Source organism: Stenotrophomonas sp., assembly GCF_036662295.1.
Classification (GTDB): domain Bacteria; phylum Pseudomonadota; class Gammaproteobacteria; order Xanthomonadales; family Xanthomonadaceae; genus Stenotrophomonas.
The window spans coordinates 1-41,001 of the sequence record NZ_JAVWXA010000032.1; the positions used below are offsets into that span (position 1 = coordinate 1).

At 70.1% G+C, this 41,001-nt stretch carries 32 protein-coding genes; 28 read left to right on the plus strand and 4 right to left on the minus strand.

Annotated elements, in window-relative coordinates; all coding sequences use genetic code 11:
• The 26 genes from RSA25_RS08525 to RSA25_RS08650 form a co-directional block, all read left to right on the plus strand.
• Positions 1-587 (plus strand): S8 family serine peptidase (locus tag RSA25_RS08525; RefSeq protein ID WP_332808462.1); only part of this gene is annotated, 587 nt, incomplete at its 5' end.
• Between the two features lie 247 nt (positions 588-834).
• Positions 835-2,562: a type II secretion system ATPase GspE gene (gene gspE / locus RSA25_RS08530; protein ID WP_332808463.1), complete on the plus strand. Its 1,728-nt coding sequence runs from the start codon at positions 835-837 to the stop codon at positions 2,560-2,562.
• A gap of 37 nt (positions 2,563-2,599) precedes the next feature.
• Positions 2,600-3,820, plus strand: a complete 1,221-nt coding sequence (locus RSA25_RS08535) for a type II secretion system F family protein (RefSeq protein WP_332808464.1) — start codon at positions 2,600-2,602, stop codon at positions 3,818-3,820.
• Between the two features lie 39 nt (positions 3,821-3,859).
• Positions 3,860-4,288: a type II secretion system major pseudopilin GspG gene (gene gspG / locus RSA25_RS08540; protein ID WP_332808465.1), complete on the plus strand. Its 429-nt coding sequence runs from the start codon at positions 3,860-3,862 to the stop codon at positions 4,286-4,288.
• A 93-nt stretch (positions 4,289-4,381) separates the two neighbouring features.
• Positions 4,382-4,801 carry a GspH/FimT family pseudopilin gene (locus RSA25_RS08545; RefSeq protein ID WP_332808493.1) on the plus strand — a complete coding sequence of 140 codons (420 nt, stop codon included), beginning with the start codon at positions 4,382-4,384 and terminating at the stop codon, positions 4,799-4,801.
• Positions 4,798-5,214, plus strand: coding sequence for a prepilin-type N-terminal cleavage/methylation domain-containing protein (locus RSA25_RS08550; RefSeq protein ID WP_332808466.1), 417 nt, complete (start codon positions 4,798-4,800; stop codon positions 5,212-5,214). Before RSA25_RS08545 ends, RSA25_RS08550 begins: the two co-directional genes overlap by 4 nt.
• A complete protein-coding gene (locus tag RSA25_RS08555) occupies positions 5,211-5,852 on the plus strand; it encodes a prepilin-type N-terminal cleavage/methylation domain-containing protein (protein ID WP_332808467.1) in 642 nt (213 codons plus the stop codon). Before RSA25_RS08550 ends, RSA25_RS08555 begins: the two co-directional genes overlap by 4 nt.
• Entirely contained in the window at positions 5,849-6,712 is an 864-nt protein-coding gene (locus tag RSA25_RS08560; RefSeq protein ID WP_332808468.1) for a type II secretion system minor pseudopilin GspK, read from the plus strand. The genes RSA25_RS08555 and RSA25_RS08560 overlap by 4 nt, the downstream gene beginning before the upstream one ends.
• Positions 6,709-7,869 carry a PilN domain-containing protein gene (locus RSA25_RS08565; RefSeq protein WP_332808469.1) on the plus strand — a complete coding sequence of 387 codons (1,161 nt, stop codon included), beginning with the start codon at positions 6,709-6,711 and terminating at the stop codon, positions 7,867-7,869. Before RSA25_RS08560 ends, RSA25_RS08565 begins: the two co-directional genes overlap by 4 nt.
• A complete protein-coding gene (gene gspM / locus RSA25_RS08570; protein ID WP_332808470.1) occupies positions 7,844-8,617 on the plus strand; it encodes a type II secretion system protein GspM in 774 nt (257 codons plus the stop codon). Before RSA25_RS08565 ends, gspM begins: the two co-directional genes overlap by 26 nt.
• Entirely contained in the window at positions 8,607-9,413 is an 807-nt protein-coding gene (locus tag RSA25_RS08575; RefSeq protein WP_332808471.1) for a hypothetical protein, read from the plus strand. The genes gspM and RSA25_RS08575 overlap by 11 nt, the downstream gene beginning before the upstream one ends.
• A 10-nt stretch (positions 9,414-9,423) precedes the next feature.
• Positions 9,424-11,646 carry a type II secretion system secretin GspD gene (gene gspD / locus RSA25_RS08580; RefSeq protein ID WP_332808472.1) on the plus strand — a complete coding sequence of 741 codons (2,223 nt, stop codon included), beginning with the start codon at positions 9,424-9,426 and terminating at the stop codon, positions 11,644-11,646.
• A gap of 106 nt (positions 11,647-11,752) precedes the next feature.
• Positions 11,753-12,610: a glycosyltransferase gene (locus tag RSA25_RS08585; protein ID WP_332808473.1), complete on the plus strand. Its 858-nt coding sequence runs from the start codon at positions 11,753-11,755 to the stop codon at positions 12,608-12,610.
• Positions 12,607-13,443 (plus strand): glycosyltransferase family 2 protein, encoded by an 837-nt coding sequence (locus tag RSA25_RS08590; RefSeq protein ID WP_332808474.1) that lies wholly within the window; start codon positions 12,607-12,609, stop codon positions 13,441-13,443. Before RSA25_RS08585 ends, RSA25_RS08590 begins: the two co-directional genes overlap by 4 nt.
• Positions 13,444-13,583: 140 nt before the next feature.
• Positions 13,584-14,759: a nicotinate phosphoribosyltransferase gene (pncB, locus tag RSA25_RS08595; RefSeq protein WP_332808475.1), complete on the plus strand. Its 1,176-nt coding sequence runs from the start codon at positions 13,584-13,586 to the stop codon at positions 14,757-14,759.
• 171 nt (positions 14,760-14,930) lie between these two features.
• Entirely contained in the window at positions 14,931-16,112 is a 1,182-nt protein-coding gene (gene wecB / locus RSA25_RS08600; RefSeq protein WP_332808476.1) for a UDP-N-acetylglucosamine 2-epimerase (non-hydrolyzing), read from the plus strand.
• Positions 16,109-18,322 carry a hypothetical protein gene (locus RSA25_RS08605; protein WP_332808477.1) on the plus strand — a complete coding sequence of 738 codons (2,214 nt, stop codon included), beginning with the start codon at positions 16,109-16,111 and terminating at the stop codon, positions 18,320-18,322. The genes wecB and RSA25_RS08605 overlap by 4 nt, the downstream gene beginning before the upstream one ends.
• Positions 18,323-18,328: 6 nt before the next feature.
• The gene (locus RSA25_RS08610) at positions 18,329-20,473 is read left to right on the plus strand and encodes a glycosyl transferase family protein (protein ID WP_332808478.1); all 2,145 of its coding nucleotides are present in this window, start codon (positions 18,329-18,331) and stop codon (positions 20,471-20,473) included.
• Positions 20,470-23,286, plus strand: a complete 2,817-nt coding sequence (locus RSA25_RS08615) for a hypothetical protein (protein WP_332808479.1) — start codon at positions 20,470-20,472, stop codon at positions 23,284-23,286. Before RSA25_RS08610 ends, RSA25_RS08615 begins: the two co-directional genes overlap by 4 nt.
• A 19-nt stretch (positions 23,287-23,305) precedes the next feature.
• On the plus strand, positions 23,306-24,340 hold the full coding sequence (locus RSA25_RS08620; RefSeq protein ID WP_332808480.1) for a twin-arginine translocation pathway signal: 1,035 nt from the start codon (positions 23,306-23,308) through the stop codon (positions 24,338-24,340).
• A gap of 4 nt (positions 24,341-24,344) precedes the next feature.
• Positions 24,345-25,469 carry a cell division protein FtsQ gene (locus RSA25_RS08625; protein WP_332808481.1) on the plus strand — a complete coding sequence of 375 codons (1,125 nt, stop codon included), beginning with the start codon at positions 24,345-24,347 and terminating at the stop codon, positions 25,467-25,469.
• A 12-nt stretch (positions 25,470-25,481) separates the two neighbouring features.
• A complete protein-coding gene (locus tag RSA25_RS08630; protein WP_332808482.1) occupies positions 25,482-27,062 on the plus strand; it encodes an MBOAT family O-acyltransferase in 1,581 nt (526 codons plus the stop codon).
• Between the two features lie 13 nt (positions 27,063-27,075).
• A complete protein-coding gene (locus tag RSA25_RS08635; protein WP_332808483.1) occupies positions 27,076-27,306 on the plus strand; it encodes a phosphopantetheine-binding protein in 231 nt (76 codons plus the stop codon).
• Between the two features lie 27 nt (positions 27,307-27,333).
• On the plus strand, positions 27,334-28,809 hold the full coding sequence (locus RSA25_RS08640) for an AMP-binding protein (RefSeq protein WP_332808484.1): 1,476 nt from the start codon (positions 27,334-27,336) through the stop codon (positions 28,807-28,809).
• Positions 28,806-29,492, plus strand: coding sequence for an alginate O-acetyltransferase AlgF (locus RSA25_RS08645; protein ID WP_332808485.1), 687 nt, complete (start codon positions 28,806-28,808; stop codon positions 29,490-29,492). Before RSA25_RS08640 ends, RSA25_RS08645 begins: the two co-directional genes overlap by 4 nt.
• Positions 29,493-29,496: 4 nt before the next feature.
• On the plus strand, positions 29,497-30,630 hold the full coding sequence (locus RSA25_RS08650) for an acyl-CoA dehydrogenase family protein (RefSeq protein WP_332808486.1): 1,134 nt from the start codon (positions 29,497-29,499) through the stop codon (positions 30,628-30,630).
• Positions 30,631-30,672: 42 nt separating this feature from the next.
• Here RSA25_RS08650 and RSA25_RS08655 read toward each other — a convergent pair whose 3' ends face one another.
• The 3 genes from RSA25_RS08655 to ettA form a co-directional block, all read right to left on the minus strand.
• Positions 30,673-31,671: a DUF4434 domain-containing protein gene (locus tag RSA25_RS08655; RefSeq protein ID WP_332808487.1), complete on the minus strand. Its 999-nt coding sequence runs from the start codon at positions 31,669-31,671 to the stop codon at positions 30,673-30,675.
• A 52-nt stretch (positions 31,672-31,723) separates the two neighbouring features.
• Positions 31,724-33,040 carry an NCS2 family permease gene (locus RSA25_RS08660; RefSeq protein WP_332808488.1) on the minus strand — a complete coding sequence of 439 codons (1,317 nt, stop codon included), beginning with the start codon at positions 33,038-33,040 and terminating at the stop codon, positions 31,724-31,726.
• Between the two features lie 153 nt (positions 33,041-33,193).
• A complete protein-coding gene (gene ettA, locus RSA25_RS08665) occupies positions 33,194-34,858 on the minus strand; it encodes an energy-dependent translational throttle protein EttA (protein ID WP_332808489.1) in 1,665 nt (554 codons plus the stop codon).
• A gap of 237 nt (positions 34,859-35,095) precedes the next feature.
• Here ettA and RSA25_RS08670 point away from each other — a divergent pair, with 237 nt between their 5' ends.
• Positions 35,096-35,569, plus strand: a complete 474-nt coding sequence (locus tag RSA25_RS08670) for an RcnB family protein (RefSeq protein ID WP_332808490.1) — start codon at positions 35,096-35,098, stop codon at positions 35,567-35,569.
• A gap of 594 nt (positions 35,570-36,163) precedes the next feature.
• Here the strand turns inward: RSA25_RS08670 and RSA25_RS08675 are convergent.
• Positions 36,164-39,718: an autotransporter domain-containing protein gene (locus RSA25_RS08675; RefSeq protein WP_332808491.1), complete on the minus strand. Its 3,555-nt coding sequence runs from the start codon at positions 39,716-39,718 to the stop codon at positions 36,164-36,166.
• 316 nt (positions 39,719-40,034) lie between these two features.
• Here RSA25_RS08675 and glyA point away from each other — a divergent pair.
• A partial coding sequence (glyA, locus tag RSA25_RS08680; protein WP_332808492.1) for a serine hydroxymethyltransferase occupies positions 40,035-41,001 on the plus strand: 967 nt, incomplete at its 3' end.

The following is a 41,001-nucleotide window of genomic DNA, read 5'->3' on the forward strand; positions in this document are numbered from 1 at the left end:
CCTCGCCGGAACTGGGGACCTCCGATTACGGCGGCAAGGGCGGCACCTCGATGTCGTCCCCGCACGTGGCGGCGGTGGCGGCGCTGGTGCAGAGCGCGCGCATCGCCAACAACCGCGATGCGTTCACGCCGGCCCAGCTGGAAACGCTGCTGAAGGAAACCGCGCGCAAGTTCCCGGTGACGATCCCGGCGGCCACGCCGATCGGCACCGGCATCGTGGATGCCAAGGCGGCGCTGGCCAAGGCGCTTGAGCAGGAGTGCACCGAAAACTGCGGCCCGACCGCGATTCCGCTGACCAACAAGGTGGCGGTGGGTGGCCTGAGCGGTGCCGGTGGCAGCGAAGTGCTGTACAGCTTCGAGGCGCAGGCCGGCAAGGTGCTGAGCGTGCTTACCTACGGTGGCAGCGGCAACGTGTCGGTGTATGTGAGCCAGGGCAAGGAGCCGACCGCGACGGTGTTCGATGCCAAGTCGGCGCGCCCGGGCAACAGCGAAACCGTGCGTTTCACCGCGCCGGTGGCGGACACGTACTACATCAAGCTCGTCGGCGAGTCCGCGTTCAGCGGTGTGAGCGTGGTCGCCAACCAGTAAGCGTGTGTGGCATGGGGAGCCGATCTTGTGATCGGCTCCCCATTTTTTTTGTCACCTGGGTAGAGCCACCCCATGGGTGGCTGGCCTGATCGTGCGCTGCGTGCAGCCACCCATGGGGTGGCTCTACCGATGATCGTGCGCTCGTGCAGCCACCCATGGGGTGGCTCTACCGATGATCGTGCGCTGCTTGCAGCCACCCATGGGGTGGCTCTACTGCTAAAGTCGCAGGGTCGCCAGGAGAGCTTCAGTGAACGCGGTTGCCCACGATCCCCTTGCAGAATCCAGTGCGGAAACCCGCATCGTCGAGGCATTGCTGCACAACGGCCGCCTCAAGGACGGCGACCTCGCCCGTGCGCGCCCGCTGCATCGTGAAGCCGGTGGCAGCCTCCTGCAACTGCTCGTCCGCCTCGGCCTGGTGTCCGAGCGCGACCACGCCCAGACCGCTGCCGAGGTACTCGGCCTGCCCCTGCTTGACGCCCGCGCCGTTCCCGACGCCGCGCCGGAATCGCTGCTCGATGCGCTGCCGCTCTCGCTGCGCTTCCTCAAGCAGTTCCACGTCTGCCCCTTGTCGCTCAACGAGGGCGTACTCGCGCTCTGGCTGAGCGATCCGCAGGACCCCTATGCCGCCGATGCCGTCCGCCTGGCCATGGGCGTGCCCGTGCACCTGCACGTCGGCCTGCGTTCGGAGATCGACGACCTCATCGAGCGCTGGTACGGCCAGGGCCGCAGCGCCATGGGCGCCATCGTGGAAACCGCCGATGGCGAGGGCGCCGTTGTCGATGACATCGAACACCTGCGCGACCTCGCCTCCGAAGCGCCGGTCATCCGCCTGGTCAACCTGGTCATCCAGCGTGCCTTCGAACTGCGCGCCTCGGACATCCACATCGAACCGTTCGAGAACCGGCTCAAGGTGCGCTATCGCGTCGATGGCGTGCTGATCGAAGGCGAAAGCCCGCCGGCCAACCTCACCGCGGCGGTCATCAGCCGCATCAAGATCATGGCCCGGCTCAACATCGCCGAGCGCCGCCTGCCGCAGGATGGTCGCATCATGCTGCGCGTGCAGGGCAAGGAGCTGGACCTGCGCGTCAGCACCGTGCCCACCGCGCACGGCGAAAGCGTGGTGATGCGCCTGCTCGACCGCGACACGGTCGTGTTCGATTTCCATCGCCTCGGTTTCACCGACGCCTTCCTGCCGCAGTTCCGCAAGGTGCTCGACCAGCCGCACGGCATCCTGCTGGTGACCGGCCCCACCGGCTCGGGCAAGACCACCACGCTGTACACCGCGTTGAGCCAGCTCAATACCGCCGACGTCAAGATCATCACCGTCGAGGACCCGGTCGAATACCAGATCGAGGGCATCAACCAGATCCAGGCCAAGCCGCAGATCGGGCTCGATTTCGCCCATGCCCTGCGCAGCATCGTGCGCCAGGACCCGGACATCATCATGATCGGCGAAATGCGCGACCTGGAAACCGCGCGCATCGCCATCCAGTCCGCGCTCACCGGCCACCTGGTGCTGTCCACCCTGCACACCAACAACGCCGCCGGCGGCATCACCCGCCTGCTCGACATGGGCGTGGAGGATTACCTGCTCACCTCCACCATCAACGGCATCCTGGCCCAGCGCCTGGTGCGCCGGCTGGAGCCGCAGCACGCACAGCGCTACGCCGCCTCGCCCGAACAGATCGAGGCCTTCGACCTGCGCCGGCTGCAGCCGGAGGGCGAGATCTTCCTGTACCGCGCGCAGCCCTCGGCGATCGCCCCGACCGGTTACCTCGGCCGCACCACCATCATGGAATTCCTGGTGATGAACGACGAGCTGCGCCGTGCGGTGATGCGCCGCGCGGGCATGGGCGAGATCGAGCAGATCGCGCGCGCCGCCGGCATGCGCACCATGTACGAGGATGGCCTGTCCAAGGCGCTGCTCGGCCACACCACGCTGGAAGAAGTGCTGCGCGTGACGGAGGAATCCTGATGCGCGCCGGGCGTTGCCGGCAGGCGGGGCGCTGAGCATGGCGCTGTACCGCTACAAGGCGCTCAACGCCCACGGCGAGCTGTTCGACGGCCAGATGGAGGCCGCCAGCGAAGCCGACGTGGCCGCGCGCCTGCAGGACCAGGGCCACCTGCCGATGGAAGCGCGCCTGGCCAGCGAAGGCGTGGCCAGCGCCACCTCCTGGGCCACGCTGCTGCGGCGCAAGCCGTTCGACGGCGGCGCGCTGGTCCAGTTCACCCAGCAGCTGGCCACGCTGCTGGGCGCCGGCCAGCCACTGGACCGCGCGCTGACCATCCTGCTGGAACTGCCCGAGGACGAACGCAGCCGCCGGGTCATCACCGAGATCCGCGACGTGGTCCGTGGCGGTGCCTCGCTGTCCACCGCGCTGGAGCGCCAGCACGGCCTGTTCTCGCGCCTGTACATCAACATGGTGCGCGCCGGCGAGGCCGGCGGCAGCCTGCACGACACCCTGCAGCGGCTGTCGGATTACCTGGAGCGTAGTGCCGAGCTGAAGGGGAGGGTGATCAACGCCCTGATCTACCCGGCCATCCTGCTGGCGGTGGTCGGCGGCGCGCTGTTGTTCCTGCTCGGCTACGTGGTGCCGCAGTTCGCGCTGATGTACGAAAGCCTGGACGTGGCGCTGCCGTGGTTCACCCAGTGGGTGCTGGCTGCCGGGCTGGTGGTGCGCGAAGGCTGGCTGGCGATGATCGTGGTGCCGGCGCTGGCGCTGCTGGTGATCGAGCGCAAGCTGCGGCAACCGGCGTTCCGCCTGGCGATGGACGGCTGGCTGCTGCAGCGCAAGGGCATCGGCCCGCTGCTGGCCAAGCTGGAGACCGCGCGCCTGGCGCGCACCCTGGGCACGCTGCTGCGCAATGGCGTGCCGCTGCTGGCCGGCCTGGGCATCGCGCGCAACGTGCTGGCCAACCGCGTGCTGGCCGCCGAGGTGGACACCGCCAGCGACGAGGTCAAGAACGGCAGCGGCCTGTCGCTCGCGCTGTCGCGCAACAAGCGCTTCCCGCGGCTGGCCCTGCAGATGATCCAGGTCGGCGAGGAATCCGGCGCGCTGGACGCGATGCTGCTCAAGACCGCCGACACGTTCGAACAGGAAAGCGCGCGCGCCATCGACCGCCTGCTGTCGGCGATGGTGCCGGTGATCACCCTGGTGCTGGCCTCGGTGGTCGGCCTGGTGATCGTGGCCGTGCTGGTGCCGCTGTACGACCTCACCAACGCCATCGGCTGACGATGGCCTCCCCCTGACACCCCGCAAGGAGTTTGCCGCATGCAACGCCGCCTGACCCGTTTTTCCTCGCCGCGCACCCAGTCGGGCATGAGCCTGCTGGAAATCATCATCGTCATCGTGCTGATCGGCGCGGTGCTCACCCTGGTCGGCAGCCGCGTGCTCGGTGGCGCCGATCGCGGCAAGGCCAACATCGCCAAGGCCCAGATCCAGACCGTGGCCGGCAAGGTGGAAAACTTCCAGCTCGACACCGGCAAGCTGCCCACCAAGCTGGATGACCTGGTCACCCAGCCCGGCGGCAGCAACGGCTGGCTGGGGCCGTATGCCAAGCCGGCCGACCTCAACGATCCGTGGGGCCACGCGCTGGAATACCGCGTGCCCGGCGAAGGCCAGCCGTTCGACCTGATCAGCCTGGGCAAGGATGGCAAGGTGGGCGGCACCAGTTACGACGCCGACATCCGCTACGAGTAAGCCTGATTGCCGGTCCTGGTCCCGCCTGCCCACCGCCCGCCCCGTCGCCTGCCGCGCCCTGCGCACGGCGCGGCCGGGCTGTCGTTGCTGGAGATGCTGCTGGTGGTGGCCTTGATCGCCATCGTCGGGGTGGTGACCGCCACGGCCATGAACGGCGGCATCGACGGCATGCGCCTGCGCAACGCCGGCAAGGAGCTGGCCACCCAGCTGCGTTACACCCGCACCCAGGCCATCGCCAGCGGCGAACGCCAGCGCTTCGTCATCGATCCGCAGGCGCGCACCTGGGCGGGGGCCAACGGCCGCCACGGCACGCTGCCCGATGCGCTGGAGGTGCGTTTCCGCGGCGCGCGCGAAGTGGCCACCGCCGGCGGCAAGGGCGCCATCGCGTTCTACCCCGATGGTGCCTCCAGCGGCGGCAGCATCGACCTGCAGGTGCGCAGCGCGGTCTGGCACATCGAGGTGGGCTGGATCACCGGCGAAGTGCGCTCGGGCCAGCCGCGGGGGCGCCCATGAAGCGCCAACGCGGTTACTCGCTGCTGGAAGTGATCGTTGCCTTCGCCTTGCTGGCGCTGGCACTGACCCTGTTGCTGGGCAGCCTGTCCGGCGCCTCGCGGCAGATCAGACAGGCCGACCTGCGCAGCCGCGCGGTGCTGCACGCGCAGTCGCTGCTGGCCGAAACCGGCGTGGTCGAGCCGCTGCAGGCCGGCGAGCGCAGCGGCCAGTGGGAAGACGGCCGTTATCGCTGGCAGCTGCAGGTGGCCCCCTACGTGGACCCGCGCGCTGGCGCGGTGGCCGTGGCCGAGCCGGTGGCCGGCCCGGAGCTGGCACAGCTGTCGCTGGAGGTGCGCTGGGGCGAAGGCCAGGGCGAACGCCTGCAGTGGCGCAGCCTGCGCCTGCTGCCCGCACCGACCGGGGCGCCGCGATGAGCGCCGCCCGTGCCCGTGCCGCGCGCGGCTTCACCCTGATCGAAGTGCTGCTGGCCACCGCGTTGCTGGTGGGCGGCCTGGCATTGGCCTTCGCCACCGTGCGCTCGGCGATGGCGATCAGCCAGCGCGGCGAGCGCATGGTGGCCCAGAACGAGCGCATGCGCGCGGTGGAGGGGTTCCTGCGCCGGCGCCTGTCGACGGCGATGCTCACCGCGACCACGCCGCCCGATCCCACCCGCGAGCCGGTGTATTTCCAGGGGGAGGCCCAGCACATGCTGTTCGTCTCCGACCTGCCCGGTTACCTCGGCCGCGGCGGCCCCTACGTGCACGAGCTGCAGGTGCGCGGCAGCGGGCAGGCACAGCGGCTGGAACTCACCCTGACCCTGGTGCAGAACGGCGAGCGCATCGAGGAAACCCCGGTGCGCCCGCCCGAAATGCTGGCCGACCAGCTGCGGGCGGTGCGCTTCCGCTATCGCGGCGTGGACCCGCGCAACGGCCAGCTGGGCGACTGGCAGGACCGCTGGGACGACACCCGGCGCCTGCCCAGCCTGGTGTCGATCAGCGTCACCCCGCAGCAGGGCCCGGCCTGGCCGCCGATGGTGGCTGCCTTGCCGCAGCAGCGTGGGGCACGCCCATGAGGTACGCGCGCGGGGCCGCACTGGTGCTGGTGCTGTGGCTGATCGCCCTGCTCACCGCGGTGGTCGGCGCGTTCGCGCTCAGCGCGCGCGTGGAGCACCTGCAGCAGCGCGTGATCGGCGACGATGCGATCGGCCAGGAGCATGCGCGCGCCGGGCTGGAATACGCGCTTTATCGGCTGCAGCCCACGGCCAGCCGGCCGGCCTGGGTGGCCGACGGGCGCCGCTACCGCTGGCAGTTCGACCAGCGCCGGATCGACCTGCGCATCGTCGATGAGAACGGCAAGATCAACCTGAACCTGGCCGACGCCACCCTGCTGGAGGCCTTCCTGCGGGCGATGGGCGTGGAACCGGCGCGTGCCCGGCAGCTGGCCGGGGCGATCGTGGACTGGCGTGATGCCGACAGCCTCAAGCAGCCCATCGGCGGTGCCGAGCTGCCCGAATACGTAGCCGCCGGCCTGCCTTATGGCCCGCGCAACAACCGCTTCGAGACACTCGGTGAACTGCAGCGCGTGCTGGGGATGGATGCGGCGTTGTATGAACAACTGGCGCCCATGCTGACCCTGTACAGTCGGCAGTCGCGTCCGGATCCGCGTTTCGCCTCCGGGCCGGTGCTCACCGCACTGGGCCTGGATGCCGAACAACTGCTGGCCCAGCGCGAGCAGTCCCAGCGCGGCGACGTGCCGGAAGTGGGCGGTGCGGCGCTTGCCAGTGGCAGCGGCACCTATAGTATCGAGAGCCGCGCAATGGATGACCGCGGCCGGGTGTCTGTCCTGCAGGGCGTGGTACGCATGGGGGCGTCAGGCACGCCGGGAACGACTTACACAGTACTTCGTTGGGAACAGGGAATGGCAGCACGATGACGGCATGGCGGGACAGTCTGGTGCGGGCGCAGGGGCAGGTGGCGCCGGGCGTGGGCAAGGGCCTGCGCTGGTGGCGGCGTTCGCTGCTGGCGTGGCTGCCCGAGCGCTGGCAATGGGCGCTGGGCTGGTCGCGCGCGCGACTCATGCTGCGCCAGCACGGCGATCAGTTGCAGGTGCTGCGCCAGACCGGCGCGGCGTGCGAGACCGTGCTTGAACTGCCGTGGCCGCAGACGCCGGCCGCGCTGGAGCAGCGCCTCGATGCGCGGCTGCGCACGCTGCCCCGGCATTGGTTGCTGCCGGCCACCGCCGCGCTGCGCCGCCCGATGCGCCTGCCCGCCGCTGCCGGCGCGCGCCTGCGCGACGTGGTCGGTTTCGAGATCGATCGGCAGACCCCGTTCGAGCCGGCGCAGGTCAGCTTCGATGTGCGCGAACTCGGTGCGCTCGAGGATGGCCAGCTGCAGGTGGAACTGGTGGTGATGCCACGCAGCGCGCTGGACCAGTGGGCCGACCAGGTCGGCCCGTGGGCGCAGGCGCTGGCCGGCATCGACGTGGAAGACGGACAGGGCCACCCGCTGGGCGTGAACCTGCTGCCGCCGGCACAGCGCCAGACCCTGCGCGACCCGATGCGGCGCTGGAACCTGCTGATGGCCGCGGCCACGCTGGTGCTGCTGGCCCTGGCCGGGCAACAGATCCTGGACAACCGCCAGGCCAGCGCCGACGTCCTGCGCGAGCAGGTCAACGCCGCTGCGCGCGATGCCCGCCAGGTGGCCGCCGAACGCCAGCAGCTGCAGACCCTGGTGGAAGGCGCCGCCTTCCTCGAACAGACCCGCGGCGCCCACGCCAGCACCGTGGAGCTGTGGAACGAACTGACCCGGCTGCTGCCCGACGGCACCTACCTGGAAAAACTCTCGGTGGAGGGCCAGTCGCTGCAGCTGATCGGGCTCAGCCGCGAAGCCTCCCAGCTGGTGCCGCTGCTGCAGGATTCGCCGCTGTGGCGCAAGGTCAACCTGACCGGCGTGCTGCAGGCCGACGGCGGCGCGGCCGGCCGCGATCGGTTCACCCTCACCGCCGAACTGCAGCCGCTGCCCGGCGCACCGGTGCCTGCCGCGCCCGCCGCCCCGGAGGTTGCCGATGGCAATGCCAACGACACGCCGTGACCGCTGGCTGGCCCTGGCGCTGCTGCTGGCGGTGATCGCGCTGGCTTACCTGCTGCTGGTGCACCCCTGGTTCACCCGGCCGCTGCTGGCCATCAACGCCGAGATCAGCGAACTGCAGGAACGCGACCAGCGCGTGCAGGCCCAGCTGCAGCAGCGGCGCCCGGTGGCGCAGGGGTTGCAGCAGGTGCAGGCAGCACTGGCCGGCCGCCCCGGCTTCCTGCGCGAGGCTACCGCCGAATCGGCTGCCGCCGCGCTCTCGGCGCGCCTGCAGGACGCGGTGGCCTCGGCCAGTCCGGGCAACCGCAGCTGCACCATCAGCAACCGCTCGCCGCTGCAGGACACCCGCACCGACAGCCCGTTCCCGCGGATCGCGTTGCAGGTGCGCCTGCGCTGCGGCATCCCGGAGATGGCCGCCGTGCTGCACACCCTGGAGACCGGCAGCCCGCGCCTGTTCGTCAACAACCTCAACCTGCTCGCCCAGCGTTTCCAGCAGTCGCCCAACGAGACCGGCACCGGCCTGGATGTGTCCTTCGAGCTGGTGGGCTACCTCAAGCCGGCCGGGCAGGGCGATGCCGCCCCGGCCGCCGCGCCCGCTGCGGCCTTGCCGGTCGATGCCGGCAGCGGCCTGACACCGGCGCCGGCCATGGCCATGCCCGACGACCCGCAGGCCGGCGCGGGCGATGCGGCCACCAGCGCCGCCGACGCCGCGGCCGCCGCACCGGCGCCGGAGGATGCCCATGAAGATTGAACTGGCGTCCCTGCGCAGCTGGTGGCTGGCCACCGCGTTGGCGTGGGCCGCGGCCATCTGGATCGCCAGCCTGTTCGGGCTGGGCGGGCGCATCCCCGCCGCCGCCGATGGCGACCGCAGCGCCTCGCCGCTGCCGGTGTTGCCGCCCGCATTGCCCGAGCGGATCGCCTCGGCCGAGGCTTATGCACAGATCGGCGCCCGCCCGCTGTTTGCCGAGGACCGCAAGCCGCGGCCGTACCTGCTGGGCGGCAGCGAACCGGGCGCGAGCAGCGCGGTCAGCCTCACCGGCGTGCTGCTCACCAGCGAGTTCAGCATGGCCATCCTCACCACCGACCAGAAGCAGTCGCTGCGGTTGCGCCTGAACGGTGAGCCGGTCAACGGCTGGCAGCTGCTGGCACTGGAGCCGCGCAGCGCCACGGTCAGCGGCCCCGGTGGCACCCAGACGCTGGAGTTGAGCGTGTTCAACGGCCAGGGCGGTGAACCGCCCACCGTGCTGGGCAACCCGGTCAACGGGGCGGTGCCGCCGGCCGGTGCCGGGGCCGCGCCGATCGGGGTGCCGCCACCGGCACCGCGCCCGGCGCTGCCGGCCAGCGCCACTGCCACCGCCAATGCCGCCGCCAGCGGCACCGCGCCGGCCGCGCCCACGCCGCCGGCGTCCAACCCGGCCTCGCAGGGCCCCAGTGATGCGCAGATGCAAGCCATCCGCGCGCGCATCCAGGCGCGCCGCCAGCAGCTGCAGCAACAACAACAACAGTCGCAGCGACCGCCCGCGGGCGGCTCCGGCCAGAACAACTAGAGTGCACAGCATGACACTGCGTCTTTTTTCCCCGCGTTACTTCTGCCTGTCCCTCGCCCTGGCCCTGCTGGCCGGGTGCGCCACGGTTCCCGCCCCGGAGGTGCGCCGCAACGCCGACGTCGCTGGCAGCCCGCAGGGCGCGGCCGGCGGCAGCCCGGGCGATGCCGTGCAGGTGCAGCCGCTGGACAACGAGGGCGCGCCGCAGGCCATCATCCGCCGCGGCACCGGCACCATGATCAACCGCACTGCGGCCGCCGCCGCCGCCCCTTCGCTGTCGCAGGCGGGCAACGGCACGGCCACCTTCAACTTCGAAGGCGAGTCGGTGCATGCGGTGGTCAAGGCCATCCTCGGTGACATGCTGGGCCAGAACTACGTGATCGCCCCCGGCGTGCAGGGCACGGTCACCCTGGCCACGCCCAAGCCGGTGTCCTCGGCGCAGGCGCTGAACCTGCTGGAGATGGTGCTGGGCTGGAACAACGCCCGCATGGTCTACAGCGGTGGCCGCTACAACATCGTGGCCGCCGACCAGGCGCTGGCCGGCACCGTGGCGCCCAGCACCGCGCCGGCCGCCAATGCCCGGGGTTTCGAGGTGCGCGTGGTGCCGCTGCAGTACATCTCGGCCACCGAGATGAAGAAGGTGCTGGAGCCGTATGCGCGCCCCAATGCCATCGTCAACGTGGACAGCGGCCGCAACGTGATCACCCTCGGGGGTACCCGCAGCGAGCTGGAAAACTACCTGCGCACGGTCGAGATCTTCGACGTGGACTGGCTGTCGGGCATGTCGGTGGGCGTGTTCCCGATCCAGACCGGCAAGGCCGAACAGGTCGCCGCCGACCTGGAAAAAGTGTTCGGCGAGGACAGCAAGACCCCCAGCGCCGGCATGTTCCGCTTCCTGCCGCTGGAGAACGCCAACGCGGTGCTGGTGATCACCTCCCAGGTGCGTTACCTGGACCAGATCCAGCAGTGGCTGGAGCGCATCGACAGCGCCGGTGGCAGCGCGCGCCTGTTCTCCTACGAGCTGCGCTACGTCAAGGCCAAGGACCTGGCCGAGCGCCTGGCCGAGGCCTTCGCCAATGAAAACGGCCGTGGCGGGCGCGGCAGCAGCAGTTCGCTGGCCCCTGGCGCCACCGCGATGGAACTCGGCGGCCGCGACGGCAACCTCAACAACACCAACCTCAGCAACCCCTCCAGCGGCACCGGCACTGGCAGCGGACGCGGCGGGCTGGGCGAGGGCAGCCTCAACCTGCCGCAGCGCCAGTCCGGCAACGCCAGCTTCAGCCTGGAAGTGCAGGGCGACACGGTGGGCGTGTCGGCGGTGGAGGAAACCAACACGCTGCTGGTGCGCTCCACCCCGCAGGCCTGGCGCTCCATCCGCGAGGTGATCGAGAAGCTGGATGTGATGCCCATGCAGGTGCACATCGAGGCGCAGGTGGCCGAAGTGGCGCTCACCGGCGACCTCAGCTACGGCGTCAACTGGTTCTTCGAACAGGCCGTGACCACCGGCAAGACCGAAAGCGGCATCGACCTGCCCAGCGCGCTGGGCCGCTCGATCTGGGGCAGCATCTCCGGCACCGTCGGCGACGGCGGGGTGGGCTGGACGTTCCTCGGCAAGAACGCCGCCGCGGTGGTCAGCGCGCTGGACAAGGTGACCAACCTGCGCCTGCTGCAGACCCCGTCCATCTTCGTGCGCAACAACGCCGAGGCCACGCTCAACGTGGGCACGCAGATCCCGATCAACTCGGTCTCGGTCAACACCGGCATCAGCGACAGCACCTACAGCCAGGTGCAGTACCTGGACACCGGCGTGATCCTCAAGGTGCGCCCGCGCATCACCCGCGACGGCGTGGTGTTCCTGGACATCGTGCAGGAAGTCAGCTCGGCCGGCGCGGTCCCGGCCGGCTGCGACCCGACCAAGAGCACCTGCAACCCGCCGATCAATACCCGCAAGATCTCCACCGAGGCGGCCGTGCAGAGCGGGGACACCATCATGCTGGCCGGCCTGATCACCAACTCCGACGAGGACGGCGCCAACGGCGTGCCGGGCCTGAGCCGGATCCCGGTGATCGGCGCGCTGTTCGGCAAGAAGAGCCAGAAGAACGAGCGCTCCGAAGTGATCGTGCTGCTCACCCCGACGATCGTGCGCAACGCGCAGGAGTCGCGCAACCTCACCGACGAATACAGCAGCCGCTTCCGCGCCATGGAGCCGTTCCCGGCGCCGAAGAAGAAGGACTGAACCGCCGCGCCGCTGTCATCGCGGCCGGTGCGCCTGCTACGCTGCGGCCAAGCGGCGGCCTGCGGCATGCACGGCCGCCAACCGCACGCCGCGCACAGGGGGACCGATGGGGACGATCGTGTTGCTGCCGATCGGGGTCGATGACACCGCGCTGGACCGGTGCCTGGGGGCACTGGATGCCGGCACCCCCGCCGGCACCGCGGTCTGGCTGGCCGATGACGGCCAGGCCGGGCCGCGCGCGCAGGCGGTGATCGACCACTGGCTGGCGCACACCCCGCTGCGGGCCGAATACACCCGCCGCGCGCGCAGCATCGGCGAGGTGGCGCACCTGGACGAGATGCTGGCCGCCTGTGCCGGCGCCGAGGTGGTGGTGCTGGCCCCTGACGCGATACCCGCCCCGGGCTGGCTGCAGCAGCTCGACGCCTGCTTCGCCCGCGACCCGTCGATCGGCTCGGCCACCCCGTGGTGCAATGCCGGGGAGACCGCGGCCTGGCCGCGCCTGGGCGAGATCGACCCGGTCCCGGCCGACCTGGCCGCGCTGGCCCAGGCCTGCGCCGCACTGCCGCCGATGCATCCGGAGCTGCCCTCGGCGGTCACCCATGCGGTGCTGCTGCGCGCCAGCGCCCGGCGCAAGGCCGGTGGCCTGGACATGCACAGCTACGGCTCGTGGAATGCCGCGCTGATCGACCTGAGCCTGCGCATGGCCGGGCTGGGCTGGCGCAACGCGCTGTGCGAGACCGCCTTCGTGGCCCGCGCCAGCGAGGCGCTGTCCTTCGACGGCGACATGGACGCGCTGGGCACGCGCTGGCCGGGCTGGCCACCGCGCCTGGCCGCGTTCCTGATGGGCGATCCGCTGCTGGCCACGCGCCAGGCGCTGCAGCAGCTGCACCGGCAGGCGATAATGCCGCGGTCCCAGGGCGATCTGTTCGCCACGCCCGCCGCCCCACCGGAGTCGCCTGTTTGAGCCCTGCCATCGCCGCGATCATCGTCAGCTACCAGAGTGCCAGCACGCTGGAGGGCTGCCTGGCGCGGCTGCGCGCCGCGCATGGTGTGGTCGAGATCCGCGTGGTGGACAACGGGTCCACCGATGCCACCCTGGACATCGTGCAGCGCCACGCCAGCGCCGATCCGCGCGTGCGCTTCATCGCCAACCCGGACAACCCCGGCTTTGCCGCGGCCAACAACCAGGGCGTGGCCGACAGCCAGGCCCCGTGGCTGGCCTTCATCAACCCCGACGTGCTGGTGGAGCCGGACACGTTGGCCCTGCTGCACGCACGCGCGCTGGATCTGGGCGATTGCCTGCTGGGCGTGGAGCAGGTGGACGAACAGGGCCAGCCGGACGCGGCCGTGCGCCGGCGCGACCCGGATTTCGGCGCGATGCTGCGTTCGCCCGGGCAGGGCGCGCGGCTGGCGGTGCCGGCCGACCCCGGCCAGGCGCTGCAGCCGGTGCCGGTGCTGTCCGGCGCGCTGCTGCTGATGCCGCGCGCGCTGTTCGACCGCATCGGCGGCTGGGACGCCGGCTACCGCCTGCATGCCGAAGACCTGGACCTGTGCCGGCGCGCCCGCGAGGCCGGCGCGGTGGTGGCCATCGCCAACGACCTGCAGGTGGTGCATGTGCGCGGCGTGTCCAGCCGCTCGCGTCCGTTCTTCGTGGAATGGCACAAGCACCGCGGCCTGTGGCGCTACTTCCGCAAGTTCGAGGCGCGCCAGCGCAGCCTGCCGGTGCAGGGCGCGGTGTTTGCCGCGATCTGGGCCCACGCCGTGCTGCAGATCCCCCGCCTGCTCCGCCCCCGGTAGGTACCGACCGTCGGTCGGTACGCACCAGGCACGCACCGACCGTTGGTCGAACGCACCAGGCAGGTACCGACCGTTGGTCGAACGCACCAGGCAGGTACCGACCGTTGGTCGGTACACGCGGCCGGGCGCATAATCGGGGCATGATCATCCAGTCCCTGCTCGACACCGACCTCTACAAGTTCACCATGATGCAGGCGGTGCTGCACCAGCACCCCGGCGCCCAGGTCCAGTACCGGTTCAAGTGCCGCACCCCCGGCATCGACCTGGCCAGCTGCATCGACCAGATCAACCTGGAGATCGACCACCTCTGCCAGCTGCGCTTCACCGCCGAAGAGCTGGATTACATGCGCGGGCTGCGCTTCGTCAAACCGGATTTCGCCGATTTCCTCGGCCTGTTCCACCTGGACCGCAAGTACATCGCGCTGCGCGCCTCGGCCAGCGTGCCCGGCGAGATCGAGCTGGAGATCACCGGCCCCTGGCTGCACACCATCCTGTTCGAGGTGCCGCTGCTGGCGATCATCAACGAGGTCTGGTTCCGCACCACCACCACGCCGGATTTCGCCGAGGGCGAGCGCCGCCTGCAGGCCAAGACCGCGCTGCTGCGCGACACCCCCGGCTTCGAACTGTGCCGCATCGCCGACTACGGCAGCCGCCGCCGCTATTCGCGCGCCTGGCACGCGCGCATGCTGCCGATGCTGCGCGACGCGCTCGGGGCGCAGTTCGTGGGCACCAGCAACGTGCACTTCGCGCGGCTGTATGGCATGACCCCGCACGGCACCATGGCCCACGAGTACCTGCAGGCCTTCCAGGCGCTGGGCCCGCGCCTGCGCGATTCGCAGGTGGCGGCGCTGGAGTCGTGGGCGCGCGAGTACCGCGGCGACCTGGGCATCGCGCTGTCCGACGTGGTCGGGCTGGACGCGTTCCTGCGTGACTTCGACATGTACTTCTGCAAGCTGTTCGACGGCGTGCGGCACGATTCCGGCGATCCCTTCGCCTGGGGCGACCGCATGCTGGCGCACTTCAAGGAGCGCCGCGTGGACCCGCGCAGCAAGGTGCTGGTGTTCAGCGATGGCTTGAACATCGAAAAGGTGATGCAGCTGTTCGACTACTTCCGCGGGCGCTGCCAGGTCGCCTTCGGCGTGGGCACCCACCTCACCAACGACCTGGGGCCGACGCCGCTCAACATCGTCATCAAGATGGTCCGCTGCAACGGGCAGCCGGTGGCCAAGCTCAGCGACTCGCCCGGCAAGAGCATGTGCGATGACCCCGGCTACCTGGCCTACCTGCGCCAGGTGTTCGAACTTTCACCGGAGTAAAACGGACAAAAAAGCCACAATGAAGCGTGTCCCGGGGCAGTTAGTGACGCATAGCGTCACTTCCTCGGGAAAATGTGATGGACATCACGTTGCACTGGCTAGCACGGCGCACTTGGCCTACGATTTGCGTGATGGAAGTCACAGTCGTTGGTTTTCACAGGGAGCGGTCAGGTGAAGGTTCTTTCTGTTTTTGGTACGCGGCCCGAAGCCATCAAGATGGGGCCGCTGGTCCGCGCGCTGCATGCGGCGCCCGGCATCGAGTCCATCGTCTGCATCACCGGCCAGCACCGGGCGATGCTCGACCAGGTGATGTCCCTCTTTGACATCCACCCCGATCACGACCTCGACGTGATGGTCGCCAACCAGACGCTCAACGGACTGTGCTCGCGCCTGTTCGCCAAGCTGGACGCGCTCTACGAGCAGGTCCAGCCCGACCGCGTGCTCGTGCACGGCGATACCAGCACGGCCATGACCGCCGCGCTGGCCGCCTTCCATCGGCGCATCCCGGTGGCGCACGTGGAAGCCGGTCTGCGCACCGGCGACCTGCAGCAGCCGTGGCCGGAAGAAATGAACCGACGCGTGATCGACGTGGTCGCCGACCACCTGTTCGCGCCCACCGACAGCTCGCGCTACAACCTGGAACAGGAAAACCTGGCCGGGCGGATCAGCGTGACCGGCAACACGGTCATCGACGCCCTGCAGCAGACGGTGGCGCGCATCGACGAGGATGCCGCGCTGCGCGCCTCCATCGACGCGCACTTCCCGTTCCTGGCCTCGGACCGCAAGCTGCTGCTGGTCACCGGCCATCGCCGCGAGAACTTCGGCGGCGGCTTCGAGAACATCTGCCGCGCGCTGGCCGAGCTGGCCCAGCGCGACGACCTGCAGATCGTCTACCCGGTGCACCTCAACCCCAACGTGCAGGGGCCGGTGCACGCCCACCTGGGCGGGCTGGACAACGTGCACCTGATCCCGCCGCAGGATTACCTGGCCTTCGTGCGCCTCATGCAGCGCGCCCACGTGGTGCTGACCGACTCCGGCGGCGTGCAGGAAGAAGCGCCGGCGCTGGGCCGGCCGGTGCTGGTGATGCGCGATGTCACCGAGCGCCCGGAAGCGGTGCAGGCCGGCGTGGTGCGCCTGGTGGGCACCGACCCGGCGCGGATCGTGGCCGCCGCCCACGCCGCGTGCGACGGCCCGCGCGTGGCCGCGCACTTCATCGCCGATGCCAGCCCCTACGGTGACGGCCGTGCCTCGGCACGGATTGTGGCCGCCCTGCGCGGCGAACCGTTCGCCGAGTTCGTCGCCGCGCGCAGTGCCTCGAAGTCCCATTCCTCATTTTCCGAAGTGACGCCATGACCCAGACCAACCGTAGTACCGCCCGCATTCCCCAGGTATTACCGCTGGCCTTGGTCCTGGCCCTCCCGTTCGCCACCGCCCACGCCGCCGACAGCGCGGCCGGGCAGTTCAGCGAGTGGGCCGCCGATGCCACCGTGACCCGCAGCATGACCCTGCGCGAGCTGGGCTTCCGCCAGCCGCTCACCCTGAGCGGGCAGGAAAGCCAGCGCGAGGTCTACCTGCCGGTCCCGGCCGGCGTGGCCACCCGCGATGCGCAGCTGCAGCTGGATGGCCGCTACGTGCGCGGCCACACCGGGCGCAGCTCGGCGCTGTGGTCGGTCGATGGCGACCCGGTCGCGGCGCGCTCGATCACCGATGCGCAGGGCGATGCCAGCCAGACCATGGGCATCGATGGCCTGCCGCGCGAGAACGGCTTCGTGCGCGTGGGCGTGGGCTGGTGGTCGGTGGTGTCGGACTACCGCTGCGCCGACCAGAGCGCGCCGGCCAACGTGCTGCGCCTGTCGCCGGATTCGCGCTTCAGCTATCGCTTCGACGGTCGCGCGGTCAACACCGTGGCCAAGGCCTGGGGCGCGTTGCCGGCCCGGGTGCGGCTGCTGGTGGACGGCAAGGCCTTGCAGGCACCGGCGTATGACGCGGCCTGGCGGGTCGGCGCGGCATTGCGCAATGGCGGCAAGCAGGTCGAGGTGGTGGCACTGCCGGTGGTGGGCAGCAGCGTGGACCTGACCGGCATCAACATCCCGGCCAGCCTGCAGGGCGTGCCCGCCTATGCGGCGCTGTCGGCCGGCGGCAGCCAGCACCGCATCGGCAGCCTGGCCGAAGTGGGCGCGCTGCTGTCGCTGCGCGATTCCGGCCCGCTGGCGGTGGACGTGGCGATCAGCTCCGATCCGTTGCGGGCGGCCGTGCGCGCCGCGCTCGATGCGCTGGCCACCGAAGTGGGCGCCAGTGGTGGCGATGCCGGCGCGGCCTTCGCCGCGTGGCGCGGCAGCGACATGGCGGCGCTGGAGAAGGGCGTTGGCCCTGCCTCGGTCAGCGTATCGGCCGTGGCCGGGCGCCCGACCCTGGTGGTCGCCGCCGATGCCGGCGCCAAGGTGGCCGGGCTGCTCAGCGAGCAGTGGCGGTCCTATGCGCTGGGCCGCACCCTGCAGGTGGCCCAGGCCAATCCCGCCCCGGTGGGCGAGGATGCGGTGCTGCTCAGCCGGCTGGGCAACATCGCCGGCACGCTGGACATCGTCACCCGCGGCGATCGCACCGCCAGCTTTGAACTGGGCGCGCTGTCGGCCGACGGCCGCCTGCCCGACCAGGTGGTGATCGACGTGTCCGCCGCGCCCAACGCGGCCGGGCAGGGCGCGGTCGCCAGCATCTACTTCAACGATTACCTGCTGGGCGCCAAGGTGCTTGCCGCCGACGGCAAGCCGCAGCGCCTGGTCGCCAAGGTGCCGGCCTATGCACTGGCCGCGCGCAATGAAGTGCGGGTCGGCTTCCTGCGCCAGCCGGCGCGCCCGTACTGCCACGATCCGGCCACCGCCTTCCCGGTGTCCATCCTGCCCAGCAGCCATCTGAAGCTGGCCAAGCGCACCCTCAACACCGACTTCGTCGGCGCGGCCAGCCAGCTGGCGCATGCCAACGAGGTGTTCGTGCCGACGGCGTGGCTGCAGGATGCCCCGGCCTCGCTGGGCAAGGTGATCGCCATCGCCAGCGCGGTCGGCGTGTCGCCGCAGGCGGCCGAGCTGAAGGTGGTCGCCGCCGGCACCGCGATCAGCCCGGGCAAGCCGTACCTGGCCTTCGCGCTGGCACCGTCCGGAGTGGACCCGGCCGGTCTCAAGGACGGCCGCCTGGTGGTCAAGGGCAGCAAGCAGTCGCTGCTCGACCTGGCCGGCCTGGACCACGCCGCCGCCGTGCAGGTGGTCGATGGCGGTGGCCAGACCGGCGTGATCTACACCGATCTGGGCGCGCAGGGCCCGACGCTGGACCAGCCGTTCCGGCTGCTGCGTGGCGACCTGGCCGTGCTCGACGGCAGCGGCGTGGTGAGCGACTTCGACAGCCAGGACCCCTACGGGGCGCGCCTGGCCGATGCCGGCAACCCGCAGCCGTGGTGGCAGCAGCACATGATCTGGCTGCTGGTGCTGGTTGGCCTGGTGGTGTTCGCCCTGCTGGCGGCCCGCGTGGCCCAGGTCCGTCGTCGCCGCAAGTCCGGCAGCAACGGTCACTGACCGGCCGTGGACGGTCTGTTCTGGAACATCCAGCTGGCCAACTACTACGCCGCCCTGGAAACAGTGGCGGCGGCGGTAGCCGTGCTGATCCTGATCTCCAGCCTCGATGACCTGTTCATCGACATCTGGTATTGGGTGCGCGAAAGCTGGCGCACGCTGACCGTCAAGAAGCGCCGCGAATACAAGCCGCTGACCCAGCAGGACCTGCTGCAGCGACCGGAACAGCCGCTGGCGATCATGGTGCCGGCGTGGATGGAATACGACGTCATCGCGCAGATGGTCGAGAACATGATCGACGTGCTCGACTACCGCGACTATGTCGTGTTCGTCGGCACCTATCCCAACGACGCCGAGACCATCGCCGAAGTGGAGCGCATGCGCCGGCGCTACAAGCGCCTGCGCCGCGTGGAGGTGCCGCATGCCGGCCCGACCAGCAAGGCCGACTGCCTCAACTGGCTGATCCTGTCGATCTTCGATTACGAAAAACGCCACGACCTCGAATTTGCCGGGGTCATCCTGCACGACAGCGAAGACGTGCTGCACCCGATGGAGCTGCGCTTCTTCAACTACCTGCTGCCGCGCAAGGACATGATCCAGCTGCCGGTGACCTCGCTGGACCGCGAGTGGTACGAGCTCATCGCCGGCGTGTACATGGACGAGTTCGCCGAATGGCATGCCAAGGACCTGGTGGTGCGCGAGAGCGTGTCCGGCATGGTGCCCTCGGCCGGCGTCGGCACCTGTTTCTCGCGCAAGGCGCTGCTGGCCCTGAGCGCGGCCACCGACAACCAGCCCTTCAACACCGACAGCCTTACCGAGGACTACGACGTGGGCGCGCGGCTGGCGGCGATGGGCATGCATTCGATCTTCGCCCGCTTCCCGGTGCAGTTCCGCGTGCGCCGGCCATCGTGGTTCGGCTGGGGCCCGGTGCGCGAGCGCACCCAGTCGATGGCGCTGTGCGTGCGCGAATACTTCCCCGACAACTTCCGCGCCTCCTACCGGCAGAAGGCGCGCTGGGTGCTGGGCATCGGCCTGCAGAGCTGGGAGACGCTGGGCTGGCGCGGCTCACTGGCCACCAAATACCTGCTGGCGCGCGACCGCAAGGGCATCGTCACCTCCTTCATCAGCATCATCGCCTACATCATCTTCGTGCAGCTGCTGCTGTTCTGGCTGCTCAAGGTGACCGGCGTGTGGACCACCCAGTTCCCGACCATCTTCCAGGCCGGCACCTGGCAGATGAACATTGCCCTGATCACCACCGCCGCGCTGGCCAGCCGCGTGGTGCAGCGCTTCTACTTCGTCAACCGCCTGTATGGGTGGGAACACGCGTTGATGTCGATCCCGCGCATGGTGGTCGGCAACATGATCAACTTCATGGCCACCGCGCGCGCGTGGCGCATGTTCCTGCTGTACCTGTTGTTCGGCAAGCGCATGGTCTGGGACAAGACCATGCACGACTTCCCCGATGCCTCGGCCCTGGTGCAGACGCGCAAGCGCCTGGGCGAACTGTTGACCACCTGGCAGGCGGTGGAGCCGGAACGGCTGGAGCAGGCGCTGCAGCAGCAGCAGGGCGGGCGCCAGCAGCCGCTGGGCCGCATCCTGGTGTCGCAGGGCTGGCTGGACGATGAAACCCTGGCCGAGGCGATCGCCTTCCAGGGCGACCTGGCGCGTGCGGTGATCGACGTGGATTACCTGCAGGCCGGGCAGTTCCCGGTGTCGGTGGAAGCCTGCGTGCAATGGCGCCTGTTGCCGTTGCCCGGCAGCACCGCCGAGACTTTGGCCATCGCCGTGGCCAACCCGCTCAACGAGGCCGAACTGGCGCAGCTGCTGCAGGACGTGCCGGCCACCGCGGTGGAGCAGTCGATCGCGCGCGAAAGCGAGATCAATGCCGGCCTGCGCCTGATCAGCGGGGAAAGCTACCGCATCGATGCGGTGCCCTTGCTGGGCGACCTGCTGGTGGAAATGCGCCTGATCGCCCGCGACCAGTTCGAGCGCGTGCTGGACGAATACAAGCCGCAACGCGACGGCCGCATCGGCGATTACCTGGTCAAGCACGGCGTGGCCACCGAAGCGGCCATCGCCGAGGCGGTGCGCGAGCAGCACCGCCGCTCCGGCCAACCCCAATACAGCGCCGACGGAGAGCTGAAGGCATGAGAACCACGTTGCTCTCCAGCATGATCGCGCTGGGCCTGCTCGGCCTGGGCACGGCCAGCGTGCACGCGCAGGAGCCGCTGCCGTTGTCGGGCAGCGCGTACCGCATCGCCGAGCAGGCGTTCGCCGCCTACGACCGGGGCGACTTCAGCACGGCCTACCGCACCGCCACCGAGGCAGTGCGCCTGCGCCCGGACGTGGCCCGCCTGCGCCTGCTGCAGATCTATGCCGCACAGAAACTCGGCCGTGCCGACGAGGCGCGCGCGCTGGCGCAGCGCGCCATCGCCGATGGCATCGCCGACCCGGCCCTGCCCACGCTGGCCGCTGCCGCCCCGCGCGGCACCGCCGCCGGTGGCGCGCGCGCGGCCGCCGCGGCCAAGCCCACCGCCGCCGAGCTGGCCTACCAGCGCGCCTTCGCCCTGGCCACCCAGGCCTATGAGGCCTACAACAGCGACCGCATGGCCGAAGCGGCCAGCAAGGCCGAACAGGCCTTCCGCCAGCAGCCCCGCCAGGGCGCGTGGGCCACCCTGTGGGTGGCCTCGCTGGAGGCGCAACAGCAGTTGGAACAGGCCGATGCCGCCGCCGCCGAGGCCATCGCCCTGGGCGCGCCCAACGTGGGCGACCTGAAGGCCAAGCGCGTTGCCCTTGGCCGCCAGCGCGCGGTCAAGCCGGCCCAGCAGGGCTACCAGGCGCTGATCGCGCAGGACTTCGGCGCGGCCACCGGCTTTGCCCGGCAGGCCGTGGCAAGCGCCCCGGACGTGGCCTCGCACCGCCTGCTGTTGATGACCGCGCAGCTGCTCGACGACCAGTTGCCCGCCGCCGAACTCACCGCCGACCAGGCGCTGGAGAACGACAACGAGGACACCGTGGCCCTGGTGATGCGCGCCTACCTGCGCCAGCGCCAGCAGAAGAGCGACCAGGCCAACGCCGATTTCGACGCCGCGCTCAAGCAGGACTGGCTGGACGAACAGCAGCGGCGCAACGTGCGCCTGCTGGCCGTCGATGCGGCCATTGCCGCCGGTGATCGCACGCGTGCCGCGCAGTTGCTGCAGCCGCTGCAGCAGCAGGGCGACGCCGACCTGGAGCCGGACGCGCGCAAGGCCCTGCAGGACGCGGTGGCCGAGCGCGGCAAGGCGCTGGCCCACGCCAAGGCCGGGCAGGCGCTGACCCTGGCCGACTATCCCGCCCCGTTCCAGCAGTGCCGCGATACCCCCTATGGCACCCAGTGCGAGGTGATGCCGGCCGACCTGCAGGGCGAGGGCGGTGCATCGCAGCGCGCCTATGCCGCCTTCGGCCGGCAGGATTACCAGGAAGCCATCCGCCAGGCCCAGCAGGCGGTCAGCGACGACCCGGCCAACCGCAACCTGCAGGCGCTGCTGACCACCACGCTGTCTGCCGGCGACCGCGTCCAGGCCGCGCAGGCACGCCAGCGCCTGGACGAGGCGCTGGCGGCCACGCCGGGGGACGCCTCGCTGCTGATGCAGCGCGGTTACCTGTACCAGCGCGTCGGCGAGCCGGTGCAGGCCCTGGCCGATTTCCGCGCGGCCCAGGCCACCGGCAAGGCACCGCCCACCGTGATCCTCGACCAGGCCTATGCCAGCGCCGCCAGCGGCGCCAACCGCGAGGCGGTCACCCTGCTGCGCGGGGCGATCGACAGCGCCGACGCCGGCACCCTCAAGCTGGACAAGGCGCAGCGCTACAACACCCGCAGCTCGATCGCCAACCTCTCGCGCGAGTGGGGCGTGATCGCCTCGGCCGGTTACCGCGGCGCGCGCCAGGCCGCCACCAACCTGGGCGGCGCGGCGATCAGCACGCCGGGCGATTCGGTGTTCGGCACGCTGGAAGCGTTCTGGCGGCCACCGCAGCTGAACACCCGCCACGGCACGCTGGAAGCCTACGCGCGCATCGCCAACACGCTGTACGACGAGGGCGGCACCTTCGAGTCGATCCTCGCCGTGGACCCCTGCACCGGGCAGGCCACCGAAGACGCGCGTGCACGCGCCGAGCGCCTGAGCCGCTCGCGCTCGATCGCCGGCTGGCCGTCCACCATCGGCTCCTTCGGCGTGCGCTACGCCTTCGGCCAGACCGGCCTGAGCGCGGGCCTGGAGCGCCGCCAGTTCATCGGCACCGCCACCCGCAACGGCGGCGTCTATCCCGATTCGGCCGCGATCCAGTGCCGCATCCAGATCGATTCCAACCGCCCGCTGCAGATCAACACGCTGGCCCGCTACCGCCTGGACAGCAACGCCGGCGGCTGGATGTCCTACCTCACCTACGGCTTCTACCACGGCACCGGCGTGCGTACCGACGTCAACCAGTGGTGGACCGTGAGCGGCTACGCACAGGGCGGCCTGAGCTGGGATGACAACCGCGCCCACTTCACCATCGATGCGCTGGATGCCAACGGCGATCCGTCGCAGCGCATCCTGCAGTCCGATGGCCGCCTGCGCCGCCAGCAGTGGTTCGGCGCGGCCGAGATCCGCGCCGGGCGCAGCTACCGCTTCGGCGCCGAGCAGACGCGCTGGGTGATCAACCCCTACCTGGTGGTCGGTGCGGACTGGATCGACCAGACCTCCAAGGTGCGCGGCATCGAGTACCCGCTGATCGGCAAGCAGTCCTTCAACCTGTCCGACACGGCCAGCAGCTGGTCGCTGGGGGCCGGTCCCGGCGTTGGCGTGCGTTACTGGTTCCGCGAAGACCATTACAACGCCGCGCGTTCCTACCTCGACCTGGCGGTGCAGTACCGCTTCGCCATCGGCGGCGGCGACAACCAGCGGGCCAAGGGCCTGTTCGCCACCGCCACGCTCTATTACTGATCCCGCAAAGGACTCGACGATGACCCACGCCCGATCCTCCGCCCTTTCCCCCCGCCTGCGCCCGATGCTGCTGGCCGCGCTGTGCAGCGCGCTGTGCGCAGCCACCCCGGTGCTGGCCCAGACCGTGCCGGCCAACGCGCCGGCCGCGGCCAACCAGGATTCCTCCATCGTGCTGATCGGCAAGGAGGGCTGGTTGTTCCCGGCATGGGGCAGCCTGACCGAGGTCGATGCGCCGGCCATCGCGCGCAACACCCAGCTGATCGCACAGGCGCGGACCGCGCTGGCCGCGGCCGGGGTGAAGCTGGAAGTGCTGGTGTTGCCGGACAAGGCGTTGTTCTACGAGGACAAGCTGCCCGAGGGCAAGCGCCTGGGCGAGGCCGTGCGCGGCCGCTACGCGCTGGTCCATGACGGGCTGGAAAAGGCCGGCGTGCCAGCCGTGGATGCGTTGCAGGTGCTGCGCCAGGTCAAGCAGGGCGGGCAGGAGGTGTTCTACCGCAGCGACCAGCACTGGACCCAGCCGGCCGCCGATGCGGTGGCCGTGGCCGTGGCCGCGCAGATCCACCAGCAGGTGCCCAGCCTGGCGGGCGAGGCGGGCTCGGGCATGGCATTGGGCAGCGAGATCAAGGAGCGCCGCTTCGGCGACCTGGCCGAACTGTTCCTCACCGATGACCAGCGCAAGACCATCGGCCGCGACACCTTCACCGTGCGCCGCCAGGCCGAGCAGCAGTCGCTGCTGGATGACGCGCCGGCCCCGGTGCATGTCACCGGGCACAGCATGGTGCAGCCGTATTTCGGTTTCCCGCAGAAGCTCTCCAACGTGCTCGATCGCCCGGTGTCGGTGAACTGGAAACCCGGCAACGTCGGCCACTGGGTGATGCTGCTGGAATACCTGGAGTCGCCCGAGTTCCGCCAGCACAAGCCGCAGGTGCTGGTGTGGCAGATGTTCGAGCCGTCCTACGTGCAGGGCCCGGAAGCGCGTGGCCAGTGGGACAACGCTTCGATCATGACGCCGCAGCAATGGACCGTGCGGTTGAACAAGGCCCTGGGGCAGTAACCCGATGAGTGCACGTCCCGGCGCACCCGCGCCCCTGCCACCGGCGGCCCCGGCCGGCGCCCACCGGCCGCTGGCCGCGGTGGTGATCGTCCTGCTGGTCATCGGCCTGCTCGCCGGCGGCTGGATGCTGGGCAAGGCGAAGATTCCCGCCGCGTCGCTGGCGCCGGCGCGCTGGGCCGATGGCGAGGCCGGGCGTGCCATCAACGAGGCGCTCAAGCTGCCGGTGCAGGCCCAGGCCGACCTGGCCACCGCCGCGCTGCGCTATCGCCTGCTCGGCGATCTCGGCCCGCAGGTGGCGCTGGGCTGCCCGGACTGGTTGTTCTATCGCGACGGCCTGCGCCCGCCGCCGGGGGCAGGCGCGCAGGTGCTGGCCCAGCGCGTGCGACTGATGCAGCACTGGTCGGCGCAGCTCAAGGCGCAGGGCGTGCAGCTGCTGGTGGTGGCGGTGCCGGACAAATCGCGCATCGAGCAGGCCCACACCTGCGGGCTGCGCCATTCCGAGCCCATGCGCGCGCGGCTGGGCCAGTGGCAGCAGGCCCTGCGCGCGGCGCAGGTGCCCTCCACCGACCTGCTGCCGGTGCTGCAGGCCGGCCAGGCACCGGTGTTCTTCCGCACCGACGTGCACATGAACCGCCTCGGCGCCCAGCGCGCGGCCGAGGCGGTGGCGGCCTCGGCGTTGCCGCTGCTGGGTGGCCGCGGCAGCCAGGCCTTCGAGGTGGGGGCGCCGGGGCCGGCCACACCGCGCATGGGCGACCTGATCGTGCTGGCCGGCCTGGAGAAAGCGCCGCCGGCATGGCGCCCGGCGCTGGACCGCGAGCCGTCGCAGGTGATCGCCCCGCAGCGCAGCGGCGGCCTGCTCGATGACACCCCGCCGGTGGAGGTGCTGCTGCTGGGCAGCTCCAACGGCCGCCGCAGCCTGTTCGCCGAACGCCTCGGCGATGCGCTCGGGCGCGAAGTGTGGAACCAGAGCCTGGATGGCGGGCAGTTCTCCGGTGCGCTGCTGGCCGCCTGGCCGCAGCGCGCGCAATGGCCGCCGACGCTGAAGCTGGTGGTCTGGGAATTCTCCGAAATGGCCCTGTCCTTGCCGTTGACCGACGGTGAGCAGGCAACGCTGGCCCAGATCGACTGAGCGCTACGGACGATGCTTTTCAACTCCTTCCTGTTCCTGCTGGTGTTCCTGCCCATCGCGCTCGGCGTGCATTACGCGCTCGGCGCGGTGCGTCCGCGCCTGGCCGCGCTGTGGCTGTGCGTGGCCTCCATCGTGTTCTACGGCTGGTGGAACCCGCAGTTCGTGGTGCTGCTGTCCGGCTCGATCCTGTTCAACTACCTGGTCAGCCTGGTGATCCTGTCGCTGGCCAAGCGGCCCCGGCTGCAGCTGCTGGCCACCGCGCTCGGCGTGGCCGCCGACATCCTGCTGCTGGTGCACTACAAGTACTTCGCGGCGATGGTGAATTTCGTCGGCGAGCTGGGCCTGAATGTCGGGCCGATGGATGCGTTGATCCTGCCGCTGGGCATTTCCTTCTTCACCTTCACCCAGATCGGCTACCTGCTCGATTGCCGGGCCGGCGTGGTCAACGACCGCAGCCCGCTCAGCTACGTGCTGTTTGTGACCTTCTTCCCGCACCTGATCGCCGGCCCCATCCTCCACCACAAGGAGATGATGCCGCAGTTCAGCAAGCGCGAAACCTACCGCTTCCAGGCCGACAACCTCTCGGTGGGCGGCATGCTGTTCGTGATCGGCCTGGCCAAGAAGGTGCTGCTGGCCGACACCATCGCCCCCTACGCCGATGCGGGCTTCGCCTCCACCGGCGAGGTGCAGTTCTGGGGTGCATGGGCCACCGCGCTCAGCTACGCGCTGCAGCTGTACTTCGATTTTTCTGGCTACTCGGACATGGCGCTCGGCCTGGCCCGCATGTTCGGCATCCGCTTCCCGCTCAACTTCAACTCGCCCTACAAGGCGACCAGCGTGATCGACTTCTGGGCGCGCTGGCACATGACCCTCACCCGCTACATCACCGCCTACCTGTACTACCCGGTGGCGATGGCGGTCACCCGCTGGCGCACCCGCCATGGCCGCGCCACCGGCCCGGCCGCGGTCGCCTCGGCCGGCGGTTTCCTGTCCATGATCGTGCTGCCCACGGTGTGGGCGATGGGCCTGGCCGGCATCTGGCACGGCGCCGGCCTGCAGTTCCTGATCTTCGGCCTGCTGCATGCCGGCTACCTGTCCATCAACCACGCCTGGCGGGTGTTCGTCGGTGGCCGCAAGCCGGCCGCGCTGCGCCAGCTGCGCTGGTACCAGCACGCCGGCTACGTGCTGCTCACCTTCGGCGCGGTGCTGGTGGCCCAGGCCTTCTTCCGCGCCGACGGCGTGCACGATGCCTGGGAGCTGGTCCAGGCCATGTTCGGCGTGCGGGGCTGGGAAAGCCTGGAGAACCTGGGCTACCTTGGCGGCATGGGCCTGGCCGACAGCTGGCGCCTGCTGGCGGGCCACCACGTGCAGCTGCTCTACATCCTGGTGCTGCTGGCCATCGTCTGGCTGGCACCCAACGCCCAGCAGATCATGGGCGTGTACTCGCCCTCGCTGGCCAAGCCCAGCCCGGCCCCGCGCGCGTGGATGCGCTGGCAGCCCAACTGGCAATGGCTGCTGGTGATGCTGCTGATGCTGGGGCTGTCGCTGCTCAGCCTGCACAAAGAATCCCGTTTCCTCTACTTCCAGTTCTGACAAGGTGAACCCGATGGATATCCAGACCCTCCAGGCCCAGCTCATCGACATCGTCGAGTCGGTGATCGGCACCCGCGTGCAGCCGGACGAATACATGGAGTCGCTGTTCGACTCGATGTCCAAGGTGCAGCTCATGGTCGAGGTCAAGGACCGCCTGGGCGTGACCCTGCCGGTCGATGAGATCGATGCCCTGGTCGACTCGGTGCAGGTGCTGGCCGACTACGTGGCCGCGCACCAGCGCTGAGCCCACCCACCCGCAGGAGCCGCCCGCATGCGTTTCGATTTCGACCATTGCCGTTTCGTCGAGCTGGACCACGCACCGCAGGCGCCGGCCCTGCACGATGCCGACGGCAGCCTGGACTGGGCCGGGCTGCATGCCGCCACCCAGGCCTGGATCGCCCGCGCGCAGGCCGCCGGCGTGCAGCCGGGGCATGCGCTGGTGATCTCCGGGCACAAGCAGTCCGCCTTCGTGGTGGCCATGCTGGGTTGCCTGCAGATGGGCGTCACCTACGTGCCGGTGGACACCATCAACCCGCCGGCGCGGCTGCAGCGCATCACCCAGCTCACCCACGCCGGCGCGGTGTACGACGCGGCCACCGACCGCTTCGGCCCCGGCGCCGACGCGCCGCGCGCGCTGAGCGTGCCCGGCCTGGCCTACATCATGTTCACCTCCGGCAGCACCGGCGACCCCAAGGGCGTGCAGATCGGCCGGGACAGCGTGGCGCTGTTCACCGGCTGGATCCGCGACTGCCTGGCACTGGGGCCGGCGCCGGCCTTCCTCAACCAGATGCTTTTCAGCTTCGACTTCTCGCTGTTCGACCTGTGCGGCGCACTTGGCCTGGGCGGCAGCTGCGTGCTGTGCCCACGCGAGGTCATCGCCGACAGCGAGCGTTTCGTGGAGCACCTGCGCCACTCGGCCGTGGCCGTGTGGGCCTCCACGCCGTCCTTCGTGCGCCAGCAGATGCTCAACCCGCGCTTCACCGCCGAGCACCTGCCGTCGCTGCGGGTGTTCGTGTTCGGCGCCGAGTCGCTCACCCCGCGCGTGGCCGAAGCGCTGTGGGCGAGCTTCCCGCAGGCGCGCATCATCAACTCCTACGGCCCCACCGAGGCCACCTGTTCCACCACCTGGGTCGAGATCGACCCGGCCCTGCGCGCGGCCGCGCCCAACCCCTTCCCGATCGGGGTGGCCAAGCCCTATGCCGAGGTCTTCATCGACGACGGCGAAATCTGCATGGCCGGCGACCACGTCATGCGCGGCTACCTGGACCGCCCCGACCTGGACCAGGGCGTGCTGTTCGAGCACCACGGCAAGCGCGCCTACCGCAGCGGCGACCTCGGCGACCTGGACGACCAGGGCCGGGTGTACTTCCGCGGCCGCAAGGACGACCAGATCAAGCTCAACGGCTACCGCATCGAGCTGGCCGAAGTGGACGCCGCACTGTCCACCCTGGCCGGCGTGGTGGCCGGCGCGGCGGTGGTGCTGCGTCGCCCCGATGGCAGCCTGGTGCGCATGATCGGCTTCGTCGAACTGGCCCAGCCGGGGCAGGGCGCGGTGCAGCCGCTGCCACCGGCCCTGCAGGACTGGAAGGAGCAGCTCGGTCGCCGGGTGCCGCCCTACATGATTCCCTCCGAACTCATCGCCGTCGATGCGCTGCCCACCGGCAACAGCAACAAGGTCGATCGCCGACAACTGGAGCAGCGCTATGCCCTGGCGCGCACGCTCCGCAGCAAGGAACCCACCGCATGAAGCTCACCCTGATCCCGCTCGCCGCCGCCCTGCTGGCGCTCGCGCCCCTGTCCGCGCCCGCCCAGCAGGCCGCACCCGAAGGCCGCCTGGCCCAGTTGTACGCGCCGCGCCCACCGGCCGGCTCGGCCTTCGTGCGCGTGCTCAACCCCGGCAGCGCCGCGCTCAAGGTGGCGCTCGGCAACGGCGCCGAGCAGAACATCGGCCCGGCCACGCGCGCCACCCGCTACGCCATCGTCGAAGGGGGCAAGCCGTTCAACGTACGCGTGGCGGGCAAGCCGCGCAGCCAGGCCGCGGTCGCCGCCGGCAGCTTCACCACCCTGGTGCTCGATGCCGCCACCCCGACCCGGCCGCTGGCCGTGCTCGCCGACGGCGGCGGCACCAGCGATGCGCTCAAGGCCGAAATCCGCTTCTACAACCTGGCCAGCGGCTGCGCGCAGGGGCGCCTGGCGATGGCCGACAAGGGCCCGGTGGTGTTCCCGGCGGTGGCCGCCGGCAGCAGCAACGCGCGCGGCATCAACCCGGTCAAGGCCCGCCTGGTGGCCGGCTGCGGCGCCAAGGACAGCGCGCCGCTGGCCTTGCCGGCGCTGCAGCCCGGCGACCACTACAGCCTGTTCCTGACCGGCAGCGCCAGCGCTCCGGTGCTGCAGGGCCAGCTCAGCGGCACCGACGCGGTGGGCCGCTGATCCCATGCAGGCGCGTCCGGTATTCCGCGAAGACCACGAGCTGTTCCGCGATCAGGTCCGGCGTTTCATCGCCGAGCAGATCGCGCCGTACTACGCGCAGTGGGAGCGCGATGGCATCACCCCGCGCGCGCTGTGGCGGGCGGCGGGCGAGGCCGGCCTGCTCAACTGCCAGTTGCCCGAGCCCTACGGCCTGGGCGGCGACATCGGCCACGCCGCCTGCGTGATCGAGGAACTGGCGCGGGCCAATTTCCTCGGCATCGGCTTCTCGATCCACTCGGACATGGTCGCGCCCTACCTCATGCAGTACGGCAGCGACGCGGTGCGCGCGCGCTGGCTGCCGGCGATGGCCCGCGGCGAGGCCATCGGCGCCATCGCCATGACCGAGCCGGGTGCCGGCAGCGACCTCAAGGCCATCCGCACCCGTGCCGAACGCCAAGGCGACCATTACCGCCTCACTGGCCAGAAGACCTGGATCACCAACGGCAGCAACGCCGACGTGGTGGTGGTGGTGGCCACCGTGGCGCCCGAGCTGGGCGCGCGCGGGCTCAGCCTGTTCTGCGTGGACACCCACCTGCCCGGGGTGACCCGCGGCGCGCCGATGCTCAAGATCGGCCAGCACGCCCAGGACACCACCGAGCTGTTCTTCGAGGACGTGGCGGTGCCGGTCTCGCACCTGCTGGGCGAAGAACAGCGCGGCTTCGACTACCTGGGTGAACAACTGGCGGCCGAACGCATGGCCATCGCCCTGCGCGCGGCGGCCTCGGCCGAAGGCATGCTCGCCGAGACCGTGGCCTACGTGCGCCAGCGCAAGGCCTTCGGGCGCTTTCTCATCGACCACCAGAACACCCGTTTCGTGCTGGCCGGCGCCACGGCCAGGCTGACCATGCTGCGCCGCTTCCTGGACCAGTGCCTGGCCGAGCAGCTGGCGGGGCGGCTGGATCCCACCGTCGCGGCGATGGCCAAGCTCAACGCCAGCGAACTGCAGGGCCAGGTGCTGGACGAGCTGCTGCAGCTGCATGGTGGCTACGGCTACAGCAGCGAATACGGCATCGGCCGCGCCTGGACCGACGCCCGCGCGCTGCGCATCTTCGGCGGCAGCAGCGAGATCCTGCGCGACATCATCGGCCGCACGCTGTAACGCAGGCCGCGTTGGCTATCCACCGTTGGTCGGTACGCGCGTTTAAACGCCCCACTGCCGACGCAATGCCTTGGCCTGCGGCGTGTCCTGCGACAGCCACGGGTCCAGCGCATACACCAGCACGTGCTCGGCCCCGCTGTCGCGTGCCCAGGCCAGCTGCCGTTCGATCCGCGCCGGTTCGGCGGTCTCGCCCTTGAACTCGGTGCCGTCGTTGGTCTGCCCCGGCAACTGGCGGAACAGCTCCACGATCGCATCGAAGGCCACGCCGCGCTGGCCGAGCATGGCCAGCAGCGGTTGCAGTTCCTGCACGTTGCCGGCGCCGGCAACGCCCACCCCGTCCTGCACCATCGGCCGCAACGGCACCTGGTCCAGCACGCTGGCCCACACCGCTTCCAGGCGGCCGGTGGTCTGCAACCGGCTGAAATAGGTGGAGGCCGCGCAGTCGCCGCCGCGCGCGGCCGTGGCCTGCTGCAGCCCGTGCAGCCACTGCACCAGCCACTGCACGCGGGCCGGATCGGCCCAGTGGTACTGCTCGATCTCGTAGGGCACATACCAGCCGCCGAAGGCCTGCAGGCGCGCCCACGGGGCCTGCGCCAGCCACTGCTGCGCGCGCGCCAGGCTGTCGGCGAAGAACGCCTGCAGCGCCGCGTCGTCGCCACCGATCGCCTTCCACCAGGACTGTTCGAACGGCAGGCCCACGCGCACGCGGATGCCCGCTTCGCTGGCCGCGGTGAACAGCATCGTCAGGCTGGCATCGGACAACTGCCAGTCGCCTTCCGGCGCACCATGGATGCCGCTCCACTGCAGCACCAGGCGCTTGCAGCCCAGTCGCTGGGCCAGCCGCAGCGAGCGCTGCCAGTCGGCCATCGTCCAGTCCAGGTGGCTGCGCCAGGGCTGCAGGAAGGTGCCGTCCACCTGCACCGGCATCGAGCAGCCGGGCAGGGTGGCCAGCGCGCCCACGGCAGGCGCCAGCAGGGCCGCGCGCAGCAGCTGGCGACGCAACGGCGAAGACGGATCGGACGGCAGGGAAGCATCGCTCATGCCGCCATCATCCCAGAGCCGCGTGGCGGAGGGGTGAACCGACGCGCCGGGTTTATTCCAGCGCGTAGCGCAGCACGAACAGCCCGGCCACCAGCCACACCGCCGGGTGCACCTCGCGCCAGCGGCCGGTGCCGGCCTTGAGCACCGCATAGGCGATGAACCCGAACGCCAGCCCGTTGGCGATGGAATAGGTGAACGGCATCGCCAGCGCGCACAACGCGGCGGGCACCGATTCGGTCAGGTCGCCCCAGTCCACGTCCACCAGTTCGCGCAGCATCAGCCCGGCCACGAACAGCAGGGCAGGGGCGGTGGCATAGCCGGGCACCATCGCTGCCAGTGGCGAGAACAGCAGCGCCGCCAGGAACAACGCGGCCACCACCAGCGCGGTGAGCCCGGTGCGGCCGCCGGCCTGCACGCCCGAGGCGCTCTCGGCAAAGGCGGTGGTGCTGCTGGTGCCCAGCAGCGAGCCGGCCACGATCGCGGTGCTGTCGGCCAGCAGCGCGCGGCCGAAGCGCTTCTGCGCGCCCGGCAGCTTCAACAACCCGGCGCGCCCGACCACGCCATACAGCGTGCCGGTGGCATCGAACACCTCCACCAGCACGAACACCAGCACCACCTGCAGCAGCACCGCGATCGGCGCGCCGCCGTCGTGGTGCAGCAGGCCGGGCAGGTCCAGCTGCAGGAAGGTGGGTGCCAGGCTGGGCGGCAGCGAGATCAGCCCGTGGAACTTCACATCACCCAGCGCCCATGCCGCGCCGGTCACGGCCAGGATGCCGATCAGGATCGCCCCGCGCACCTTGCGGGCCTCCAGGATCGCGATCAGCAGGAACCCGGCCAGGGCCAGCAGCGGCGGGGCGGTATTGAGCGGCCCCAGCGCCACCAGGGTGTCGGTGTTGGCGATGATCACCCCGGATTTCTGCAGCGCGATGATCGCCAGGAACAGGCCGATGCCGGCCACGATCGCCGCGCGCAGCGACGGCGGGATGCCCGCCACCAACCAGGCGCGCACGCCGGTCAGCGACAGCACCAGGAACACCAGCCCGGAAATGAACACCGCCGCCAGCGCCTGTTGCCAGGGCAGGCCGGCCGCGCCCACCACGGTGAAGGCGAAGAACGCATTCAGGCCCATGCCCGGGGCCATGCCGACCGGGAAATTGGCCGCCAGCGCCATCACCAGCGAGCCGAGGGCGGCGGCCAGGCAGGTGGCCACGAACACCGCGCCCGGGTCCATCCCGGTGGTGCCCAGGATGTCCGGGTTGACGAAGACGATGTAGGACATCGTCAGGAAGGTGGTCAGCCCGGCCAGCAGCTCGGTGCGCACGCTGGTGCCGTGCTGCTGCAGCTGGAACAGGCGTTCGGGGAGGGACATGGAGATTTCTCGCGACGACGGGGTGTCACCACCAACGGTGGTGACCTGCCGGAATGCAGAACGGCCGCGCAGAGCGCGCGGGTGTCACGACCAACGGTCGTGACCTACCAGAATGCAAAACGGCCGCGCAGTGCGCGGCCGTGTTGCATTCTTTTACTTCAGCGCCTTGAAGCGCAGGCGCTTGGGCGCGGCGTCGTCGCCCATGCGGCGGCGCTTGTCCTCTTCGTACTCGCGGTAGTTGCCCTGGAAGAACTCCACGTGCGAATCGCCTTCGAAGGCCAGGATGTGGGTCGCGATGCGATCCAGGAACCAGCGGTCATGCGAAATAACGAACGTGTTGCCCGGGAACTCCAGCAGCGCATCTTCCAGCGCACGCAGGGTTTCGATGTCCAGATCGTTGGACGGTTCGTCGAGCAGCAGCACGTTGCCGCCCTGCAGCAGGGTCTTGGCCATGTGCAGGCGGCCACGCTCACCACCGGACAGCGAACCCACCAGCTTCTGCTGGTCCTGGCCCTTGAAGTTGAAGCGGCCGATGTAGGCGCGCGACTGGATCTCGATGCCGTTGATGTTGAGGATGTCCAGGCCGCCGGCGATTTCCTGGAAGACGTTGTGGTTGCCTTCCAGCGCGTCGCGGCTCTGGTCCACGTAGGACAGCTTGACGGTCGGGCCGACGGTGATCTCGCCCGAATCCGGCTTTTCCTGCCCGGTGATCATCTTGAACAGGGTCGACTTACCGGCACCGTTGGGGCCGATGATGCCGACGATGGCGCCACCGGGGACCAGGAAGCTGAGGTTGTCGAACAGCAGGCGGTCGCCGAACTTCTTGGAGACGTTCTTGAACTCCATCACCGAGTTGCCCAGGCGCTCGCCCGGCGGGATGAAGATTTCATTGGTTTCGTTGCGCTTCTGGTAATCCACCGACTGCAGCTCTTCCAGGCGGGCCAGGCGGGCCTTGCCCTTGGTGCGGCCGCCCTTGGCGTTCTGGCGCGACCATTCCAGTTCCTTCTGGATCGCCTTCTGGCGCGACTTTTCCTGGTTGTCTTCCTGCTTCAGGCGCTCGTCCTTCTGCATCAGCCAGTCGGTGTAGTTGCCCTTCCACGGAATGCCGCGGCCGCGGTCCAGTTCCAGGATCCACTCGGCGGCGTTGTCCAGGAAGTAGCGGTCATGGGTGACGGCCACGACGGTGCCGGTGTAGCGCGCCAGGAACTGTTCCAGCCATTCCACCGACTCGGCGTCGAGGTGGTTGGTCGGTTCGTCGAGCAGCAGCATGTCCGGCTTCTGCAGCAGCAGGCGGCACAGCGCCACGCGGCGCTTTTCACCACCGGACAGCTTGCCCACGATGGCATCCCACGGCGGCAGGCGCAGCGCGTCGGCGGCCACGTCCAGCTGGTTCTCCAGGGTGTGCACGTCGCCGGCGGCAAGGATGGCCTCCAGCTTTTCCTGCTGCTTGGCCAGGGCATCGAAATCGGCGCCTTCCTCGGCATAGGCCAGGTACACGGCATCCAGCTGGGCCTGGGCCTGCAGCAGTTCGCCGACGCCTTCCTCGACCGACTCGCGCACGGTCTTGGTCGGGTCCAGCTCCGGTTCCTGGGCCAGGTAGCCGACCTTGATGCCGGCCTGCGGGCGGGCTTCGCCCTCGAAGTCGGTATCCACGCCGGCCATGATCTTGAGCACCGTGGACTTGCCGGCGCCGTTCAGGCCCAGCAGGCCGATCTTGGCACCGGGGAAGAACGACAGCGAGATGTCCTTGATGATCTGCCGCTTGGGCGGGACCACCTTGCTGACGCGGTTCATGGTGTAGATGTATTGCGAGGACATGAGGTCTCCGAAGGCGCAACCCTGCGCCCGTTCCACACGGAACAGGAACAGATGAATAAAGGGGTACCCCCAATTATAGCCGGAAGCGATGACAGCCGCCGGTCGGCCCGGGGGGGCGGGGCTTGCCGGCGCCTGAATGGGCCGTCAAAGCCGTTGAATTGGAAACCGTTTCCAGCCGGAGACGGTTCAGACGGGGTGCGCATGATGGAGCCATCAACCCACCAAGCGAGGCCAATCATGCGCATGAATCGATTTGTGGTCGGGGCCGTGGCCTCGCTGCTGGCCCTGGGCACGGTGGCCCCGGCCTTCGCCGACGACCATCACGGGCGGGGGCACGACCGCCACGACCGTCACGACCGCCGTCACGACCGGCGGGATGACCGGCACGATCGTCGGGACTGGCGCGATGACCGCCGCGAGGCGCGTCACGACCGGCGCTACTACGATCACCGGGGCTACTACCGTCCGGCCCCGCCGCCGCCGCGGGTGGTGTACCGGCCGGCGCCGGGCCACGGTTCCTACGGGTGGGCGCGCGGGCACCGCTATCGCGAGTACTACGGTGGGCCGGTGTACGTGGTGAACGATTACAGCCGCTATTCGGTGCGCCGTCCGCCACGTGACCATCACTGGATCCGGGACGACCGGGGCAATCTGCTGCTGGTGGCGATCGCGACGGGGATCATTGCCGATTACGTGATCAACAATCGGTAAGCCGGTTGGCTGGTTTTCTGATTCTGGACGGCGCCCTTGTGGCGCCGTTCTTCGTTGTGGTGGTGGGGTTGTGGATGGCGCTGGCGCGCCGGGCTTCGAGCGCTTTTGCTTCTGGGTTTTTGGCTTTCTTTGGTTGGTTGGTGGTTTTTTTTTGGAGCAAAGGCGGAAGCGGTTCCTGCGAGTGCGTTGCGCTACTGGCTGGGGTGGGTACGGGCGGGGGTGCGGGACACGCCGTGAACCCATCCATGGGGGCTCTTTTTGCGCCATCCATGGCGCAAAACGGTCCCGCACCCCCGCCCGTACCCACCCTCTGACAGTGGGTCGGTGCGCATGGGAATTGCAACGGCGCTTGGCTGGTTTGAACCAACGAGCGATTGGTGCTGATGGGGCCCGGGTTGCTGGGGTGGCGCAGTTGGCGCTTGCGCCTGAACTGGGTGCTGGCTGTTGTCTTTAGGGTTGGTCGTCAGAAATTTTGGGGATTTCTGGATGTCTGGATGTCCGGATGTCCGGATGTCCGATTCGTCCTCGCGATCAAAAAAAACGCGCCCCGAAGAGCGCGTTTTCTCAATCAAACAGCGAACCGCAGGCCGTGAACTAGAACGCCACCGACCACGCCAGCTGTGCGCTGACCTCGCGCTGGCCATCGCCGCGCTGCCCCTGCATCTGCAGCGACACCCGGCTGTTGGTCGTCGGGCTCACCGCCACGCCCACCTGCGCCAGCACGCTGCGACGGGCCAGGGCCGTGCCCGCGATCGTGAAGCCCTGCGTGCCTTCCACGAAACGGGCGCCCGCCGTCGGCAGACGATCGCCGTCTGCGTATTGCCAGCCCACCCGGGCCGTCAGCATCGCACCGTCGCGCGCGCCGCCGCTGATGTCCCAGTCGGCCTTCAACGCCGCCAGCCCCGTCCGGTAGTCGCTGCGTGCCGCCGCGACCTGCAGCGCGCTGTGCCCGCCGCGCTCCTGCGTCCCGTCGCTCTCCAGTCGCACCTGCGCCACTTCCAGCTCCGGCGTCAGCTGCACGCGCGGGCCGCCGAACGTCCAGCCCGCCCGCAGGAAGGCCGTCGTCCCCGTCGCATCTTCGCGCGCACCCAGCGCCTCGTTCAGCGTGCTCCCCACCTGCGCCGTGCGCGCGCTTTCAGTGCGGTAGTCCGCACGGCTCAGGCCCGCGCGCAGGCGCAGCCCTTCCCAGCGGTACTGCGCATACAGCCCGTACTCGGTCGCGTCTGTCTCCGCCCGCGCTGCCCGGTTGGGCAGGCGGCTGTCCAGCTGCTGCTGGCCTGCGGCCACGCCCACTTCCACCGCCTCGCCGATCTGCCAGCCCGCGCCGGCCATCACCCCGTGCTGCCGCGTGCGGCTGCCCGCGCTGTTGGCCGTCGCATCCGTGCGCCGCTGCCCGCTGCGCCCGGCCACCCACATCGTCACCCCCGGCGCGATCCCGCCGCTGGCTGCCGTGCCGTCCAGATGGCCGTCGATCCCATCGTGCAGGAAGCGGTTCTGCAGCAGCGTCCCGCGATGGGCCGCATGGATTTCACCGGACAGGCTGTCAAAGGCCGGCACCACCTCCGGCACCGCCAGGCGCACCACCGCGTCATATACCGCCGCGCCATTGCCCAGCGCTTCCACCGCGCCGGCCACCGCCTTCTGGTTGTCGTTCACCACCACGTCCGGGAACGCCAGCGCCACCTCCGGCATCGACACGTCATTGCGCGTCATCGTCAGGTACACGTTGTTGGCGTCGTAGCCCAGGCGCGGGTCGAGGAAGGCCAGGTTGCTGTTCACCGCCGCAAACGTGCCGTCCACCCCGCCGCCGGCGTTGAGCACGGTGTAGCGGGTAGCCGGCATCCAGTCACCGGCCGCGGCCACCGCCAGCGTGCCGGCACCGCCCAGGGTGGCCACGCCGGTCACGTCCACGCGGTCGCTGCTGCCATCGGCGGCCACGTCCACCCGGTAGGTCGCGCTCGGGTCGAACACCAGGTCGCCGTTCACCGTCAGCCTGCCCACGCCCTGGCCCGCACCCGGGTCCAGCACGCTGCCCGAGCGCAGGTGCACGCTGCCCACGCGGCCGGTGCCGGCCAGGTAGGCGCCGTTGACCAGGTTCACCTGCCCGCCCAGGGCGCCGTCCACCATCAGCCGGCCCTGGTCCACCACCGTGGTGCCCGCGAACGCGCTGCTGTCGCCGGTCAGCGTCAGCCAGTGGCGGCCCTGGGCGAAGGTGCCGTCGCCGCTGAGCTGCCCGTTGTACTGCAGCACCCGCGTGGTGTCGGTCTTGAACGTGCCCGCGCTGCCGATCTCGATGTTGCCGGTCGGCATCGCGTTGCCGATCGCACGCACCGTGCCGCCGTTGACGCGGGTCGTGCCGTTGAACGCGCCGCCGCCCAGCACCAGCTCGCCGCGGTCGTTCTTCTCCAGCACGCTGCTGCTGGTCCCGCTCAGCGTGCCGCCGAGGGTGGCACTGTCGCCGCTGGCCACCCACACACCGGTGGTGCCCTGCAGGCGCAGCGCATTGCCCAGCGTGCCGATGTTGACCAGGCCCAGCGACGTGCCATCGCCCAGGGTGATCTGGCCACGCCCGGCCGCCGCGCTGCCCTTGAGCGACAGCGTGCCTGCCTCGATCTGCAGCCCGCCATCGAAGGTGTTGGTGCCGCTGAGCATCAGCACGCCCGCGCCGGTCTTGCGCAGCAGGCCGTTGCCGCTGATCGTGCCCTCGATGCCGAGGGTGCCCTGCGTGTCCAGCGTGGAGGCCGCGCTCACCTGCACAGTGCTCTGCACGGTCAGCCAGCCGGCATTGCGCAGCACGCCGCCGGCCAGGACCACGTTGCCGGTGCCGTCGCCGGTGCTGATCGTCTCCCGGCTCGAGGCATTGCCCACCACCAGCTGCCCGTTGCTGCCCACCACCAGCGAGCCCTGGCCCTGGCTGGCATCGCCCAGCCGGATCGACCCGTCGATCGTGGCCGTGCCGCCGTTGTCCACGCGCAGCGTGCCGCTGCCTTCCTGGCCCAGCGCCAGCGAAGTGCTCAGCCAGCTGCCCGCACCGCCGGTGACGTGCACGCTGCCGCTGCCGGTGCTGCGTGCGCCCAGGATCGCCGCGCCGGTGATCAGCTGGCCCTGCACATCCACCGTGGCCACGCCACTTTCGCCCAGCGTCGCGGTGGCGCCGGCGTTGTCCAGCACCGCGCCGTCGCCGATGCCCAGGATGCCGCTACCCAGCACCGTGGCCATGTTCAGGCCCTGGGTGGACACCCGGCCGCCGTTGATGACCTGCAGGTTGCCCTGGCCGCCGGCGCCGATGGTCAGCACGCTGGCGTTGTTCCACTCGCTGCCGGTGTTGTTGACCGTGGCCACACCGGTGCCGCCGGGGCCACCGATCAGGGCGCTGGTGCTTTGCACGCGGGCGCCGCCCTGGACCAGCAGTTCACCCTGGCCCGAGCCGCCCACCTGGATCTGGGTGCTGTCCAACTGCGAACCGGCCATGGCCACCACCACCAGCCCGTCGCTGCCGCCGAAGGCGCCGATCAAGGTGCGGTCGGCCACCACGGTGCCGGCGTTGCTGATCTGCACCCGGCCGTTGCCGCTGGCCCCGGCGTAGATCGTGCCGGCATCCCAGCGCGAGCCCACCCCGTCCACCATCACAAAGCCGTCGCTGCCGGCCATCGAGCCCACCCACGCATTGTGGGTGTACAGGTGCGCGCCCTGCAGCACCGACAGCTCGCCCCGGCCCAGGTGGCCCACGCCGATATCGGCGGCGATATCCCAGGACGTGCCGGCGCCGCGCAGGATGGCGATGCCGGTGCGGCCGGCATTCACGCCCAGCGTGGCGGTGGAAGTGGTGAGCGTGCCGCCGCCGGACATCTCGAACTGGCTGTCCGCGGTGGAGCCGAAGTAAAGGTGGTAGATCTGCGTGCCCGGCGTCTGCAGGCGCAGCAGGTAGCCATCCACGAAGCCGTGGTCGGCCACGCCCGGCGTGCCGTTGCTCCAGTTGCCGTCGTTCCAGTCGCCATCGGCGGTGCGGGCGGTGTTGACCGCGTGCGCGCCGGCACTGATGGCCAGGCCCACCGCCAGCGCCAGCAGCGAGGCGCGGCGGGCTGTGGCATGGGCGGAATGACGGTGTGCCGGCAACGCGGCGGTGCGACGGGCGTGGTACGAAGGCATGACGCGAGATGTCCCCTGATTGGACAGGGCGTATCGGCCGCGTGCGGCGTAGCTTTAGTAGAAGGATCAAGCAATTGCGGACTTGCAAGGAAATTGGTCACGGTTTGCTGCAATGTGCGCCAGCTGCGGCGCGCGCAGTGCCGGCTGTCGGGGCGGGGCAGCGGGCGCGTGCAGGCGCGGCGCGCGCTGGCACCTGCCGCCGCCCCCGGTGGGGCCATGCGACAATCGCCCGGCAAGGCCCGCCGGGCCGGTCGCCCGCGCCCGGTGCCCCGCCTACAATGGCAGGCCTGCTGTCCTCAACCGCCTGGAGTAACCGATGTTCCCGCGTGACGTCCGCATCGAAACCTACGATCCCGAACTGGCCAAGGCCATCGCCGCCGAAACCCAGCGCCAGGAAGACCATGTCGAGCTGATCGCCAGCGAGAACTACACCAGCCCGGCGGTGATGGAAGCCCAGGGCAGCCAGCTGACCAACAAGTACGCCGAGGGCTACCCGGGCAAGCGTTACTACGGTGGCTGCGAATACGTGGATATCGCCGAGCAGCTGGCCATCGACCGCCTCAAGACCCTGTTCGATGCCGACTACGCCAACGTGCAGCCGCACAGCGGCTCGCAGGCCAACCAGGCGGTGTATTTCGCGCTGCTGCAGCCGGGTGACACCATCCTGGGCATGAGCCTGGCCCACGGCGGCCACCTTACCCACGGCGCCAAGGTCAATGCCTCGGGCAAGCTGTTCAACGCGGTGCAGTACGGCGTGGACGAAGCCGGCCTGATCGACTACGACGAGGTCGAGCGCCTGGCGCTGGAGCACAAGCCGAAGATGGTCGTGGCCGGTTTCTCGGCGTATTCGCAGGTGGTGGACTGGGCACGCTTCCGCGCCATCGCCGACAAGGTCGGGGCGGTGCTGTTCGTGGACATGGCGCACGTGGCCGGCCTGGTCGCCGCTGGCGTCTATCCCAGCCCGGTGCCGCACGCCCACGTGGTCACCTCCACCACCCACAAGACCCTGCGCGGCCCGCGTGGCGGCATCATCATTGCCAAGGGGGCAAGCGAGGAACTGCAGAAGAAGCTGCAGTCCATCGTGTTCCCGGGCATCCAGGGCGGCCCGCTGATGCACGTCATCGCCGCCAAGGCCGTGGCCTTCAAGGAAGCGCTGGAGCCGGGCTTCAAGGCCTACCAGGCGCAGGTGGTCAAGAACGCCCAGGCGATGGCCACCACGCTGATCGCCCGCGGCTACAAGATCGTCTCCGGCGGCACCCAGAACCACCTGATGCTGGTGGACA

Coding starts and splice junctions, on each gene's coding strand:
- RSA25_RS08535 (WP_332808464.1), top strand. CDS start 2,600: ATGGCGCTGTACCGCTACAAGGCGCTCAACGCCCACGGCGAGCTGTTC.
- gspG (WP_332808465.1), top strand. CDS start 3,860: ATGCAACGCCGCCTGACCCGTTTTTCCTCGCCGCGCACCCAGTCGGGC.
- RSA25_RS08545 (WP_332808493.1), top strand. CDS start 4,382: ATGCTGCTGGTGGTGGCCTTGATCGCCATCGTCGGGGTGGTGACCGCC.
- RSA25_RS08550 (WP_332808466.1), top strand. CDS start 4,798: ATGAAGCGCCAACGCGGTTACTCGCTGCTGGAAGTGATCGTTGCCTTC.
- RSA25_RS08555 (WP_332808467.1), top strand. CDS start 5,211: ATGAGCGCCGCCCGTGCCCGTGCCGCGCGCGGCTTCACCCTGATCGAA.
- RSA25_RS08560 (WP_332808468.1), top strand. CDS start 5,849: ATGAGGTACGCGCGCGGGGCCGCACTGGTGCTGGTGCTGTGGCTGATC.
- RSA25_RS08565 (WP_332808469.1), top strand. CDS start 6,709: ATGACGGCATGGCGGGACAGTCTGGTGCGGGCGCAGGGGCAGGTGGCG.
- gspM (WP_332808470.1), top strand. CDS start 7,844: ATGGCAATGCCAACGACACGCCGTGACCGCTGGCTGGCCCTGGCGCTG.
- RSA25_RS08575 (WP_332808471.1), top strand. CDS start 8,607: ATGAAGATTGAACTGGCGTCCCTGCGCAGCTGGTGGCTGGCCACCGCG.
- gspD (WP_332808472.1), top strand. CDS start 9,424: ATGACACTGCGTCTTTTTTCCCCGCGTTACTTCTGCCTGTCCCTCGCC.
- RSA25_RS08585 (WP_332808473.1), top strand. CDS start 11,753: ATGGGGACGATCGTGTTGCTGCCGATCGGGGTCGATGACACCGCGCTG.
- pncB (WP_332808475.1), top strand. CDS start 13,584: ATGATCATCCAGTCCCTGCTCGACACCGACCTCTACAAGTTCACCATG.
- RSA25_RS08605 (WP_332808477.1), top strand. CDS start 16,109: ATGACCCAGACCAACCGTAGTACCGCCCGCATTCCCCAGGTATTACCG.
- RSA25_RS08615 (WP_332808479.1), top strand. CDS start 20,470: ATGAGAACCACGTTGCTCTCCAGCATGATCGCGCTGGGCCTGCTCGGC.
- RSA25_RS08620 (WP_332808480.1), top strand. CDS start 23,306: ATGACCCACGCCCGATCCTCCGCCCTTTCCCCCCGCCTGCGCCCGATG.
- RSA25_RS08625 (WP_332808481.1), top strand. CDS start 24,345: ATGAGTGCACGTCCCGGCGCACCCGCGCCCCTGCCACCGGCGGCCCCG.
- RSA25_RS08630 (WP_332808482.1), top strand. CDS start 25,482: ATGCTTTTCAACTCCTTCCTGTTCCTGCTGGTGTTCCTGCCCATCGCG.
- RSA25_RS08635 (WP_332808483.1), top strand. CDS start 27,076: ATGGATATCCAGACCCTCCAGGCCCAGCTCATCGACATCGTCGAGTCG.
- RSA25_RS08640 (WP_332808484.1), top strand. CDS start 27,334: ATGCGTTTCGATTTCGACCATTGCCGTTTCGTCGAGCTGGACCACGCA.
- RSA25_RS08645 (WP_332808485.1), top strand. CDS start 28,806: ATGAAGCTCACCCTGATCCCGCTCGCCGCCGCCCTGCTGGCGCTCGCG.
- RSA25_RS08650 (WP_332808486.1), top strand. CDS start 29,497: ATGCAGGCGCGTCCGGTATTCCGCGAAGACCACGAGCTGTTCCGCGAT.
- RSA25_RS08655 (WP_332808487.1), bottom strand. CDS start 31,671: ATGAGCGATGCTTCCCTGCCGTCCGATCCGTCTTCGCCGTTGCGTCGC.
- RSA25_RS08660 (WP_332808488.1), bottom strand. CDS start 33,040: ATGTCCCTCCCCGAACGCCTGTTCCAGCTGCAGCAGCACGGCACCAGC.
- ettA (WP_332808489.1), bottom strand. CDS start 34,858: ATGTCCTCGCAATACATCTACACCATGAACCGCGTCAGCAAGGTGGTC.
- RSA25_RS08670 (WP_332808490.1), top strand. CDS start 35,096: ATGCGCATGAATCGATTTGTGGTCGGGGCCGTGGCCTCGCTGCTGGCC.
- RSA25_RS08675 (WP_332808491.1), bottom strand. CDS start 39,718: ATGCCTTCGTACCACGCCCGTCGCACCGCCGCGTTGCCGGCACACCGT.